Source organism: Loigolactobacillus binensis (assembly GCF_005405165.1).
Lineage (GTDB): Bacteria > Bacillota > Bacilli > Lactobacillales > Lactobacillaceae > Loigolactobacillus > Loigolactobacillus binensis.
Genome location: NZ_BJDN01000001.1, coordinates 1 through 57,671, shown reverse-complemented (window position 1 = coordinate 57,671; position 57,671 = coordinate 1). Strand labels below are relative to the sequence as shown.

Sequence of the window (57,671 nt, the reverse complement as noted above, 5' to 3'; positions counted from 1 at the left end):
AATTCCCAGTAAAACTTTCGTCCGTTTTTTCATGGAATGCTCCCTTTAAAGATATACTTCATGATACCATACCTCACAGATTCGCTGGCCCCACTTCAAAATTTTGATAATAAATTTAATATTTAGCGTTGCTGACGATGGTCGCTAGCAGCTGAGGAAATTTTATTGCTAATTCTTTGGTACGTAAGGTTAAATAACTATGCCGCCCTTCACGGCGCGTACTGATCAGTCCACTTAGCCGTAAATTACGATAATGTTGCGATAAATTGCTTTTCTTACCTAACTCGTTAAACTCGGCACAGCTAACCTCACCTTCTGCAGCAAATAATTGAGCTACGATCGTTAATCGTGTGGGATCGCTTAATGACTTCAAAATTCCCGCCAATGTTATATCGGCTAATTTCGGCACCGGTAAAACTATATTCATATTGATAACACCTCATATAACTAGACTTATTGCTTTCTCATCTGTTTAGTATATACTAAACAAACGAAAAGAAGTGATTTTCATGGATAAAAATGTTCAAACCATTCAAACCTACTTTGAGTTATCCGATATCGCTGCGCATGATAATCAAGCCTTACAGACCATCATTAGTTTATTCGCCGCAGATAGTCAGATCATTCCGGCCTCAGGTTCCCAGGTAAGCAGTAAAGCACAGATTGCGGCCTTTTTCACCAGCTTCTTCACGCGCAATCAAACATTGAAACACGTTTTTCATACTGACCCAACTACAGTTAATTATAAAACTAGTTGGGCGGTTGCAGGAATAAAGAAATCGGGCGCTCTGTTTACACTACAAGGTAATGATTACTATGAATTTGATGCAGCCGGTAAAATCAGTAAACTAATCGTTGCTGCTAACTAATAGTCACCCACACAAAAAATCAAGCGCGCTTAAAACGCGCTTGATTTTTATTTATCCGCGAATGTAACAAGATCGTTGCTTTGCTTATGGCCGCCCATCCGCCATAATAAAGGACAAAAGGAGGCCGGAAAAATGTCACTAGGTCATTCACTATCAGCGGCACGCTTGGCCAAACAGCTGACCCAAGCAGCTGTTGCTAAAAAATTATACGTCACTCGACAAACCGTTTCGCGTTGGGAACAGAACAAAACGATCCCCAATATCTACGTGCTAAAAGACCTCAGTAGTTTATATGAGCTTTCAATTGATGAGCTACTAGCGGAAACGAAGCAAGCCACCCAACAGAAAGAAGGCACCACAAACATGAAGCACATTAATTTCTTAGCCCTGTTTGGCGTCATTTTCTTTAACATGACGCTCTTCTCCGGCGGCGCAATTACCGCAGTTGCATTATTATTGGCATTATGGGTGATCATTGTCGCGTTTATTCTATCCCCAGTCATTGCATTCCTGGTTTACTTGCTAAATTTACAGCAACTTGCCATTATCCAAGTTATCTTGAGCCTATTTTTATTCGTTATCGGCATCACATTACTGCCGCTAGCGCAAAAAATCACTTTTAGTTTATACGAATTTTTCGTCCGCTATATCAAATACAATCAAAAAACGATCTATAATTAAAACTTGATCAAAAAACTAGCGTGGTAGTAAAATCAAATTTTGCTACCGCGCTAGTTTTATTTAAGAAGATTTATTCTTTTGGCTTCAGGACAAAATGTACCGCTAGATAGCCCAACTTGCGAAAAATAAACTATGCTATTTTCTGATAGAATTTACTGACTAATCGTTAACGAGCAATACAAGCTCTAATGAATTTATAGATCGCAACAAAAAGAAGTGCAAGTGTGATCTCCAAAAAGTTACGCTGTATCGTACTAAATACTATGCCTAAAACTAAACAAAATAGCAATAATCCCCATTTTACCTTGTTAGTTAACTTGGATGGTGCCTTCAAACGGCGATAATTATTCCGTGCAATTGATAGCAAGTAAACATTAATGCCAATAATCATCACTAAAACTAAACCGGCCGTGTGACTCCACCTAATGCTGAATAATTCAAAATCTCTAGCTAACAATAATAACAACAGTAATAAATTAACCACATACGACATCAACCAAATTCGCTGCGCCTCTTTTAGTTCGCGTTCCTTCCGTGCTAGATCATCTGCCATTCCGTTATCCTCCTTTAATAATTCATCTAGCGAAAGCTGGTAATAATCACTAAGTGCGATCAAGCTAGCGATGTCGGGATAACTGCGTTCGTTTTCCCAACTAGAAATCGTTTGTCGAGAAACGTGTAGCTCAGCGGCCACGATTTCCTGGGTCACACCTAATTTTTGGCGTGCGCTTTTTAGTTGTGCACCTAATTTCATACCAACCAGCCTCCTATGCCTTGAGAATAACGGCTCCCTATTTAAGATACCAGAAAAGAAAGTCGGCGTGGTGGTTATTCGTGGCTAAGTTTCTAAGCACGTACGCCTAAAGGAGCAAGCGCGATGTCAAGCGCGCTTAATTTAGCAAAAATAAAATAAGACTAAAACTGATAAACAAACTAAGCATAACGGCAAACCCAGCCGTCAGCTGAATTTTCAAATGGTGCCGCTTTGGCGCATCATCTAGTTCAGCAATCACTTCACGTTGGCGACGCAAAATAAGATACATGAACAACCCCGACCCATTTTGCCCACTGGTCGCCAGTAGCCCAGCCAAATGTGGATGAGCAATATTGCGCGCAGCAGCGTCTAAGCGCACTAACCGCCACAATAAGACTTGGCATAAAATCGCATTGACCGCAAAACTGGCGCCAACCACAAACAACAAGGTGATTTTCATTTTGACCCCTCCTTAAATAACCCAAATCGTAAGCACAAATAACCAGCAAACATTTAAAAGTAGTAACGCCACTAATACTAGCGCCCACCAATACTGTAGCGTAAACACCAACCCGATCACTAAAACCAGATTCAGCAGAATCCCCAACGCGATCAAACGCCCAACTTTGACAAAATTAGTGGTATCAATCAAGTTTTTGACCATTTTTTGATCCCCCCTCAACAATTCATCTAAAGATAATTCATACAAATCAGCCAAATGAATGCAACGTTCAATATCCGGATAACTACGCGAATTTTCCCAATTGGAAATCGTCTGGCGGGAAACCTTCAATTTAGCCGCCTCCATTTCCTGCGATAACTGCTGCTGTTGCCGACATTGTTTAAGCCGTTCGCCGATAATCATTGACATTTCCCCCACTTCCTTTGCTTCCAGTGTACGGAATCCGCATAGATTTGCCTAGCAAATAATTTTGACAACCGCGGCTTAATTAAAATGCTAAAATAGACTTACGAATTACGCGGAGGTTCTGCCATGAAAATCATCATCGCACCAGCTAAAAAAATGCGGCTCGACACCGATTCATTTGCCATTGCCGCCTTGCCACAATACCTAGCGGAAACACAACAAATCTTGACTACTATGCGGCAATTATCCTACGCACAATTAAGAAGTTTGTGGGCCTGTAATGAAAAATTAGCCAAAGCCAACTACCGGTCGTTGCAACAAATCAATCTTAAAGAACGATTAACGCCGGCCTTGCTCGCCTTTTCCGGTATTCAATATCAGTACATGGCCCCAGATGTTTTTACCGCCCCTGCATTAGCGTATGTCCAAGCCAACCTTCGGATCCTATCTGGTTTTTACGGTATTTTGCGTCCTTTTGACGGTGTTGTGCCTTACCGTCTAGAAATGCAAGCGCGCTTAAAAGTTGGCCAAAGCCCTAATTTATATGATTTTTGGGGCGTGAAACCTTACCAAGCACTGCAAACAAACACAGAACCGATCATCAATTTAGCCTCCCAAGAATACGCCAAAATCATCCAACGCCACTTACAACCTGACACACCACTGATCGACATTGTATTCGGACACTGGATCGATGGTAAAATTAAGACCCGCGCCACCTTAGCCAAAATGGCCCGCGGCGAAATGGTTCGTTTTATGGCGGAAAATAACATTCAACGGCTCGCTGAATTGCGGCAATTTAACCGGTTAAATTACCAGTTTATGCCAGAGTTAGCGACAAAAACTAAGTTAGTGTTTATAAATGAGGATAGTAAAAAACGTTGACTAGCAAAACTAGTCAACGTTTTTTTAACCTACCTATATAAGTAGCGTTCCCGCTAAGTTTTCCCCTCGTGCTTTTAAGCGCGCTTGAACTTGCGCTTAGGCCATTACTTCAACAAATATTCCAAATACCGATGGGCATCGGCTAGCGTAGTATTCTCACGCCGTAAAAAGGCCCACTCCAACACCAACAACACCGTATTACTGTAATGATCCGCAATCAATTCCAGCGGAACTGGCACCATAGAAAGATCCAAACAATTGTGAATGATCTCCTGCATATTTAATTTAACGTAGTCCGTAAAATTAACCACCATCGGACCGTTCAATGTATTATTTTTTAAAATTTCAGTCAACTTCTGACTATGATCGGTGAACAATTGGTAAACACGATCAAAAAAGATACTTAATGCCTGCTTCGGAGTCATGGCCTGCTCTGGAGTAATTTTTTGAACATCATCTAAATGAATTTCTTGCGTCAACGTGTACCAACAATAATTTACAAGGTCATATTTATCATCAAAATAATTATAAAACGTTGCGCGCGGAAAGTTACTTAACTGACAAATTTCATTAACACTGATCTGTTCAAAGGATTTCTGCGCTAGCAGCTCAAACATTGTGGTCGAAAAAGCCGCTAAAGTTCTCTGCGCCCCGCGAGTCGGCTTCTTGGTTAAATCATATTTCAAAATTCCTGCTCCTTTTTGACACTTTCCTGAATCTGTCCAAATTTTTGCAAATCGCCAATTTTGCGGCTTGTTTTCATCTTGCGCCCACTTTATCATTATCTTTAAACTTTGACAAGTGTCCAACAATTGGCACAAGTCAAAGTAAACTGTAATTAATATCTATAATGGACATACAAAGTCATTGACAAATCAAAATAAATGAGTAAGATGGTTGCATACAAACATTGTAGAATTAGGGGGTTTCAACGCACACTTTCATAAAAGGATTAGATTAAAATTATAGTTGTTTATCACTTTTATGAATTATTTTTCAGTTAAATTTGTGAGAAAGAGATGAGTTATTGTGAAACGTTTCTGGGAACGCCACGTTGGGGCGCTGATCGCCTGGTTAATCGTGATCGTCGTTGCCTTGGTTGCTATGCCCGATACGACGCGACTGATTCGCGAATATGGTCAAACCAAAATTCCCGCTAGTGCACAGAGCCAAGTTGCTTCGGTGATGCAAGATCACTGGGGCCGTGGCCAAGGTAATACGCGGCAGGTCGTGGTTGTCTTCAATAATGGTAGCCAAAAACTAACGACTACACAAAAAAACAATATCGCCCGGACGGTACATAAGTTGCGAACTAATAAGCAGCAATACCATATTAAAGCCGTCACGGCGGCCAATGATAATTCGGCTACCCGTAAGCAGTTGATTTCTAAAGATCACTCAACCCAGTTAGTTCAATTGATGGTCAGCAAGAAAGATACTGTGCGCAAGATGAACGCTGACATCACTAAGGCAGCCAAAACTACCGGTGTTAAAACTTATATTACCGGTAGTGATATTTTAAATGACGACTTCAGTCAAGCAACTGAAGAAGGGCTCAAGAAAACCGAAGTTATTGCGGCGGTCTTTATTTTCATTGTCTTGATCATCGTCTTCCGTTCACCGATCGTCCCATTGATTTCTTTATTGACCGTTGGTATTTCCGTAGTGACGTCGCTGAGTATCGTCATGAACTTAGTCGATTGGTTCCAATTCCCGCTATCATCATTTACACAAGTGTTCATGGTGGTCGTGCTATTCGGGATCGGTACCGACTACAATATTCTGCTATATGATCAATTCAAGGCTGAGCTTAGTTCGGGGCTAGATTCAGTGGCAGCCACGCGTAAGGCGCGGCGGATTGCTGGCCGGACCATTTTGTACAGTGGTTCGACCATTCTGATCGGCTTCACGGCGCTGTCGTTGGCTAAATTCTCCGTTTATCGCTCGGCCGTCGGGGTCGCTGTCGGGGTCGCCGTCTTATTGCTAGTGCTCCTGACACTGAATCCATTTTTCATGGCCACCTTAGGCGCGCGCATGTTCTGGCCGATCAAGAACTTCGATGGTGGTAGCAACAGCAAATTGTGGCACGGTTTATCCAAACATTCCGTTCTGCATCCCTTCATTGCACTTGGTTTGGTACTTTTAGTCACGTTACCCTTCTTATTCACTTACAGCAGCCAGCTTAACTACGACACGCTAGATGAATTAAGCGATAGTTTGCCAGCTAAGCAAGGCTTCAAAGTCGTTCAGCAGCATTTCTCGAAAGGAACGGCTGAACCGTCAACTTTGTACATTAAAACTAATAAGAAGCTGAATCAGGAACAATATTTAAAGGTGATCGATCAGGTCACCCGCAAATTACAAAAGGAAAAAGGCGTTAAAACAGTGGCCTCGGTCACCCAACCAAGTGGCAGCAAAATCAAGGCCTTGTACGCCAATCAACAATTAGGCACGGTAACCAGTGGTATGAAAACAGCTGGTAAAGGTCTAAAAACAGTTAATAGTGGCTTGACCAAGGCCAGCAATAAGCTAGGTCAAAGCAACATGTCCAGCGGCCTGAGCGGTGTTCAACAGTTGATCAGTGGAACGAATACCTTAACCACTGGTAGTCAGCAGTTGACCAGCGGTACGGGCCAACTAGCAAGCGGTGCGACAACTCTAAGTAACAGTCTTGGTACATTGAATAGCTCCACCGGAACTTTAGCTGCCGGAGTGAATCAATTAACCAGTGGTGCCTACGTGTTGCAAAATGGCCTTGGCCAATACACCACAGGGGTCGGCCAACTTAACAGCGGTTTATCCCAGTTGGCTGGCAGTTCTGATCAGGTTACCAGTGGTGTCCAAAGCCTAGTCAGTCAAAGCAGTCAGTTGCCTCTAGCGGTGGCCGGTTTGACTGCCTATAATAATGGTATCGCCAGTGGGGTGACGCAGATCAATAGTGCGTTGGCCGCTAATCAATCAAAACTAGCCGCCTTAAGTAGCGCCCAAACACAGCTACAAAGTTTAAGTAGTCAAAGTGCGGCGCTGAAAAAAGAAGTTGCTCAAGCGCAAACGATCGAACCGCAGCTGGATAAAATGCTCACGTTATTAGATAGCTTACAAGCTGCGAAAACGCAGATCAGTAGTTTGCAGTCGGCCGCAACTTCATTGGAGCAGACCCAAACAACACTAAAAAGTGCTTTGACGCAGATCGGTACGCGTGATACCGCTGCGGCAACAGCGGATAAATCAGTTATCGCTGCCGCACAAAAGATCGTAGCTGATTCTTCTGCCACCGCTGCATCGAAGGCCCAAGCCGAAACGATCATCAAAACAGCGACGGCCAGTTTAACTAATAATTTAGCCGCTAACGGTACGACCTTAACGGCGCTACAAAAATCTGCTAGCCAAACGTCATTACCTGATCTATCTGGCTTAACGACCTTAGCTAACCAGTTACCAAGTGATAGCGATATTAGCAGCTTAAAGACTGAATTAACGGGCATGAAAACCATGCTCGCCGACGCCAATAAAATGCTAAGCCAGACTAGTAATTTGACCAGTGCGACTAGTGGCCTTAGTGCACTACAAAGTCAGATGACAACTTTGACCCAGTCCCTAGCGCAATTACAAACTGCCGCCAATCAAGCTTCCAGCGTTGCCACCCAATTGAACGCTGGTGTTAACGGTAGTGGCGTCGATACAACTAACCAAAGCACGATCAACGCCACCATCGGCCAATCACAAATGGCTAGTCAGATCAGTCAATTAGCTGCCGGCTTAAATCAATATACCAGCGGCGTTGACTCTGCTGCTAGTGGGGCCAGCCAATTGAATGCCAACTCCGCCGCTTTAACTAGTGGCACCAGTCAGTTAGCCGGTGGCTTAGGAACCTTAAATGGCCAGATCCCAGCCTTGACAAGCGGTGTTAGTCAGTTAAGCAGTGGCGCCAGCCAATTAGCCAGTGGTGCTAGTCAATTAAATGCTAAAGCACCACAATTGACTGCCGGTTTGATCCAAGTCAATAATGGTCAGAAAACAATGTACACCACTTTACAAGGCTTAGTTAGTCAAATGCAGACCTTGCATAACGGCTTAGTTAGCGCTAGTGGTGGCATCACTAAGATCAACAAAGGTGTTTCCAGTGCCGATAGTTATTTAACCGGCTTAAAGGGCTCCGCAGCGGCGAATAATTTCTATATTCCAGCTAATGTCCTTAAAGGTAAAACCTTTGCGGCAGCGATCAAGTCCTATATGTCAGGTAACAAGCACACCACTAAGTTAACCATCGTGTTGAACACAAATCCAAGTTCAGCGAAGTCGATGGCGCGAATCGATTCACTCCAAAGTGAAGTTCAAAACGAACTAAAAGGAACGCCACTTTCCGGTGCAAAAGTTGCTATCGGTGGTCAAACCGCCTCGATCTCTGACACGCACCATATTGCCAGCAGCGACTTCACGCGGACAGCGGCAATTATGTTAGTCGGTATTTTGTTAGCCTTGATCGTTATCACCCGGTCGATCCTACAACCGTTCTACATTCTAGGTACCCTATTGTTGGCCTACGTCACTTCCTTAAGTTTGACACGCTGGTTCAGTGCTGCAGTCCTTGGGCAAAGCATGTTGACCTGGAATACACCGTTCTTCTCCTTCGTCATGTTAGTGGCGTTAGGGGTCGACTACAGTATCTTCCTGATGATGAAGTATCGGGAGTATGGGCTTACCGACGGCACCCCAAGCACGCGAATCATTGCCGCTTCAGGTGTGATCGGCGCCGTGGTTATTTCCGCCGCGATCATCCTTAGTGGGACCTTCGCCGCTTTGATTCCATCTGGTGTCCTCACCTTGATCCAAGTTGCGTTAGCCGTCATTATTGGTTTGATCATTTTGGTGATCATCTTACCAGTCGTTATTTCCAGCTTGATCCATTTAACTTATCCGTTAAAAGATAAGTTGGACGACAATCTTAAGAAACGTAAACATTAATGCAGTTCTAGGTTGGCAGTAACCGTTAAAATAATTGCAAAAGCTTAACCAGCCTGCTGCAGATTAAAAACGTGCCCCTGAAATCAAGTTTGATTTCAAGGGCACGTTTTTTGGGTTCAAATAAACTGTTCGATCGTAGCTAAAACACCATCATGGTCATTATCCGCTGCCGTCACATTAGGTGCTTGGCGGCGGAAAGTAGCCGCCGCATTTTTCATAGCAAAGCCGTAGGGCGTGGCCGTCAGCATGGCCAGATCATTTTCGTTATCGCCGAAAGTCAGCATTTCATCATCAGCGATATGGTAACGCTGCTGCAGCTTATGCAGCCCAGTCAACTTATCAATACCGGTATTACCAATCAATTCAGTGTTAAAGCCGGAATTTTGGCTCATCAGCGTCGCTGGTAGCGCAGCGCGCAATTGCTTGACCGCCGTTGCATAATCCAACTGTGGTGCAAAGGTCAAACTGATCTTAGTGAGCTGATCGTGGACCTGTGCCGCCGAAATCGTGGCCAGATCATCCACCTTTTCCAACGCATAATAGTACCGGTGAATATTGCGATACGTGGTAGGTGAGATCTGCCGATCAATATAAGTTTTGCTCAAACCGGAAACGGTTCGCTGCACGATCGCATTAGCCGGAAAATCCTGCCGCATGATCGCAAAAGTCTGCGCTAAATCGGCGGGTTTGATCGCATCGACGGCCAGCAATTCAGTACCACTATGAACGATCGCACCGTTTTGCGAAATGAAATCTAGTTCATTTTTAACTGCAGCAAACTGGCTTTGCAGCCGCTGATATTGCGAACCGCTGGCCACAACAAAATGAATGCCCGCCTGTTTGATCCGTTTAAATAACGCCATAAAGTGGTGTTTATCGTACGTGTCCTGCTGATTTAGAAAAGTGCCATCCATATCGACGACCACCATTTTAATACTCATTTCTTACCATCCCTTATGCACCAATTTTTCCATTTATTCAAATCATCTGTTTTTAGTATAGCAAATCAGCGGCTAAAAAAATAACCGCCGCGCATCAACTTCAACGAATTGATGCACGGCGATCATTGAAAACGTAACTTTATACAAAATGATACTGGCGATTGCGCAGTAAAACACCGATCACGATCGCCACGCCGATCAATGTGACCACCACATCGATTTGAAAAACCCGCAGGACGCTTGCAGCAGTATCGTTGATAATAAAGCTGGAAACAAACGGTCCAACAAAGTAAGTTAGCGCGGTGGCAAAACTGTAGTAACCGGTCACTTTACCTTTTTGCAATGGGAAATACTGAGTCAATACCGTAAGCCCTAGTTGCCAGATCCCGCCAGCTGCGAAGAAGCCGATCACGATACTGGTCATGCGTAAAACCAATAAGCTGGGAGCCACTACTAAAAGCAGCAAGAAAACCAGCGAGATCGTAGAATAATACAGCACTAAATGCAGCGGACGGATCTTGGTCACCAATATTGAGGTAATAAATACCGAGATCAGCGATGAACTAGCGTACCAAGAAATTAACCCTTTCGCAACATCACTATTTAGACCTAAAACGGTGATCCCAAAATTAGGAACGTATTGCGAATAAATATAAAAGGTAAAGGAAATGGTAAAGCCAAGGACGATCAATGCGCTGCCGTCAATGGCCATACTCGGTTTATTCTGCGTTAATGGTTGGGCGGCTGGTGTAGCTGTTTGCTTCGCCGGTGCTGGCTTAGCCGTCTGCGGCGCAAACGTGATCTTGATAATGCAGAGAATGTCGACCACGATCACTAAGGCCATCACGACCAGCGTAAATTTAGCGTCGGGAACCAGCGCCACAATAAACGGTAATACAAATTGTGCCAACGACATCGCGGCCTTATTCAGCGAATTCATACTAGCCGCATGACTGCCAAAAGCATCGGTCAATGCCGGATAACTGGAAGCATCATCAAATGAATTGGTGACCCCTAAGAACAAAGCGAAGATCGCGGCCATGATCAGATCAGTACTAAACGCCAAACCAAGTAGGAAAACGATCGTTGCGCCCATTCCCACCAACATGGTCGGCTTACGCCCTAAACGATCGGATAAAGCCCCCGCAAAGAGCACCGTGACCAAACGGCCGATCCCGATCATCGCGATCACCGTTGAGATCCCAGCAACATTAGTATGCCATAATCTTTGAAAGTTAGAACTGTATTGCGAAATAATGATCGTTGCCATCCCGAGAATGGCGTAATTGACGTAGATTCCTGCCGCTAATGGTATAAACCGTTTTTTCATTTTGTTAACCTCGATCCAGCATCCTCATGGCCACTGCTTAGGCGGTCACACCAACAGATTCTCGTTTACTACGTTTAACGAATAGTGCAAAAGCGATTCCGATCAAAGTAATGACCACGTTTAATAAAATGATCAACCGCGGGGCATTACTACTAAATGTACTGGTAATATAGGCAGCTAACGATAAGACGGCGTAGTTAGCCACACTGGAGGCGATCATAACCAACGAAGTTGCCGTTCCTTTGCTGGTCGGGAAAAACTCGATCGTTGTTGACGTGGCCAATTGTAGTACCCCACCAGCCGCCGAATAACCAATCACAAAGCTGCCAATGTACAAAATAACTGGCTGCTGAATGAAATAACATAATAATAACATAACCACAGCAATACTAGGATACAAAACCAAAACAGTAGTTTCCTTGATCCCCATATGAATCAACTGGGCAGTGACTAACACAGCCAAGGCCGCACCAGCCGCGTAAAACGACTGTAAAACACTGGGATCCTTAATCCCGTAGCTAGTCCCTAATTCTTGGTTACAATTTAGCCACAACATGAAGGTGGTCGAACTGGTAAAACCGATCAAGATCGCAGCGATCGCGCCCGCAGAAAAATGCATGCGCGCTTTTTTTGCCGGTTTAGCAGACGTTGCGGCTTGGGCTTTATTTTGAACCGGAAACGGCAAGAATAACAGCGAAACAGCTGCGACTAACATGGCGATGCCACAAATAACAAAAATCGTGTGGTAAGAAAATTTTGCCATGGCGATCCAACCAATGAAAAACGGCAATAAGAACTGGGCAGTCACGATCGAAAATTTCGTGAATAAATTGGCGATCGACGCTGACTTGGGAAACATTTCCATTAAGCTAGGTGAAACACAAGTGTCCAAAAAGGAATTGGCTACCCCGTTTAAAATCCCGATGGCGTAAGCAAGCCAGAAGCTTTTACTAAAAGCGATCCCGAAGAAGAAGCCCGCGTACAACAAGACCCCGATCAAGCCACTGACCCGGCGACCGAACTTATCAGAAACCGGCCCCGAAAACGGATAGGCGATCAAGCGCCCTAAACCAAAGGCTGCGATCACAGAAACCACCATACTGACGTTAACCACTCCAGAAGATAGCGTCTGAGCACCCCATGCCTTTGCAAACTCAGTTTTATACTGACTAAGCACAGAGGACGCAATGCCTAACATGGCGTAAGAAAAATATAAAATCAACGCAGTTGGTAAATATTTTTTAGAATTTTCCATAATCAACTACTCCTGACTGAAAAAGAGTTGGCCAACTTCCTTAACTGGCATTGTTTCACCTGTGTAAAGCTTGAATGCAGCGGCACCTTGCCATAATAACATACCGCGACCACCGATCACGGTAGCCCCTTTGGCTTCAGCATCTTGCATCATTTTCGTTTTATCGGGACTGTATACTGTGTCCGTTACAACTAAACCAGGCCGGAACACGGAAGTATCCGCAATATTAGTGGCGTCAACATTAGGTGTCATCCCTACTTTAGTGGCATTACCGAAAATATCACTGGCACCGATCAAACGGTATAAATTCGCGGTATCGGCAATATCGTTAACCGTCACTTTGCAAGCTGGCACGCTAGCCATAATTTTATTAGCGGTTTGTTCCGCATTACCGAAAAAGGCATCTTTCGGATTAAAGATGTTGATCTGCTTGGCACCATCTAAAGCAACTTGAACGGCGATCGCAGTTCCAGCGCCGCCAGCACCGAGTAACGTGATCGTTTTGCCTTTAACGTCGACCCCATGCTGCTTCAAATTAGCTACATAACCAGCACCATCCGTATTATGACCGGTAAGGACACCGTTATCATTAACGATCGTGTTGACCGCCCCAATCAACTTCGCGGCTGGCGATAGTTGATCAACTAATTCGGCCGCCTTTTGTTTACAAGGCATGGTAACATTGGCGCCACGCATGTTAAACAACCGCATTGTGTCCAAAGCTTGTTTCATTTCGGCCGCCTGAATGTCAAACGCCAAGTAAGCATAATTAATGCCACTGTGCGCAAAACTATAATTGTACATGGCTGGCGAGCCAGAGTGACCAACTGGCGAACCAAACAAACCTAACATAACGGTATGACCATCAATTCTTTTTTCCATAAAATATCACCTGTTCAATTAAATTCAGGTTCGGCTATTTTCCAGCTGCAGCCTGTTGCTGTTCGTATTCTTGATATTCTTTAACTGGCATTTCTTGACCAGCAAATAATTTATAACCGGCGGCACCTTGCCATAACAGCATGCCTTTACCAGGAGCAGTTTGGCAGCCGATTTTTTCAGCATCTAAGATCAACTTCGTTTTTAAAGGACTATAAACGGTATCGGCGACAACTAGATCCTTGCGTAAGAAGCTGGGGTCGATCAATGATTGCCCATCTAACGGTTTCATGCCGACCACCGTTGCGTTGACCAAAATATCCGCATCAGCGATCTCTGCTTTTAATTTTGCCGTATCCGCTAATGGGTACGCATTGACGATTACTGTTGGTGCTGCCTTTTCGATCTTTTTAACGGTTTCTTGCGCCCGTGGATAAAATTCATCATCCCGGTTGAAGATCGCTAGCTCGCGGGCACCATCCAGAGCACTTTGAACTTGTAAAGCGGTCGCGGCGCCACCAGCTCCGAGAACCACTAGTTTTTTACCTTTAACATCGATCCCGTGTTCCTTTAAATTACGAACAAAGCCGATGCCGTCGGTAATGTGGCCGGTGATATGGCCGTTATCGTTGACGAATACATTGATCGCGCCGATGATCTTTGCGGCAGGCGATAATTCATCGACTAACGTTGCGGCGATATTCTTGCAGGGCATGGTGATGTTGCCGCCGCGAACTTTAAACAAGCGAATGGCAGCCATTGTTTGCGCCATTTGTTCTTTTTGAACATCAAAGGCAAGATAAGCGTAATCTAAGCCTTGTTTCTGGAAGCTAAAATTATACATGGCCGGTGAGCCAGAATGGCCGACTGGCGAGCCAACTAAACAATAGAGTCCGGTAGTTCCTGAAATTCTTTTTTCCATGATAGGTTCGACCTTTCATTATTAAGTTCAATTTGTCACGAACTTAACCAAAAAATTGGAGCTATCCAACATATCAATAGCTCCAACTAAATGCTTTAGTCGTGGTAAAAGTTGCGGATCTAACGACGATCGTTGTCGCAATAGTAATTATTTTTACTGATTATTTCTTAGCTGGTTGATGATGCGCAACTGCATATTCGCGGCGGCCACCTGGCTTAGGAATTTGATCACCCATCATGATGCCAAAGCCACCTTCAACCGTGACTTCGCCACCATTAGTGTAATCAGAACGATCACTTGATAGATACAAAACTGTATTCGCAATGTCATCTAAAGTCCCGATACGCTTGCTAGCCGTTAACTTCTTACGACCAGCTTCAACCTTAGGATCGGAATAAAAGTCAGCAGATAATGGTGTTTTAACTAAGCATGGTAAGACGCAGTTACTGCGAACGCCATATTCGCCCCATTCAGCAGCGATCTGCCGTGATAACATGTTAACGCCGGCCTTAGTTGTACTATAAGCACCACTGTAAGTTTCTGGGAAACGGGAAGCGATCGTTGAAATGTGAACCATTGTGCCCTTATGCTGCTTGATCATCACTTGACCAAAACGTTGGGAAACTAGGAAGTAACCTGTCAAGTTAACGTTCAACGCCATTTTCCATTCGTCTAAACGCAGGTCCTCCAATGGTGAGAAACGTAAAATTGCGGCGGTGTTGACCAATACATCAACGCGGCCAAAATGATCGACAACTGCTTTAACGGCCGCATCAACTTCAGCTTCATCCGTTGTATTACATTTAACGGCTAAGGTATCAACATTGTATTTAGCATGTAATTCCTTCGCCCGTGCCTCGGTTTTATCGGCGATCATATCGACTAAGGCAATTTTTGCCCCTTGTTTTGCGTATTCTTCAGTAAATTTAGTGCCCATGCCACCGACAGCGCCAGTAACAACGACAACTTTATCTTCTAAACCTAACCAACTATCACTCATAAAAATAGTACCTCCTGAATTAATAACTTATTTTAAAATTTCTGGCCATGCTGCTTGTAGTACTTTAACTGTGTTGTCGTAAGTGTATTTAGCGACCCAATCAATTCCTTTGTCCATATAACCATCGGAAATCACTTCAACACCGACAACTTTAGGATCAACGCCAGCCGCCTTGATCATTTTAACGAAGGCAACGGTGTCAGCCGTACCAACACCAGGGGCTAAGCGATCATGCATGGATTCGTCCCGCAAAATTGTTTTTGCATATGGCCGTTGGTAAGCATCATCGATTTGAATGGAAATCACTTTCTTGGCTTGCTCCTTGGTCAATAAATCATAAGATTGGTTAGCGCGAACCCAATGCCAAGTGTCCAACAGCATCATTGCGTTGTCACAGTCAGCGGCTTGCAATACTTTCCAAGTTTTATCCAAGTTAGGTAAACCACTGTAAGGCATTGGTTCCAAGGCAATGATCAAATTACCTGCTCGGCTGCATAATTCCTTTAATTTCTCCGCGGTTTTTTCAACGGAATAAGTTTCCATCAAACCGGTATTGATATGTTTAACACCGAACAAGTCGCACATATGGAAGCAAGCTTGTTCCTTATATTTTTGTTCATAAGAGCGTGGTTCTTCACACCATTGCACGATATATTCAACTTCGGTACAACGTAATTCATATTTCTTCAATAAAGCTAAAATATCAGCGTCAGTTAAGCCTTCATTTAAAGCATCAACATAAGTTTCAGCTCGCAAACCGATACCATCGTAACCAGCTTCGTGTGCTGCTTTACACCGTTGTTCAAATGTACATTGATCGCCTAAAGTCCATGAACTGATCGTAATTGGATGTGCTTGTGCCATTATAAATTCCTCCTATTTGATTGCTTTTAATTTCACATGAATTAATTTACAAACTCAGTGTAAGCGCTAATCAACCAACCGTCTAATTGATAATCATCGACTAATCTATAGATAAAAGCTATAATTAAGCGAGGTAAAGAATAGAAAGAGGCTATTAATCATGAATCTCTATCATCTACGCTACTTTTCAGTATTAGCTGAGACCGAGAACTATACCCAAGCCGCCAAGATGTTAAGTATTACACAACCTAGCCTGAGTAACGCCATTCATTCACTGGAACAAGAAGTTCACGTTCAATTATTTGCCAAACAAGGCCGCAACGTCTATCTAACCCCTGCTGGACACCAGTTCGTCCAACAAGTCGATCAGGCGCTGGCTATTTTAGATCGCGGGGTTGCGGAAATTCAGCAAAGCACCCAGCGTAATACATTGATCAAGGTCGCTGGTTTACGGACACTAAGCACTAAATGGTTGCCTAATACTGCGCACAATTTTTTAGCCGCTCATCCGGAAACCGACACTCGCTTTAAGTTTTCCAACGATACCGGCTTATCTCCAGACATTATTGCTAATTTGCGTGAAGAAAAATACGATGTTGCCTTCTGCTCCAAAGTAGATGATCAAAACGATATTGACTACTTTCCGATTGCTGAACAAGAATTAGTCGTGATCACGCCACTAGATCACCCATTAGCAAAAAAGAAAGCGATCACGTTAACCGAAACTTTGCCCTATGACCAAATCACTTTTTCGACACGTAGCGGCTTATATCCAGTTATGCAACGCCTTTTTTCTGAATGCGGTGGCCAACCAAACAGTGCCTACTCGATCGAAGAAGATCAGGCGGTGGCTGGCTTAGTCGCAAATAATTTTGGCATTGCGGTGGTGCCGAATATGAGTAGTCTGAAAACCATGCCGATCAGGATCATCCCGTTAACTTTTCCTAAGTGGAAACGGGTTTTTTACATGGCAACGTTGAAGCAACACTATTTGACCCCGGCGGTTCAGCAATTTGTTGATTTTGTCAAAGCACAGCGTCAGCAGTGATCAAGCGCGCTAGAAAGCGCGCTTGATTTTAAAAAGCCCGTTAAACCGTTAGCCTTAACTAACGCTTTAACGGGCTTTTTAATTCACTTAATCAGTTTTGCAAAATTCGGCGGACATCTTGTTGCAACGCCGGTACTACCGTTGTTGTAAACCAAGTATTTTTATGCAACCAGCCATAATTCAACGGTGAGGGATGAACCAGTGGAAAATAAGCCGGTAAATAGTCCGTGTAGTGGTGCACCGTTGCGGTCAAGTTTTTTTGTCGCGTTTGCTGTAAATAATATTTCTGCGCGTATTGCCCGATCAATAACGTTAATTGTACTTTAGGCATCAACGCTAATAACGGTTCGTGCCACTTTTCGGCAAAGCCTTTGCGCGGTGGTAAATCACCGTGGGCACCTTTACCGGGATAGTAAAAATCCAATGGCATGACACCAACCTTACCGGAATCATAGAATTCCGCCTTCGTGACGCCCATCCACTCACGTAGCCGGTCACCGCTGGGATCATTCCAGAAAACCATCGACTCCTGCGCCTTGCGACTTGGCGCCTGACTGATGATCAAAATCTCTGCTGTCGGAACCACGTGGTACAAAGGCTGGATCCCTTGGGCGGTGAATGCTTTATTTTGTGGATCAGCCTGAATTGCGGCGAAAATTTGCGCTGCTGTTTGCATCGTATCACCCTTCTTACATTAATTAATTTTATTACCCGATCGAAAATCCTGCAAATCAGATAAACCGTTACAGCTGCTTTTAGGCTGCGAGCACAAAATCAATATGCGGAATATTATCTTCAAGATAAACCGCTGAAACCGGCTTAAAGCCAAATGACATGTAGAAGGCCTTCAGATAACTTTGTCCAGCAATTTTTATAGCTTGGTCAGGAAAATAGCGCTTAGTTGCTGCAATCGTTGCTGTCACCAGCTGACGGCCTAATTGCTGGCCCCGAAACGCCTTTACCACCAAAACCCGGCCAAAACTAATATGAACATTGTCTTGATGCGGAATAATTCTAGCGTAAGCAGCTAACTGATCCTGCACTTTCAACATAACGTGCAGCGCCGTATAGTCCTGATCATCGACCTCTTGATACGGGCAATTTTGTTCAACCACAAATACTGCTGTGCGGGCTTTTAAAATATCCAGTAATTCAAAGTTAGTTAACTCGCTGGTTTTTTTGATTATTAATTTACTGTCATCCATTATTTTCCTCCATCATAAATATTTACTAGCTTCGCGCACCGCCAAGTTGCTTAACTGATACGTGTTTAAAAATTGCAGCACCCAGTCTGGTGCGAACTTGCTGTATTGGCGTAGCGCCCAACCGATCGCCTTTTGAATAAAAAATTCATCGGTGTACTGATCGAATAAAATGGCTTGCGTCAACAGATCAGTATCCACCTGCGCTTTTTCCTTAAGTTGCAGCGTGATTGTGATCCGCCGTTCCCACAAGTTAGGACTTTGGTAAAAAAGCTGAAAAATCGCGGCTTTCTGTTCAGGATGGCGCTGAATATATTTACCGAAAATAGTGCCCCAATGATCAACACTGTCCCACCAGCTTTTCTGGGTCACGAATTGTTTAAAAATGACGATATCGGCCAACTGCCAGCGGCGAACGTTATATTCGGCCAGATCCAGCGCCAAGTACTGATACTCCCGCGGCGCACGCGCATATAGTGCCGCGATCCACGCGTGGACCGTCACTAGCTCAACTTTGCGACTAGCCTGTAAAACTGGTTTACTTTGCGCCTTTCTAACTGGTGATTTAAGGCCGAGAAACAGGAACCGATTTTTCATATACCGTGCCATTGCGGGTGCAACTGCCGGATCACCAATAAATTCAAAATTAAGTTTTTGATCGACTGTCATGATCGTTCCCCCAAAATAAAAAGTAAGTAACAAAAGTATAATCCTTTCGCTACTTACTGTGATCATTTAATTTAAAAGTTGTCGTTTTTTAAATTTCAAAGTCATGAGGCAACTGGCCAAAACAAAAATTGCGGCGATTAAATAAGTACTTTTAATGGCCTGCAGTGAACCCAACTGGGTCGCAACTTTCAAGCTGTGCTGTCCCATTAAGTGGGCAATATTATTTTTCTCCAGCACACTCATGATCCCGATCAATAATGCTGTCCCGAATGACCCTGCCACCTGTCTGATCGTCGTATACATCGCTGAGCCATCCGGAATGATCGCTTGCGGCAATGCGTTGAAGGCTTCCGTTTGAATCGGCATGGTCACCACTGATAATCCTAACTGACGAATAGCCTGCGCCGTGGTAATAAAGGTAAAACTGGAATGCAGCGTCACGCGGCTAAGCAGCAGCGTACCGATCAATAACACGATAATACCGCTAAAAGACAAATATTTCGCACCCCATTGGTCATACATTCGGCCACTGATCGGCGACATGATCGCGATGATCACCGCACCGGGCAACATCGCCAAGCCTGAATAGACGGCGCTATAATGCATGATATTTTGCATATATAGTGGTAATAACAGCATCCCACCATACAAGGCCATCATCAAACAGGCATTGACGATCACGGCAATAATGAAATTATGATTTTTAAAAACCGCAAAATTCAGTAATTTATCCTTGATGTGAACTTGTTGGTAAACAAAAAGCGCCACAATTATGGCTCCGAAAACGCTAAAACCCAGCACTGCTTTAGACAGCAATGGGTCACTACCGGCGTTGCTGAACCCTAACAAAAGTGATCCTAAACCGATACTCGAAAGAATCACACCACTCCAATTAAGCTTTAACTTAGCCGTTGCCCCTAAATTCCGTAACATAAAAGTTGCAAAAATAATATCAAGAATGATCAACGGCGCGATCATATAAAACAAGGAACGCCAATTATACTGTTCGACTAAATAACCGGAAACAGTTGGTCCTAATGCTGGCGCAAAATTTAACGCTAGGCCAACCCAGCCCATCGCAGTTCCCCGTTTATCCGCTGCATACATATTCATGATCGACACGTTCATTAACGGTGCGATCACACCGGCTCCAGCTGCTTGGATCATCCGGCCACTGATCAAAATAAAATAAGTTGGCGCGATCCCAGCTACGATCGTTCCGAAAGCAAACACACCCATAGCACTTAAATAAAGCTGCCGCGTCGTAAAACGTTGAATTAAATAGGCCGTCAAGGGCACCATGATCCCATTGACCAACATATAACCATTAGACAACCACTGTCCTTGGGCGGCAGAAATACTGAAGGAGCGCATAATGCTAGGTAGTGCCACATTCATCAATGTCTGGTTTAAGTAGGCCAAAAAGGTCCCCATAACCAAAACTAACATGATCCGTTGATTACTTTCTGCTTTTAACTTACTCATTGTTTGATGCCCGCCAACTTTTTCAACAACTCAGTTTGAGTCGCCAAAAGCGCAGTTAACTCAGCACCATCTATTTCACTAACCGGTGCCAGTTTTTCCCAAAAGTCAGCATAAGTGGCGGCGTATTTCTGCTGGCCTTTTGCCGTTGGTCGAATATTGATTTTACGCTTGTTCAGCGGATCGCGTTCCTTAGTGATCAAGCCTTCGGTTACCATCCGGTCAACGATTCCCGATGTTGTACTGTTGCCAAGTCGTAAAGCGTGAGCCAATTCCTCCAACGAACTAGGATTTTTTGTTGTCAATGCACCTAAAGCAATCACCCAAGTTTCAGTTAGTTGTTGCTTCGCCGCCTGATAATAAAAAATACGCCGCGTTTCTTTGCGCAGTGAACGTAATGATAGAATAAGCGCCTTGATCTGTGCCTCGCTATTCAATGTAAATCCCCTAACCTTTCGTATCCGAACTGTTCGTATACGAATAATACTACGCGTTTCGCCAAAAAGTTTCAAGACTAGTGACCTTTCAAATACGCTGCCTGTGGGTCATCATGAAAATAACCACTAAAAATAGGCGCTTACTTGTTAGCTATTCATCTAAAAAGCACCAGCACTAGTTATTCTCTTGTTGTTGCATTAACGTTAATTCAAATTGCCGTTCGCGTGTCACGGCCGCAAAATCACCTGGCCACAAGCAATTAACTAATGCGATCGTAAAGTCGGCCGCGATCAGTGCATGCCGCTTAATGTGGGGGGTTAGCGCTAATTGATGAAAAATGCGCTAAACCGCTTTGCTCACTGGGTCAGTTGCAACTAAAAAAGCTTTTTAACCTACCCTAAAACCTTAGCTGGTCCGCTATAATTTTAACGCGTCTTAATCCCGCAATGACTATTTGACCAACAAAAAATCATGGATCAAAGCAACCACATCTTGCTGGGTCAATTGGTGCGCCGGTATTTCATCTAAAGCCACTGCCAACGCATAATTCATAATGAGCGAAAAAACACCAGCGGCTAAAAACTCCGAATAATACGGTTTGACGACCTTCAATTCTTGATAGTGCTTAATTAACTTAAATAGCTGAGCAAAAAAAGTATCTTCACTGATTTTAGGCAGTAATGGGCGCATATTCGGTTGATCACGAAACAGCGCCAACACCCGCATCGTATCAAAATCAGTCAAACTAAACTGGATCATTGCGTTGATCAGACCATCGATTTGGACTAAGGGCGCTGCAGTAGTATCAAGTAGCGGCGCTAAAGCCGCGATCAATTTTTGCTGATGATATTTAAAAACCGCTAACAATAGCGTTTGCCGGTTTTCAAAATAGCGGTAAATATTCGACTGCGCCGTTTTTGCTTGTTTAGCCACCTTAACGGTCGATGTGCCAGCGAAACCTTGCGCAATAATTAAATCTGTCGTCGCCAGAATAATATTCTGCCGTAATTGCTCGTTTTTTAATTTCATTTTGCACCTCACTCACCCATAATTATACGCTAACTAATTGACAAGTGATAATGCTATCTCTTATAATAAATGCAAATCTAAAAGAGATAGTTCTATCTCTTAAAAGGAGTACAAAATGACAAAAATAGCAATTATCACTGGCGCATCCTCCGGTATTGGCAAGCAAGCAGCGCTAACCTTCCAACAGGCGGGCTACACTGTGATCGGCGGCGCGCGTAATATTGAGCACGATTCTGAATTAAAAAATTCAGGTATTGTGACCCACCCACTAGACGTTACCGATCACGCCAGCAATCAGGCCTTTATTCAGTATGTGCTGACTAACTATCACCGAATCGACGTCTTGGTCAACGCTGCCGGTTACGGTTCTTTTGGCGCTTTAGAAGAAGTGCCCCTTAGCGAAGCCAGAAATCAGCTGGAAGTTAATTTGCTAGGCATTGTGGACCTGATCCAGTTGACGATTCCAACAATGCGCCAGCAAAAAGCCGGCAAGATCATCAATATTTCCTCGCTAGCTGGTCAAAGTTACTCCGCCTTAGCCGGTTGGTATTATATTTCCAAGCATGCCTTAGAAACCATGAGTGACGTTTTGCGTTTGGAATTGAAACCATTTGGCATTGACGTCGTGATCGTTGAACCTGGGATCACCGCCACTAATTGGGCCCAAGTGACCAATCAGCATTTACTACAAGTTACGCCAGAAAACTCGCCCTATCGGCAATTAGCTGAAAAGCAGGCGCAAATGATCACGCAAGCAACCCAAACCGCACAAGAAGTGGCCGCCGTCATTCTTAAAGCCGCCCAGGCGCAACGACCAAAAATTCGCTACCAAGTAAAATTCCTCGACAAATTGGCCATGAATTTAGTCCATTTTGTGGGTTACCGCCTGCAGGACTGGAGCGCCAACCGCATGCTACGCTAACGAGAAGGGACACGGCCAGTTATTGCGTCTAAATATTCTCCGCTGGGTCAGTCGCTAACAAATTCTCTCCTTTTGTCACTTAGTCGTTGTAAATAATTGTCCTGCGCAAAAATTGGCGGTATACTCTTCCCAATCAAAGCCGTTGCGACCGTAACACGACTAATTTTAAAAACAAATATTGCCTTATGACAGGAGAAAATTATGTCAACAAAAAAAGTAATTGCAATCACTGGCGCAAGTAGTGGCATGGGTAAAGCAGCTGTTCAATTGTTTGCCCATCGTGGCTGGATCGTTTATGGTGGTGCTCGCCGCGTGGAAAATATTTCCACTGGTACTAATATTCACGCCGTTAAACTGGACGTTACTGATAGCGCATCAAACCACAACTTTATCAACCTAATTACAACTGAACAACAACGAATCGACGTCCTGATCAATAACGCTGGCTACGGCGAAGGCGGTCCGGTTGAAGATATTCCACTGGCAAACGTCCGCAAACAATTTGAAACTAATTTTTTCGGTGCGGTTGAATTAACTAAATTAACTTTACCAACCATGCGCGCGCAAAAAGCGGGCCGCATCGTTAATATTTCTTCGATCGGTGGCGATCTTTACATGCCGCTAAACGCTTATTACCACGCTTCAAAAGCAGCGCTGCAACAATGGAGCGACGCTTTGGACCTTGAAGTACAACGCTTTGGGATTCGTTCTGTGATCGTTCAGCCTGGCGGCACTCAATCAGCTTGGGGCGATATTGCGGTACAAAATATGCGCAAAAACCTGCAGCCAAACTCGGCGTATCTGCCGTTAGTTGATGTACTCGGTAACGTCCTAAGCTCAGCTAACAATAGGATCAGCGCCACTTCCGCCGATCTGGCCCATGTTTTTTATGCTGCCGCTACCGATCCTAAACCAAAGCAACGCTACTTTAATTCATTCGGTGACCGCTTAGTTGTCCACGTTGTCCGTGCGCACCCTAAAGCTTTTCGCGCCGCCACTGGTGCACTTTTACACCATTTAGAACGGCGTGCCCGCAACTAAAAGAAAGCCTGAACTAATGTTAGTTCAGGCTTTCTTTACTTATGTTGATTAAACAGCCAATCGCGGACTGCTGGAATCGTGTAGCCATAGTCAAATGAGGTGTTATGGTCCAAGGTTTGGCCGCTGGCTAAGGTGGCATCCCAAGTAATGAAGTTAGCCGCTGCCTTTTGTGCCAGTAGTTTATTGACAGCGGTATTCTTAGTCGCCGTGCTAGCTGAGGCGCTTAAAGTGGTGTGTGTATAGGCCACTTTATTTTGTTTCAGGTAAGTCAGCAAATTAGTTTGTCCCGCGCTGGCCGTACTGTCGCCACCAGAAACAATGTAGAAGAATTTTTGCTTTTTCAGCGCGGCCAATTGTTTAACATCCCATTGCGAAGAAACGTACAACGTCGCGGCAAAAAGATTCGGATAATGCGAATTTAGGTAGAACATGGTCATCCCACCCATTGACTGACCAGTGCCATAAAGGCGATCCTTATCGATGCTGTATTTATTTTCCAACGTTTTCACTAGATCAAGGTAAGTCTGCACTTGCGCTTTGACCACCGCCGAACCCGATTGACCCATGCCGCCAGCAATCGTCGAAGTACTGAAAACGGGAACCAATACAAAACTAGCGTGTTTAGCCTGTTCGGTTGCGGTCGCCCAGATCGTACCGCCATAGCCTTGAGTCAGGCCAGTTTTGACGCTTTGACCAGTGACTGAATCGTCGTGAATGAAACTAACCATTGGGTACGATTTTTTACTGGTATAGTTAGCCGGTACGTACAAATTATATTGCAAGGTCACGCCAGTTTTACTGTCTTTAAACGAAAGTTGTTTGAACTTGGACTCGGTTTCTGCTAGCACACTAGTCAGTGCCGGATCCGTTTTGGCGTCGTCAGTGTTTGTCTTTTTGAAACTGCTAGAACTGCTAGCCTTGCTGGTTGCGGTCGAACTGCTAGAACTGCTTTTATTGGCTGAATTATTAGTCGAACAGGCCGCCAACGTCACCATTAAAAATAATGCCGCCGTAACGCTGGTCAATAGATGTCTTTTCATGTGAAACCACCCCATAGCTATTGAATAAGTTGCCAACGATCAGTATGGCCGTTTAACCTTAAAAATAAATTAAGTGCTCATTGTTTAGGCGCGACTTCACCAGTAGCTACGATAATTTCATTAAATCGGTTTGTGAATAAATATACGGTACGTGCGCCATTGCTGGCACTTGATCCCAAGCCACCGGATAGCCCGCACCATGAGCGCAGAAAACAGAATCCGGCGTATTCGCTAAATCGGACACTGGCGCGTATTTCATTGCGGCCACCACCGCAGCTGCATTGTGGCACGGTCGATAACCATCAACGATACACTCCAACTGCCCTTGGCCATGGGTGTAAGCATTGACTTCTGGCGCATAGTCCTGCATTTCCGCAACTGGCACGCTGCCAGTCAAAATCGCCGTCCCGCCAGCCGTCATTTCCGGTGCAGCGAAATCACCACTCATACGCTGAATATCGGTCATCGCCCGGCCGACCTGTTCCTGACCAACCTCTAATCTAAATTGGTACCACGGCTCTAACAGTTGGCAGCCGCCATTTTGGCGTAACATCATCAACCCCTGGCGAACCGCACGCCACGTGGCCTCGCGAAAATCACCGCCAACGGAATGGACAATACTGGCTTTGCCGCCGACCAACGTGATCTGCACGTCCGTCAGTGGCGAACCTGTTAGCACGCCTAAATGTTCTTTCGCCTGTAAATTAGAGGTGACTTGATGCTGCCAATTGCGCCCCAATACCTCAAGGCTGCACTGTGCCGCGAAAGTCAGCCCATTACCACGAGGAGCTGGTTGCAGCAACAAATGAACTTCAGCGTAATGGCGCAACGGTTCAAAGTGACCGACGCCTTCGACCGCCTGCGTGATCGTCTCCTTATAAAGGATACTACCTTGATCAAAACCAACGTCCAGCTTAAAGCGCTCCAGCAATAGCTGCTGCAAGATCTCCAGCTGCACGGCGCCCATGATCTGTACATGGATCTCTTGCAAATGGCTGGACCACGTAATGTGCAATTGCGGATCTTCATCTTCCAATTGCCGTAACGCCGCCAAACAAATATGGATGTCCTGTGTTTTCGGATCCAGCGCGTAATTCAGTACAGGTTGAATTATCGGCGCGGCGCCGTCACTTTCCTTGCCCAGCCCTTGCCCGGAATACGTTGCGGTCAAATTAGGGATCGCGCAAACGACCCCGGCGGTAACTTCCGGTTGCACAGTAAATTTAGCCCCGTTATAAACGCGTAGCTGATTAGCTTGTTGTTCGCCGAATAAAACATCCTTAGTTCGCAAAGTACCACCCGTGACCCGTAGCCAGGTTAGCCGTTCCCCTTTTTCAGTATAAGAAATTTTAAAAACACGGGCACCAAAATCTTGCGTATACGCGGTCGGCCGTGTCCACCGTTCCAAGCCAGCAAGTAACTCATCCACGCCGGTCAGCTTAAGCGCCGCCCCAAAATAGCAGGGAAAAACTTCCCGCTGCTGGATCATTTGCTGCACTGTAGCGTCAGTGAGCTCGCCGGTAGCCAAAAATTTCTCCAGTACCTCATCATTACACAGCGCTATTTCTTCATTGATTGCCGCCGAATCCGCCGCACTAAAATCGATGCAACCAGCGGCCAGCACACTTTGCAACTGATCTAGTAGCTGCTGTTTATCGACACCAGGCGCATCCATTTTATTAATAAAAATAAATGTCGGCACCTGATACCGTTGCAGCAAGCGCCAAAGCGTGCGCGTGTAACCTTGAACGCCATCCGCCGCCGAAATCACCAAAACCGCATAATCGAGCACATCCAGTACCTGCTCCGTTTGGGCCGCAAAATCCACGTGCCCCGGCGTATCCACCAAAGTCAGCGCCAGCTTATTATATTGCAAGCGCGCTTGATGTGAAAAAATCGTGATGCCCCGCTTTTTCTCCAGCTTTTCTGTATCTAAAAAAGCATCGCCGTTATCAACCCGGCCTAATTGCCGCAGCGCGCCAGCTCGATAAAGCAGCGCCTCCGAAAGCGTGGTTTTACCAGCATCCACATGAGCAATGATTCCTGCTGTTATCTGTTTCATGCGCTATTCCTCCTTCGCCTATTGTCATAAAACCAGTATACACGTCTAACGCCACAGGCTAAAACAAAACTAGAGCGTGTTTGGCAAAGCGTTCAGCTTATGGAATATAACTATGCTAGCCAACGTCCCAGATAATTTTTCATAGAAAAGCCATATTTATCGCGCTGCTAAAGTAGTATGCTAAGCATAATCAAACCAAAGGGGAAATAGATTATGGAAAAAAATTACTGGCACAAAATGGTAGTTCTCACCGGCCTGACCCTGATACCTAGCACGATCTCATTGACCCACGCCATTAAAAGGCTACATAGCTATGATGGCCTGCACAAGCGCAACATCGCCTTCTTACTAGCCGCTGGTGCTGCCGTGACTGACATTTCGATCAGCCACGCCATCAGTATTCATGAGGACCTAAAACAAAGATAGTTAAAAAACCAGCATCAAGCGCAAGTTAAGCGCGCTTGATACTGGTTTTTTTGATCAATCGTTAGCCGCTAGCCAATGATCGAGGACGCTAATAAATTCATCGTGCTGATCCAACAAGGCTAGATGACGACTATTGGCAAATAAATGCCACTTAGCGCCAGGAATATGATCATAAACTGATTTGGCGATCAACGGCGTGCACAAATCATCGGTTCCGTTAGTCACTAAAACCGGCACGTGGATCTTCGTTAACTGATCGGTAACTTCAAAATCACTGATCGTACCATTTTCAGTGAATTCGTTAGGTCCTTCAGCGATCAAGCTGGCGCGCTTACCATTAGTCGGCCGCCGCAACGGTTCCGGTGAGTTTTCATCGGGATCATCCCAACAATAACGTTCCATATAACGATCATTTGCCGCTAAATATTTCGGTCCTGAGAAGTTGCCGGTGCGCTCAGCTTCAGCGATGGCTTCACGATCCTCATAACTTAAATAAGAGATCAAGCGGTGTTGTTCTTGGGTCCACAATTTAATTGAAGCTGGCGAACCGTCGATCATGACACTTTTAACGCCAGTCTGGTCATATTGGGTCAAATAAAGCATTTCCAACATGCCACCCCACGATTGGCCCAGCATATGAATTTCATCTAAATGCAGATATTTACGCAACGCAATTAATTCTTCGGCCCAAGTCTCCTTGACGTAAACACTTTCGTCCTCTGGCAGCGATGACTTACCACAGCCCACTTGGTCGTACATGATCAATTGCCGGCCTGTTTCTGCATAATCATCCATTAATTCAAAATAATTATGCGAAGAACCAGGGCCGCCATGGAGCAATAGCAACGGTGCTTTATCCTTGCTCGGTTCACCCACGATTCGATAATAAGTTTTGTAACCGCGAAACGGCATGTAACCTTCTTCGATCTTCATCCAATCAGTCCTTTGATTTTAGTACCTCTGACTTTGATTGTACTACTGGAAGTGGTGCGGCTCAAATGCAAAAGTATGGCTTATTTTGGCGCGATCATTGCGGCGGCGGTCGCATTTTGCAGCTGGCCGATCAGTTCATGCATCTGCGCTAAAGTTTCCTTCTGGCGATTCAGTAGCCACTCGCGCCAAATCGCGTACACGCCAGCACTCATGAACGTGACCCAATAACGGCGTTTGGTCGCACTGATTCCCTGCCACGCGGTGCCGGCATCATAGTAGCGGACCATATTATCATAAAATAATTGCCGAATAATATATTCGTAATTGCGGGTCGCCGCTAAACGTAATTCTGCCGCAAAATGATCGAAAAAGGCAGTCATATCGGTAATTTTTGCCGCTGACGGTACCGCAATGATCACATCATTGAACAAACGTTGAATATGCGGCGCAAAATATTGTTCCAAGATCTCCGCCAACGAATGATAGTTACGATAAAACGCCATTCGACTGACGCCAGCGCGCTTGATCAATTCAGCCACCTTGATCTGATCGAGTTCCTTTTTTTGTAGTAATTGAAATAACGCGGTCGTCAAATAGTCCTGCGAATCTTGTTTGATTTGTTGTGCGTGCTGCGTTGCTGCCAATACAATTTCCTCCTTCTGTCACAGATGCCGCTAAACGGCTTGTCCCACATTTGGATTCAGTGTACGCTATTGTCACTGAAGTTACAAATGCTACGTCAGAAACAAACAAAGGAGCTTAGCCGATGTCAAAAAAATTAGTCGTCGTTACTGGCGGTAGTGGCTTTATTGCCATTCACATCATTTTACAATTGTTACAACAAGGTTATGCAGTTCGCACTACGGTACGCGCACTAGAAAAGCGCACGCTGATCACTGAAATGTTGAAAAACGGCGGTCAAACGCAACTGGATGACCTATCCTTCATTGCTGCCGACCTGACCCATGAAGAACCGTGGAACCAAGCAATTGCCGGCGCGACCTATGTGATCCACGTTGCCTCGCCGACCCCAACGCTGAATTTCAAGGACGAAGCGGAAATGATCCAACCAGCGGTCAACGGTGTGCTGTACGTTTTGCGCGCCGCCAGTAAAAATCACGTCAAACGGGTAGTGCTGACCTCGGCTTACGGGGCCATTTTTGCCGGCCACCGCACACAAACCACACCATTCACCGAAAATGATTGGTCCGATCTGACCGTCAAAGGCGTTCATCCCTACCAAAAATCTAAAACCTTATCCGAGCGCGCTGCTTGGGATTTTATCGCCAACGATGATAGCGGCTTAGAACTAGCCACCGTCAATCCAGTGGCCGTGATGGGGCCGGTGCTAGCCAACGATTATTCTCATTCCAACATTCAAATTCAAGAAATGTTGACTGGCAAAACTAAAGTACTGGCCGACGTGCATTCTGGTTACGTTGACGCGCGCGATGTCGCCAGTCTACATTTATTGGCCATGACCAAGGCACAAGCGGCTGGGCAGCGTTTCCTCGCGACTACCGGTGAAACCTATTCTATGCTGGAAGTCGCCAACATTTTGCGCACCGCCTTTCCTGAATTTGCCGCTAACATCCCCACCAAAGTCGTGCCCACCGCGGCCCTTAAAATTGCCGCCAAAGCTAACCCGATGTTGCGCATGGTGGCATCAGTCGCCGGCCTGTACGCTGAAACTAGCAACGCTAAGGCCACTAAACTGTTAGGTTGGCACTGCCGCTCAGCTAAAGAAGCGATCATCGCCACCGCACAATCGATGATTGATCTGGGTATTGTTAAGTAAAAAGCCAGTGCTACCTGATCAACTTACAGGTAGCACTGGCTTTTTCTAGTTCAAGCGCGCTTGAAACGGTAGCGCCCGTAATCGTAAATACTATCTCTGACTGGTTTGCCAACGATCCGCGAAACGAGGCCAACCAATTCTTTAGGCGAACTCATTTTTTCATTGGCGCAGCGTTACCTAAAAACTTATTCACTAGCGCGCTGACGGCCGCCGGTTTTTCAACTAGTACGAGATGACTTGCCTGTGGCACCGTTACAAAAGTTACTTGTGGTAACTTGCTGTAGTGCCGTTGATCGTTTAAACGCCCTTGATCAGTCGCCAACTCATCATGATCGCCGAAAATGACCAAGACGGGGACTTTACTATAAAGTGATAGCCGTTGCGCCATCGGTACCGCAGTTGTATAACGAGCAAACAACGTCAACTCTTGCTTAATGACCCGCCGATTTTTTTGGATCATTGGTTCAACTAAAAAAGACGGTTCTGCCACTTTTGCCGGATCCAAAAATGGACTATAAGTCAGGTGCCGTTTGGCTAGTTTCATTATATTTTGCAAAACGGGACTGATCAGTGGGTAGCCTAATAACTTAAGCAGTGGATTCAAGTGAATATATTGGCCGCTGGTTGATGTGCTGATCAATATTAAGCTTTGTACTTGCGCCGCGCGCTGCGCTAACATTGCGGTGACAACACTTCCGCCCAGCGAGTGGCCCATCAGAATAAGCGGCGTCTTTATTGCTAATACATCAATTGCGGCCCAAAGCGATGCTGCTGCGCTTTCAACGGTGTAGATATCATCTTTAGCAGCAGTAGACGGCGGCGTCCCTAATAAATTAAATGCTAAAACATCATATTGGGTTAAATAAGGACGCAGGGCCTGAAAATAATCGGCCGCGCCACCAAGACCATGGACGGCAATTATAACCGGCTTACCGGTTAGCTGACCAATATACGCTAACTTACCAAAGCGTGTCTGTACAGATTTCATCGCGTGTACCCCTTTTATTTTACAATTTGTCACATAACCTATACTGGAGTATATTTTTACTTTAGTTAGTGAGCAAGCATAAACGCGACTTTATGTAACAAAACCGGAAAGCTGGCACATAAAATGGATAAACGGCGCACAACGTCACACGAAGCAATTATTAAAGCACTTAGTCAATTGGCAGCAGAAGGCCGTTCTTTTGCTAGTCTGACCGTCGCTGAATTGGCTCAAAAGGCCGCGATTTCGCGACCGACGATCTACCGCAATTATTTGACCCTCAAGGATCCCTTGTTGTTGCAATTACAACTTAAAATGGACGCTTTTACTCATTCATTGGCGCAACAACCAATGGATAGTACCGCCTTCATTAGGTTGACGCTGACTTATTGGCAACAAAATATTGATCTATTTGAACTGCTGATCTGGTCGGACGCAACCGCTGAATTGAACCACGCTTTTTCCGTATGGATCGGCGAGCTACTGGCGCCACGGCAGTTATCCGCACCGGTCAAAAAATATATGGCTAATTTTTACGCCGCAACCGTCGTGGCATTTATCCACACTTTCATTGCTGAGCATGATTTTTCTGACGCCGCGATCACCGCAACGGTTACTTTATTTAATCAACTAACTAATAACTGTGGTCAGTTATTCTACCATGACTAGATCGTAATCAAAAAGTAGCAGCTAAGCGGCAAACGCCACCAGCTGCTACTTTAAATTATCTAGACAAACATGATTCACCGCAACTTGCTTGCCAATTAGCCGCTAAACTCCCAGCCGTTTCTTCGCTGCGGCTGAAGTTAAAAAGTCGCCCGCACGCATTTGCTTAAAATCACGCGTTAATTGATCACTTAAATGATCAAGAACTGCGTTAGCTTTAATTTTTTGCTCAGTTTCCGCTGCTGTTTCTTTACTCAAAATACACACCTCCTACATTAGGATTTCTGACTAGGCCTTCAAACTTAATCAGCGTCGCACCCAGTCCGTCCTGTCCAACTTGGTAAAATGTTCAACAATATATTCATCCAGAATCGGATTATACATACGTTCAACCGTCCGCGCATACTTAAAACCTTGTTTTTCCTGTGCCCGTTTAGACTGTTGGTTTCCCGCCTTATAACCGCACCAGATCGTTTGCAAGCCCAAGTTTTCAAAGCCATAATTGACGACGGCTGCAATCGCTTCTGGCACCAGTCCTTGTCCCCAGAAAGGTTCGCCGATCCAGTAACTAATTTCTGCTTCGTTTGTTTGCATGAATGCTTTACCATTACCCTCATCGACTAACTCTAAGCCAACCAAACCGATGACAGCTTCAGGCGCCGCTTTTAACGTGATCGCAAAAATATGCGGGCTCATAAAATAAGCTTTAATGAAATAGCGCGAATTCGCCACGCTTGTATGCACCGGCCAGCCCGCGATCGGCCCGATATTGGGGTTTTTAGCATATTGATAAACACTCGCCGCATCAGTTAATTTAAAGTTTCTTAAATTCATTCGTTTTGTTATTAATTTGGTCATTTTTTGTACTCCTTTGATTGACATCAGAATCGTTGCAACAGTCATCAATCTAGAAATAGCTACAAAAAAACAGAAGGTGAACGATAGTCACACTTCTGCTTATTTATTATCATCGTCAATAGCAGAAGGTAAGGCTTTATTTCAAGTAACGATCGCTCAATGCACACTAAAAAAACTGTTCACCGAGCCACATTCTAGATCAATCTAAAATTCGCTACTTAAAATTAAGTCCTCCCAACTGTTGTCTGATACTTCTGCCTGATTTATTTTTAGCATGTTTTTTGTGTGCTGTCAATATAGCACCAAAATAAACAGCAGCGCTTATTTTTTGTGGCTACTTGACTACTGCCAGCTGTTCCTAACCTTTTTGTCTAAAATCCGCCGCAGTCAATTCATAGGTGGGATGCTGCAGTCCGGTAGGCGCATAAAATTCAGTGCCGCTGTACTGAAAACCACATTTCTTTAAAACATGGCCGGACGCTAAATTAGCGGGATGATGGCCGGCCACGATTTTGTTAATTTTCAAGGTTTGAAACGCATATCCGAGTACTGCTTGGGTGGCCTCTGTTGCAAAACCTTGGTGCCACATTTCCGGCAGCAAATGGTACCCCAATTCGTAGACTAGACCTGCTCGGTGAAGGCCGCAACAGCCGATCAATCGCTGATCCTTTAAGCGGAAAAGTGGCCAATATTGAACTTTATTTTTCGTCTGTGATTGAATTTCCAGCTGCAACCGTTGCTGGATGTCACTATCCGTAAAACCATGTTGGCTAATAAAATGTGTGACTTGCGGGTTACCCCATAGCTGTTGTGCCAGCGGTAGATCCGCCACCTGCCATTGCGAAAAACCGATCCGCTTAGTTTGTAACCATTCTGAATGTGCCACCTATAACCCTTCTTTATTTCCTGGCTTCAACAAATTTCTTTATGCTGCTAACGCTTATCACTTATGATACGGACTCCCCGCGTTGATCATAAACCCGCGATAAACCTGCTCGATCAGCACTAACCGCATCAACTGGTGCGGCAGCGTCAGTTTACCAAAACTAAGTTGGTCGTCACTCCGCTGCATTACCGCCGGCGCTAAACCTAACGAACCACCAATAACAAAGGTGATCGCCGAGTGGCCGTACGTCGCTAAATGGTCCAGTTCGGCGGCAAATTCCTCAGAGGCGCGCTGCTTACCTTCGATCGCCAGCGCATAAACGTACTCGCGGTCCTTGATTTTGGCGAGAATCCGTGCGCCTTCTTTTTCTTTAACAGCGACCATTTCAGCGGCGCTTAACTTTTCTGGCGCCTTCTCATCGGCGACCTCGACTAACTCTAATTTACAAAAGGTATCGAGCCGTTTAGCGTATTCGGCAATGCCTTGTTTTAAATATTTTTCCTTTAATTTACCGACACCAATGATTTTTATATTGAGCATAAATTTCCTCCCTAATTTTAGCGCGCTGAGTTGTTGAAAAGTTTTCCCACAAATTCACCACCGTGCACAAGTTGTCCACAGCAGTTATCAACATGTTAACAACTGCTGTGGCTAAATATGGTGGCGAACTTTTTTTCGTGTACTAAATCATGTAATCAAAAAAATCTTGTTTTTTTTCCTATTTTAGTTATCCACATTTTAGTTATTGTTCGTCAAAACGCGCTTAATTCCCTATAATTCCTATTATACCAGACTTTATAATTAATTAATTTAGTAAAAAATAAAGTTACGCACAGCATTCTTTTGTTCCTGTGGATAACTTAATCGGCCATATTTTGTGTTATTCCGGCAATATTAAGTTATCCACAGCTGTGCAAAAAGCTGTTCACAACTTTTATGAACATTGACATTTCTATTTCTTAACATTATCTAAAGTTAGTGGTAACGACTTAAGTTGCGCTGAAGTAAGGTTCTATAGTAGATTATCCGCTTACGTTTTCCTAGACCATTTTTAGTGTTACCGAACGTTCAGGTTCTACAGTCACTAATTGACTGTTGCTACGCTGAATTAAGTCCCGATTTTTAAACAAAAAAATAAAACCCGAATTCCCTCCGGGTTTTATTTTAAGCGCCGCTTATTCAGTTACTTTCAGCTGGGTCGTATTTTCACTTAAGGTAATTGTTCCTGATTTTTTAGCTCCATCGCGATAATACTGAACTGCAACTTTATCACCAACACTATGGTTATACAATTCAGTGCGTAGATCAGCGCTGTCAGTAACGGTTTTACCACCTAGGGACGTGATAACATCGTATTTCTTCAAGCCTGCATTAGCGGCTGGAGAACTTGTTTTCACTGACATGAGCACGACACCGCCGGTAACACTAGCAGGTAACTTCAAAATTGATTTCTGTTGCGCCGCTGAGATATTCGCTAAGTCGGCCATTGAAACACCTAATGCTGGTCGTACGATTTTACCATTAGTAACCAGCTGATCGATGATCTTGACCACTTCGTTACTAGGAATGGCGAAGCCCATCCCTTCAACCGTTGCGGTGCTAGAGCTACTACCAGAACTACTTAACTTCATTGAATTGATCCCGATGACCTGGCCTTGAATGTTCAGCAAGGGGCCACCAGAATTACCAGAGTTGATGGCCGCATCCGTTTGGATAACTGTTGCTGCACCCGTTTCTTGCCCTGTGGTTTCATCGGTTACCGCAACGGTCCGATTCTTAGCAGAAATGATCCCTTGCGTCACGGACGTTGCGTATTCAGAGCCTAAAGGTGAGCCGATAGCGATCGCTGGTTCACCAACTTTGATACTATCTGAGTCACCAAAACTGGCCACTTGCGTTACTTTATCCGCACTGATACTCAATACCGCTAAGTCGGTCACTGAATCAGTCCCAACCTTTTTCGCCGTCAATTTGGTTCCATCACTCAGGATAACTTCCAATTTCTGCGAACCGGAAACCACGTGGTTATTGGTCACAATATAAGCTTTACCATCTGCTTTTTTATATATGACCCCGGAACCTTCACTATATTCTTCCAAGCTACTAGAACTGCCAGACGAACTGGAAGAAGAATCGGAGCTACCGCCAAAAAATTCGCTTAGGCCGCTGTCATCGCTACTACTTTGACTTTGTAAGTTGATCACCGAAACAACGGCATTTTTAGTGTGTTTAAAAACGTTAGAAACCTGCGAATTCGTGCTGACCTTAACGTTACTGACTTGGGTAGTTCCGGCCTTATTCGTATTCACAACACTGCCGTTGGAACTACTATCGTTGCCTAACAAATTCACGCCTCCGTAGACAACGCCCCCACCAATAACGGCTGCGACCACAGCAACGACTGCTGTTTTAACTAAACCATTTGCTTGTTTCATGACAAACCTCCAGTTTTTTTCAGAATTTGCTTATGTTATTAGAATAGCGCAAAATTTTGAAAAAATATTGAACAAGTTGCGATTAAATAACACTTTAAGCAAAGCTTAATCAGCATGTGGCGCAAAAAGCGGTTAACTCACTGCCTTTTGCGCCACATTTATGCTAAATCGTTTAAATTTTAGAATAACCCTTAGAGGCTTAGTAATGGCAAAGCTTCATCTGGTTCAGTGTCATACAGTTTAAAATCATGGCCAACACCAAAATCGTGTTGCTTCAGCATTGAGGCCACAGTTAGATGACAAAGTTCCTTCATATTATTATGCAAACTACGATGGCCTAGAAAAATATTTTTGGTGCGGTTACCGATCACATCCATTAACCCATCGGCGCCTGCCTCATTGCTAAGGTGGCCCTTATCACCAAGGATTCGTTGTTTCAATGGCCAAGGGTACATGCCCATCCGTAACATTTCCACGTCATGGTTACATTCAAATAAGTATGCATCGGCGTCACTGATCTCCGCACTAAGCCGTTCAGATACATAACCAGTATCAGTTAAAATAACGAAAGTTTTGCCATTATGTTGAAATTCATAGAACTGCGGCGCCACTGCATCATGCGAAACACCAAAACTTTGAATATCCAGGTCAGCAAAACTTTTCAGCGCACCCATTTCAAAAATATGTTGCTGGGCAGTCGGGACCTTACCGATCGTAGGCAACATCGCCTGCCAAGTCGGTTGATTAGCGTAAACGTTGAGCTGCGGGTAACGCCGCGCCAATATACCAACGCTTTTAATATGGTCGGTATGCTCATGAGTTACCAACAAATCATCGACCTGCGTCATATCCCGGCCGATCGACTGCATCAAGCCTTCGATTTTTTTTCCGCTTAAACCGGCATCAACTAACACTTTACGTTGCGGCGTTTCGATGTAGGTCACATTGCCGGTGCTACCACTACTTAAAATACTGATCTTCATTTGATCGTCATTTTGCACCATGCTTGTTCTCCATTCCAAAGTACGCGTAAAACAGGTTATCGGCTACCTTACACGTACGTTTACTTACTAGTCTATTATACTTACTTTCATCCATAATGCACACTCTAGCGTACAGGCTAAATTAAAAAACCGCTCAGCGCGCTGGAAAAGAATTTAATTCAACAAAAAGAGGCCTAGCACTAAAGTGTTGCCCAAAGCGGTTAGTAGCGGACCCAGCGTTTTGAAAGAACTTATTTTCATACCGATCAGGCCATCGCTTAATTGAACAGCGATCATAATGATCGCTGCGACAACTAAAACCGCACTTGACTGAAAAATAAATACGCTGCTTACGCCTAAAAGGATCGCAAAACTTCTAGAGAGTGCATATTTTGCATTGGTCAAACTAGTATCGCCGCTAGGTTTAGCCTTTAGATAAGCCGCAACTGAAAAGCCAAAACTCACAAGCGCGCTTAGTAGCGTAACGAAGCCGCATAAATAATAGAACATCACAATCAACCTTTCTACTTGTGCCAACTAATGATATAAAAAAACTGTAGACACAGCCGAAAAATGACTTTATCTACAGTTTAGTCGCTTTTAGTTACTGGTCGAGCTGGACAAATTCGCATCGTCGCTGGCCTTCATCAACACGCTGGAAAAGGCGTTGATGCGCTTGATCTGCACATTACCGCTGTTTTTATTTTCAACTGCGATAAACCAGGTCGGAATATAAACTGAACTATCATTGGCATCCAGCAACCGCGAATACCCTAGCGTTGTCCACTTGATCGTTGCGCCATTGGCAATTGCATTATTACTGTATAACGCAAGTACCGCCTGCTTCTCGGTGATCGTCGCTTCCTTTTCCCGCAAAGTGGTGACCTTACTGATATAAGATTGTTCATAACTGACGATCTGCTTATTCGAGATCTGAAAAATAATTTCTCCCTGAGCATCATAAAGATCACCTTCAGGTAACTTCTGCGTATAAACAAGTCGATTTGCGGTTGAAAACAATTTGGAATAACGGTAGTGCTTGCCAAAAGCCACCATCCGCGGGTTAGCTAGCACATTTTTTAAGGCCGCCGTATCTTTACCATTTTTAACACTGATCGGGTGCACTAGGCGACTGTACAGGCGGTTATTGGTGAAGCTGTACCGTTGGTTTTGTAACCGCTGGCTCGCATTTTGAAGTGCCTGGCTTGAGCCGCTGGACAAATAATAACCTGATCCTACTTTAGTGGCCAGCGTCGGCACCGTGATCTGATCGCCGCGCATTTCACGCAAAACCATTGCGCTTTGACTGATATCGTCATTGTTCACCGTTTCCACGTGTTGATTTTGCTTATAGGACGTGAATAGGAAAATGTTTAAACAGACAAAAACGATCAAGAAAATAACTTCGATCCGTTTAAAATCCATTAGCTGGCACCCCCCTCGGCCGTACTTGGTGTCGTATTCAACATTTGATTATAGCTTACCCATTTACCATTATATTGGAAATAATATGTCGGTGTTAAATCGATCACCGAATCCGAGCTAGAATTAACTGACCAATGGTACCCTAATTCGAAGGACGTAATATCCGCCATATTATAGCCGGCTGCTGATAGATTATTTAGTGCCGTCTGCGTTGTTGGCAGTGGCGTCGCCATTTTATCGGCTGGCAGTGGTACCTGTAGGGTGTAAACTGAAAAATTCAATTTAACGCCTGTTGTCAATAGCTGCACCTTAACAGCGCCAAAATCGGTTTGGTTAAAAACCGGCAGCCCTTCAACGTAGCTGCGATAAATCACGGTGTGCGTTTTAGATTCGTAACCAAAATAACGCATATTGCCAGGCGCGCTCCCTAATTTGGACAAGGTTTTAAAGCCACCATTTAAGATAGCAGTGGCGTTAGTACTGGAAACATCACTAGAATAATCTTCAAACTCGATCGTTGCCTTTTGGTGATCAGCTTGTAAACTCTTGTACGTGCCGTCGGTATAAGTGGTGCTATTTCCTTGTTCTTTAGTTTCAAGCGCGCTTGGATCACTGCCACTAAATAACGAGGTGACGAAATCCGTCGGGTTCTGCTTAGTGACCAAATAGCTGTACTGTGTGACCTGCACTGCACTAGTATAATAAAGTTCCGGCCGGTTATTGAATAACTTTTCGGTGACGGGAAATTGAATCGTTGCTGCGTTTAAGCGCGCTTGAAGTGCCGCCATCTTTTGCTGATCAACTTTGACACTGAAACCCGTTTTGTGGTGATCATTCAAGAAATAAACGATTCCCGAGCGATTAGTGGGAATAACAATTCGGTTAAATAATCGTTGTCGATCTGCCTTAGCCACTTTTTGCTTAAAGGTTTTACCGAAGATCGCGTAACTAATATTACGTGGATAAACTAAGCTGACCCGATTTTTCTGGTTGATCGTGGCTAAATAATTCTTACTGCTTAATTTCATTTTTTTCGGACTAGTGAATTGCCAGCCAGAAAGCTGCTTATGCAGGGCGTCGATCAAGTTCTCTTTATTGTTATAGACCATATATTGCTCGCCGTTGGCGTTACTAGTCAGAATCTGCGTCGGCAAATAAACTTCCCCAACATCCTTAGTTTCCGTCTGCGTTTTGGTTGTCGTCACATCCGTAGTGTTGCGCTGAAAACGAGCATTATTGGTCCAAATCAACCACGATAACAAAAGACTGATGCCGATCATCACTAGTAAGCTGATCTTCAACAATAGCTGACTAATTTTCATCCCAGAGATCATCCTCCTCGTAAGCTTCTTGGTACGGTAAGGAAATATAGAACGTTGAGCCTTTTCCTTCCTTACTGTCGACCCAGATCCGCCCATTCAGCCGTTCAATGACTTCTTTAGAAATAGCCAAGCCTAAGCCAGTTCCCCCCTGCGCTCGTGAGCGTGCTTTATCTACCCGGTAGAAACGGTCGAAAACGTGGGGCAAGTCCTTCTTCGGAATGCCTAAGCCTTGATCAGAAATACTGAGGATCACGTGATTGTTGGTTTCCAATAGCCGACAGGTGATCACACCACCGTCTGGTGAATACTTAATCGCATTATTGATAATATTATCCACTACCTGCATAAATTTATCGGTATCGATCTCCACCCATAAATCACGCTTAGTAAATTCACGTTTCAAGGAATACTTTTTCGTAACGTTAGCTTCCGTTCGATTATTATCACTACTAGTGACGTCAGATTTGATCATCATATCAAAGCGATTCAACGTATAATTGAACAATTCATTTAGATTGACCAATTCCATATCTAATTTAACCGTACCGGAATCCATGCGTGACAGGCTTAACAGATCATTGATCATGCGGATCATACGTTCCGTTTCTTCCTGCGTCACGTGCAAGAAGTTAGGCGCGACTTCAGGATCTTTCCACGCACCATCGGTTAAGGCCTCCAAATAACTACGCATTGAAGTTAACGGCGTCCGTAATTCATGGGAAACGTTGGAAACAAACTGCCGCCGTTCACGCTCATTCTTCTGCTGTTCGGTGACGTCATGTAAAACGCAGACGATCCCACTGATAAACCCAGTTTCGCGTTGGATCAAAGAAAATTCAGCGTGTAATATCAAACTATGTTCTGGTGCCGAAAAATCTAACATCAATTCAGTTTGATTTTCCAATAGATCACGAATCGTATGGTCCGCCTCAATTTTAAGAATTTTCAAAATGGATTGTCCGATGACTTCTTCGTCGTTAAGATTTAAAAATTCTGCCGCTGCTTCATTGATAATGATCACATTGCCACGCCGATCAGTGGAAATCACCCCGTCAGTCATATGTGATAGCACACTATCCAAACGCCGTCGTTCTGCTTCCGAAGCTTCCTGTGCTTCTTCGACTCGCACTGACAAGTTATTGACCGCCACCGCTAATTGGCCTAATTCATCACGCCCATAAATGCGCACTTGCCCAGAATAATCACCACGGGACATCCGGATCGCCTGCTTCTTCATTTCATCGATCGGTCGGGTGATCGCCCGCGAAATCACCACAGCAATAATTGATGAAAATAGCGCCGCCACTAATGAGGCGGTCAAGAAAATCAACGTGATATTATTAATATTGCGGTACACACTTTGCATGTTAGCACGCACATAGATCACACCAACGATACTACTACTGTCACTGTTGGGATTGACCAACGGCACAATACTGACGTAATAGCTGGCGTGACTTTTTTCATCATAGGATAGGGTTTGATAAGAACGATTGTTGTACAACACGTTTTTAATATTATTATCCGTTGTTTTCTGCCCGACGACCCCTTGATCGTTCAGATCACTTGTGCCCCGAACGGTACCTTTACTATCGACCACACGAATATCCGCCGAATTATTGAGATCCGACAGAATATTGGCGATCGCTTTGTTGGCCGTCGCCGTATTACTTTTCAACAACTGATTGCTGAGCTGATTATTAACGTAAACCGGTGTTTGCACTTGCTGCTTAAAAGTTTCAATATTCTGTTGTTCTAATTGCTTCACAAAATACGCGCCGATAATTTCCAGCGTGATCATTAACAATAGAATAAAAACGATCGCAATTTTAAAATTGATCGATTGAAAGAAACGAATTTTTTTATTCATTACATTTATATCCCCAAATCAAAATAAAAAGACCGCGTGACCAACTCTACTGGCGCGCTTTGTGCACTGTAGAACCAAAGATCACGTGGCCCACTTTCCAAAATAGTTCGCTTTTAGTTAACGCGTGCTTAACAGCTAAATTCGCTGCTACTCTTGGTCTGGATTACGTAGATAATAACCAACACCACGCCGCGTGACTAACCATTCTGGATGGCTAGGATTATCCTCAATTTTTTCCCGTAAACGGCGTACTGTGACGTCAACTGTCCGAACGTCACCGAAATAGTCATAGCCCCAAACCGTTTGTAACAAATGTTCCCGGGTCATGACCTGCCCAATATGTTGCGCCAAATAATGCAGTAATTCAAATTCGCGGTGCGTTAATTCAATTTTATCGCCGCGTTTAGAAACGATATAGGCATCTGGGTGGATCGTTAAATCCCCAATTTCAATTTCACTATTTTCATCGTCTTCTGATTGTGCATTAGCGATCGTTCCTTGCCGCCGTAAATTAGCTTTAACACGCGCCACTAATTCACGGTTTGAAAACGGCTTGGTCACATAATCGTCAGCGCCCATTTCCAAACCTAGAACTTTATCGATCTCCGAATCCTTGGCGGTCAGCATAATGATCGGCATATCGTGATCCTTACGAACCTCCCGGGCTACTTCCAAGCCATCAATTTTCGGTAACATAAGATCCAACAGAATTAAATCGGGATTACTTTCATTGACCTTTGCCAACGCTTCTTCCCCATCGTAAGCTGTGATTACCTCATAGCCTTCTTTGGTCAAATTAAATTTAACAATATCCGAAATCGGTTTTTCATCATCTACAACTAATATTTTTTTTGCCATAAATCGGTCGTCCTCCTTCGCGAAGCTTAGAACTGGCTTCACTGACTCGTTCATGCACTGCACGAATTTTTTCACAGCCTGCACTTGATCACCGTGCTAACGCTAGCTTGCGCGCAGTTGCTCACAATAATCATGCTAATAGAACCTTTCGCTTAGGGCTCGATCCCCTGACGTTCCATTAGAGCTGATCGATTTTGAATTCTGCATCACTTACGATGCACCTTGTATCAATTATACTCATTCCGATCAAAATTGGCAAAGACCACTGTGAAAGCGCGTGCGCTCAAGCCAATTATGTTTAAAAATTCAGCTTGTAAAAAAATCTCAGCAAAAAGCATTGCGTGCGGTCCGTATTTTTGCTATACTATTATTCGTTGATGACATGGAGCGCTAGCTCAGCTGGCAGAGCAACGGACTCTTAATCCGTGGGTCCAGGGTTCGATCCCCTGGCGCTCCATCATAGTAATACCTTAATTCACATTTGTGGGTTAAGGTATTTTTTATTAGCCACCAAGGCAATTAGTCTAACATAAATGATTGCAAATGTAACTGCTGGTGACGGAATGCGCACCCTTTTTAGACTTTCTTAAAGTAATCTGAACAAGGCGCTTGCTAATTAACTACTTTTGCTTTATAGTTTGGCTATTATTAAATTCCAATGAGAGGGGACTCATTCATGAGACCAAGAATCGCAATACCTGCCGATACGCTAACCGAAGCCACAAAAGTGATCAACGAACGCAACGCTGACTTTGCGCCCCGAATGGCGGTCAATGCGGTTCTAAAATCTGGTGGCATCCCCATCATTCTACCTAACAGCGCCCCTGAAAACGTAACTGATTATATTGAAACTTTCGACGGCGTTCTTTTCCTTGGTGGTTCTGATGTGGACCCAACTTTTTATCACGAAGAACCCCACATGAATTTAGGTCAAACCTATATTCCCCGCGATCGTTTCGAGATCGAGCTGGTCAAACAATCATTATTAGCGGGTAAAAGTATTTTCGGAATCTGTCGCGGCATGCAAGTGATCAATGTCGCCCTCGGTGGCACTTTGTACCAAGATCTTTCCGAAGATCCTGCGGCGCAAATGAAACATTCACAGACGGCACCAGGTAATTTACCAACGCACCATATCACCGTTGAACCTGATTCCCGTTTACTTTCCTTGCTAGGTGCCCGTCCTTACGTTAATTCGCGCCATCACGAAGCCGTTAAGGAATTAGCACCTAGTTTGCGCAGTGTTGCTTACGCCGATGATCACGTTATCGAGGCCGTTGAATCCGTCGACAGTGACCAGATTTTAGCCGTGCAATGGCATCCTGAAAACATGTATAAACACTACACGGAGATGCAAGAACTGTTCAAAGATTTTGTTCAACGCAGCGAAAAACTAGCTAGCCAAGCACCACAACAACCACTGAAGATCGTGCATAAAATTGGGGAAGGTTATCCGAAGGAATACTTTGGCTAACCTTTTTCTTTTATTCTCAACCGGAAGCTAGCGGCGCAAAGTTACCTGCTTCAGTTAATTTTTACAGCTTTGAAATTAGGTTGAAATAAATCAGAGCAGATTTCAGGCCGCTGTGTGCTGTTGTTCAGTCACCAAACCTCAAAACTACGTCATTACCAACTAATTTAGCGTAAACAAATAGCCGCAGCATTTACCGCTACGGCTATTTTACTTAGGCTTCAGCCCAAATATCAGTTAAAACATTGGTTTGGTCACGATCAGGACCAACCGAGAAAGTAGCAATATCCACACCGATCAACGCTGCGACCCGTTCAACATAATGCCGCGCGTTTACTGGTAATTCTGCCAACGTTTTAACGCCAGTAATATCTTCTTGCCAACCCGGCATTTCTTCATAAATTGGCTGACACTGCGCTAATTCCGGCAAGCTAGCAGGATAATGATAGATCGTTTCCCCGTTGCGTTCATAAGCAGTACAGATCTTCACGGTATCTAAACCAGTTAAAACATCTAAACAGTTTAAACAAAGGTCCGTTAAACCCGAAACACGCTTGGCGTGACGCATGACTACTGCATCAAACCAACCGATCCGCCGTGGCCGCTTGGTTACCGTACCATATTCATGACCGGCTTCACGTAAGAAATCACCAGTTTCATTCAATAATTCCGTTGGAAATGGACCATCGCCGACCCGCGATGTATAGGCCTTGCAGACACCGACGACCCGGTTGATCTGAGTTGGCCCAACGCCGTTACCGACAGTCACACCGCCAGCAACTGGGTTAGACGAAGTGACGAAGGGGTAAGTCCCTTGATCAATATCCAGCATAACGCCTTGCGCGCCTTCAAATAAAACCTTCTGTCCCTTGTCAAACGCTGCGTTTAAAATCACCGACGTATCGGCAACATATTGCTTTAAACGCTGACCATAAGCATAAAATTTTTCAAAAATATCATCAAAATCAAGTGCTTGACCGCCATAAATTTTGGTAAATAGCTGATTCTTAAAGTCGAGATTTGCCCGTAATTTTGCTGCAAAAATGTCCTTATCGAGTAAGTCGACCATCCGAATCCCAGTACGCGCCGCTTTGTCCATATAAGCCGGGCCAATACCGCGATTAGTCGTGCCGATTTTTTGATCGCCTTTACTTGCTTCCTGCAAGCGGTCAAGTTCGATATGGTAGGGTAAGATTACGTGGGCGCGGTCGGAGATCCGTAGATTATCCGCCGTTACCCCATTCTCAGCTAAGTAGTCCAATTCTGCTACCAAAGACTCTGGATTGACCACCACACCGTTACCGATGATCGAGAGTTTGTTTGGATAGAGAATACCGGATGGAATTAAGCGAAGTTTTAAGATCTTACCTTGCGCGTGGATCGTATGTCCCGCGTTGTCGCCGCCTTGTGAGCGAGCAATAATATCCGCACTTTCGCCTAGGAAATCGGTGATTTTTCCTTTTCCTTCATCGCCCCATTGGGATCCTACTACAACAACTGATGCCATATAATAACACCTCATTGAATTAGTGTATGTCTTGCTGCAACGCAACAACACACCAATGCTCATTTTAGCAATAAAAGACATTGACTTCAAGTTAAATCCGAATGAATTTTTTTAATTTAATAAATTATCACTTAAAATCCGAACATTAATTTGATATAAATACGTTAGTTGTAAAAATTACGAATCTTTCGTAAAATGAAACCAGCTTATTATAAAGTGGGAGGTGGTCGTTTGACCAAATTTTTAAAGTCGATTCCGCTGCCAATTTGCGGCTTAATTTTAGCTTTGTTGTCCTTAGGTAATCTATTCAAAGACTACCAACACTTAGTACTTGGGGACTTTTTCGGTATCAGCGGTATCACCTTGATCCTACTGATCGTGTTTAAATTTATTAATGCCCCCCGGCAAACGTTGGCGTTATTGCGTGATCCGATCATCGCCTCAGTGTTCCCCAATTTTTCCATGGCCTTGCTGGTGGCGGCAACTTTTTTCACTGCTTATCCAATTTTAGCTAATACTATTTGGTATGCCGGCGTATTTTTACAATATGGCCTGTTAGGCTACTTTACGTGGCGTTTTGTCGATACTGCGCATTTGCGCCTGACCCAGATCTATCCTAGTTGGTTTATCGTCTACGTCGGCACCGGCGTCATCCCGTTGACCGCGGCACATTTCAATCCGCTACTAGGCCAAATCACCTTCTGGTTAGCGTTAGGGACTTATTTAATTCTGCTACCGCTGGTTTTGTGGCGTGTTCTGATCGTCCGCCAAATGCCTGAAGCAACGCTGCCGTTGATCACCGTGATCGCCGCACCTGGTTCACTTTGCCTCGCCGGTTATCTGCGTGATTTCGCCCACCTACAAATGAATCTACTATGGTCGCTTGTTATATTAGCGCAGCTCGCCTACTTGTTCGTTCTACTGCTGATGCCGCGGCTAGCGCAGCTGCCCTTTTACCCCAGCTATGCGGCCTTTACCTTTCCGCTAGTGATCAGCGCACTGGGACTAACCTATTTAGTTGATTACCTGCAACAAGCCGGGCAGCACACTTTTTGGCTTCAGTTAGCCGCTCGTGGTGAAAGCCTGATCGCATTAGTCGTCGTCGGCTGTATTTTCCTACGCTATTTGAATTATTTATGGCACCAAAACTTACCTGTCGATCCGGCAACCAATAAATAAAGGACGCTATGGCATTGGATCAATGTCACAGCGTCCTTTATTTGTATCAGCTCGGTCTTCGTGATCTGCATTTCGGCTCCCAACCAACTAAAAACTAAGGCCACGCTCAATTTACCTTTTCAAAAACCGTTTTACTTTTTACTTGCCCTTGTCCTGCTTGTGCGATCTGATAAGTAAAACTCCGGGCGGTGAATTTGCTGTTGGTCGCAAGGATCTTATTATACTGCCATTGCGAAACCTTATTATCTTTGATCTGCGCCAAAGTTAGCGTACCGCCTTCAGCCTTGTAATTCCAAGTTATTTCCTTAGATTGCGCCGCGTACTCTTTATCAAAAGCACTTTGACTTTTGCCGGCGTTTAGCGCGGTATTTTTATCCTGGTTGACCACAATTTTGTTACCGCTTTGCGCAAAGGTCACGTAAAGCGACTTATCTTTGGACACACTTTGGTAGCGGTAAGTATTCCCCGGGATACGCTGTGCCACTGAATGGCTCATATTCCAGTAAAAGCCGCCGCCAACAGCCAAAATAATAACGATCAATAACCCCAAAATTACCCATTTCTTTTTCTTCATTGGTTCCTAATTCCCCTCACTTAGTTGACGTTATTCAGCGACATCGGTATTAGCAGCTTGATCAGAATTAGTTGTGAAGGTCGTGTCGCTAGCCTCATTTTCGTTCTCACTAGTACTGTCTTCCGCAGATTCTGTGTCATCTGTTGCTGAATCAGCATCGTCACTAGAACTATCCGTATCGGTTGTTGCGTCTGAACTATCCGTATCGGTGTCCGTTGGTAAAGCAACATTAAAGTCGAAGCCATCATCAGTTGCGATCACGATCACTTCAATATCCGTCGCATCCTTGATCTCACTTAATTTATCATCCACTTTTAATTGCCGATAGATCTTCTTAGCTAATTTATTAGCATTTTTAGTCGTTTGCTTCGTGTTGCGCGTTACGATCGGCTGATCTTCAGTATAAAGTGCTTCAGTTTCAGAATCTTCACTGGCGGCATCCGCATCACTGGATTCATCAGCCACTGATTCAGTATCTTCGTCTTCAGTAGCACTACTTTCACTGTCTGTAGTAGCATCCGCATCTTGTTCCGTAAAATCAACGGTTAATTCAGATTCATCTTCGAGGCCTAATTTATCGGCTAACTTAGCCGTGATGGCATCAGCGAATTCATCATCATCTAACGGCGCCGTTGTTGCGCGCGAAGTATCAGTACTACTTGCAGTTCCGGTATCTGAATCAGCGTCCGCTTGCTTAGAGGATGCAGCTTTAGATTCAGTACTGCTACTTTCAACGCTACTAGAAGTTACAGCAGTTGCATCGCCATCAGCAGTGGCGGTTGTTGGTTCAGGGTCAGCCGGTGAAGCGTAAATATTTGTAGAATTGTTGGTACTCTTATCATTTACAGTCACAGGTGAAACGTTGATATTAACAGAATTATCACTATTATCGGTAAAATTATTGATCGTGACTTTCGTGTTAGCGACCCAAGTACCGTCGCCTTGATAGTCCCAATTAGCTGGCACATAACCGTCACGATTTAATATCAACGTATCACCGGCGTAGATCAAATCAACATTTTTAATATTGTTATCATAAGCTAATTTACGTACCGAGATCCCCGTCGCGGCTGAAATACCCGATAACGTATCACCCCACTGAATAATATAATTGCTTTGATCCAAGTTATTAACGTCAATATGTTGTGAACTGATATTGCTGCTAATTTGTTCAGTATCGTTAGCAACCCAATTAGTAATATCCGCCCGTTCTGCATTCGTCTGATTCGCATAAAAACTATCCGCCAAAACCGAAGATGTTTGGCCCAAAAAAGGCGCAAACAAAAGGGCACTAGCAAGTGTCGCACTGACGATCCGTTTCTTATTCATAACTATTTTATCCTCCAAATTAAAATAAAATTATCGTAGTATACCTTAAATATAAGCGCTCTACTGGAGTAACTCAAGCTTTTTATTAGAAATTTTAAATAGTAAAAAAAACATCTAGTTATACTGACATTATTTGACATAGCTAAATAACCCGCCGCAAAAGCGCCGAGTTATCCGTGATCCTTTATTGATGACGTCGTGGTTCAAAGCCACGCTGTCGTGATTGTTGCAGCCACAATGCCAAGGTCGCATCAGAAATACCGAACTTCCGTTGTGCCTGCTGGGAAAAGTCTTGCCAAGCAGCCTTTTGTTTGGCTGGTTCCTTGCCGGCGCTGCGTGCTTGACGCGTATAATCAAGCAATAAGCGTTTGAATTGCCGTTGATCACTGTGGGACATTTCTAACAACCCGGTACGCCCCTGCACGTCCATTTTCGCTACCTCATCCATTTCCTCGTGCTCAGCACTATCGCTAATAAAAGAACGGATCGGCATGATAATGTACAGCACCAAGGCCACCCGCGGCCAGAAATAGCCTACTACCATAATGGCTAGGTAAAGCAAGCCTGATTCGAGGTAGCTAGCACCATAGATCACGTTATAGACCTTGCGCATATCTTTTTTATCGGTATATTTCTCGTGAATGATCGTTTTGGCGATCCGCCGAAAGAGCAGCGAGATCACTAAACTTAAGCCACCATACATCAATACCGTTACCTGCGTCGTCGCCTCCGTCATCAGCCGCGTAAAAGTCGGCATTAATGACATTAAGAATAAAAATGATAGATCTAATACGACGATCTGATTAGGTACCGTTTTGGCTTCATTGAAGATCACCGCATGTTGGTACCACAGATTGGCGATAAAACAGAAACTAACTAAATAGATCCCCACCGCGTGGAAAAGTTGGACGTAATGCACACTTTGGCCGTGAATCTCCACTGGTAACTCTAACACCATGATCGTGATCAAAATCGCAATGATCGCATCACTGAAAACATCTAGCCGTTCTTTTAACTTTTGCTTCATTCGCTAAACACCTACTCTATTGTGCTTCCGGTACGTAGGCGATCGAAGAAAACTTATTGTACTGTTTAACGAACAATAATTTAACCGTCCCCCGGGCACCGCTACGATTCTTTTCAATGATGACTTCAACTTCACCGACTTCTTGATCTTCAGTCCGCTCGCCGCCAGCCGCACTATTTTGAGCGAATTTACTGTTATCATCGTCTTCGCCACCATCTTCATCCCGATAGTAATCATCCCGGTATAGAAAAGCCACGATGTCAGCATCCTGTTCAATCGAACCTGATTCACGAATATCGGATAACACAGGCCGCTTGTCCTGCCGCTGTTCAACCCCACGTGAAAGCTGGGATAACGCGATCACTGGTACCCGTAATTCTTTAGCCAACTTTTTCAATTGCCGCGAAATGCCGGAAACTTCTTGTTGGCGACTTTCTTTGTTGCTACCTTCGATCAGCTGTAGATAATCGACCACCACTAAGCCGAGGTTGCCTTTTTCTTTAGCCAAACGACGACATTTAGCCCGAATCTCCGACATTTTGTTCCCCGGCGTATCATCAATATAGATCGACGCCTTGGACAAGCTCCCCATGGCGATGATCAGATTCTGCCACTCTTCTTCCGATAATTGGCCCGTGCGTAGATGGCCAGCGTCAATGCTACCTTCTGCACACAACATCCGGTTGACTAGCGACTCGGCACTCATTTCCAAACTAAAAATCGCCACTGTTTTGTCAGTTTTAGTCCCAACATTCTGGGCAATGTTTAAAGCAAAAGCGGTTTTACCAACGGCTGGCCGCGCAGCAATAATGATCAATTCATCTTCCTGCAAGCCGGCAGTCATTTTGTCCAGATCACGATAGCCAGTCGGTAAACCAGTGATATCATCATTATTTTGATACAATTGATCGATTTGCTCAATCGTACTATTTAAAACATCCGAAATTGATTTAAAACCGGTGGAATTTCGCTGTTCAGAGACATTCATAATATCCTGTTCGGCTTCATCTAAGATCGCGGTCACATCATCTTCAGTATAACTTTTGGTAACAATGTTAGTCGCCGCCTTGATCAAGCGCCGCAGGATCGACTTTTCCTGCACGATTTTAGCGTAATGCGCCACGTTAGCCGCAGTTGGAACTGCCACCGCTAAATCGGCTAAATAAGGTAGCCCACCGATATCTTCCAGCTGATTTTGGCCATCTAAGCGGTCTTTTAATGTGACCACATCAATCGCTTCGGAAGCGTCATTTAAGTCGACCATCGCTTGGAAAATCAGTTGGTGCGCCCGCCGATAGAAGTCATCTGGCGTCACAAATTCCATCGCTTCAACCAACGCATCAGGATTAAGAAAAACCGCACCGAGAACCGCTTGTTCGGCTTCAATATTCTGTGGCGGTGTTTGATCGATTAAGTCATTCACGCGAAAAATCCTCTCTTCAAAAATCAACTGACAATAAAATACTGCCACTATTATACGTTGTTCATTCATCAGCCGCAATCAAAGCAGTTAATTTAATTCAGTCAAAAAAGGGCCCCTAACGTTCTTCACTAAGACTATCAGTAGAACGCTAGATGCTCTTAATGATCAGGCCTATGTTCAAATTGAATTAGGCTGATCTTTTAATCTTCACTTTTCAGCTACCGTAGCCGCTAGCTTTATTTCTTAGTAATATGCACACGGATCTTTGCGGCAACATCACCATATAATTTAACTGGAACGTTTCGGTAACCTAATGCCCGAATCGGCTCTGGCAATTCGATTTTACGCTTATCAACTTTGATCTGGAATTGCTTGTCCAATGCCTGCGCGATTTGTTTACTTGGGATTGAACCGAATAAACGACTATCCTCGCCAGCCTTAGCTTCGATGACAACGACGGTATCGTCAGCCTCGATCAACTTCTTCAGTGCTTTAGCCTCGGCTAATTCTTCTTCAGCGCGCCGTTCTTCAGCCCGTTGTTGCCCTTTAAGTTGGCTCATGGCTTGTTTAGTCGCCGATTTAGCCTTGCCGTTTTTGATCAGAAAGTTCTGGGCGTACCCGTCTGGCACTTCCTTGATCTCCCCGCGTTTGCCTTTGCCGCGTACATCTTCTAAGAAAATAACTCGCATAATAAAATTCCTCCTCGTATTATTCCGCTGTATCTTGCTCAATTTTAGTCAGGACTTGCTCGAGTTGATCCCGTGCCGCCGCAATATTAGTATTCGTCAACTGGGTCGCTGCATTGGATAAATGACCGCCGCCGCCAAGTTGTTCCATGATCACCTGCACGTTGACTTCGCCTAGGCTGCGGGCAGAAATACCGACATCCCCACTAGGGCGTCGAATGATCACAAACGAGGCATCGATCCCCGATAAGGATAGTAACGTATCAGCCGCTTGCGCTGCGATCACGGGATCGTAAGCTTCATCTTCCTCACCTAAACATAATGCCATATTGGGACGGATAAACTCAATTGATTCGATCAAATGATTCTTTTGAATGTAATTATCAACATTCTCTTTCAATAAACGTTGCACCATGATCGCATCCGCACCAACGGAGCGTAAGTAACTCGCCGCATCAAAAGTCCGCGTCCCTGTCCGTAATGAAAATGATTTAGTATCAACCGTGATCCCAGCCAACATGGCTGTAGCCTCTAATTTATTGATGGCTTCTGTTTCCTTAGGTTGATATTCAAACATTTCGGTGATCAATTCACAAGTCGAAGAAGCATAAGGTTCAATATAAACCAACATTGGATTTTCCGGAAATTCCTCACCACGCCGATGATGGTCGATAATGATCGTTCGGTTAGCCAATTGGTGGTACAACACTGGACTAGTGGAGATCGACGGCTTAGAATGATCGACCATCACCAGTAAACTATGGCTAGTTGCTAACTCTGGTGCTTGGTCTGGGGTCAAAATATCGGGGCCGATCTCCGGATCAGCCTTAAGCTGTGCCATTAAACGTTGAATATCAGTATGCACATGCTCCTGATTGACAACAATTGAGCACTTCTTGCCGTTCATTGCCGCGATCCGGCGAATCCCTAGGCAAGCACCTAAAGAGTCCATATCCGGCTGTGCGTGGCCCATAACGAAGACCTGATCGGTTTGATTCATCACTTCTTGCAACGCCTGACTGATCATGCGTGCTCGAACCCGTGTTCGTTTTTCCATTGGATTCGTTTTACCACCGTAAAAACGTGCTTGTTCAGTTTCAGCCTTGACGACAACTTGATCGCCACCTCGGCCTAACGCTAAATCAAGGTTACTTTGCGAAACCGTTGCTAATTTAGCGAGATCAGTATCCCCATAAGCAATACCAACCGACAAGGTCAATGGATAATTCTGCTTCGAAGTTCGCTCCCGAATCCGATCCAGAATTTTAAAATTATCGGCCTCAATTTTTTGCAGTGCTTGGGCGTAGATCAGTACGAAAAAGTGATCATCATCGACGCGCTTCAAAAACATCCCGTATTGCCGGGCCCAATTACTTAATTCATTGGTGACATAATTATTTAAATTAGAGATATTTTTATCGGTCATTGTCTGGGTGATCTCATCATAATTATCTAGGAAAATTTGCCCGATCGACAATTGTTCTGCGTTGTAACGTTCCTCAATTTTGGCGTAACGGGTAATGTCCAGTAAGTACACGACCCGAATACCTTCTTGGATAATAATTTCAAACTGATTCTCGCCCCAACGCACTGTTTTTGGCTCACTGGTCGCCTCATTTTCCTGAATCAATTTAGCTAATTCTGGATCAATCGTGGCGATCGGCTCACCTAGTACTTCCTTTTTACCGAGGTATTCCTGTAAATAGGGATTCGTCCACTCAATTTCATTCGCTTCACTATAAAGTAAAATTCCGATCGGCATTTTGATCAATGCCTCTTGTTCTCCCCGTTTGATGCGGTAAGAGAGATCAGAAATATACGCATTCGTATTTTGGGTGACCGTCTCCAAGGCATAAAAGACGGTGCCCACCAAGGCAGTCAATAAGACTAATAAAAAGATACCCAGTATAAAATTAATAAAGAAGGCTAGAATAACCCCTAATATAGCTAAACCAACTAACCCAACTGCAGTTAGGCGCAAACGATCATTTTGCAAAAATGCTGGCAAACGGTCCTTTGAAAACAATTTTTTCATAATAACTCCTCTTGACCAGATCCTAAAATGATAACCTTATTTTATCACAATCGCTTTAGTGATACAGCGTCTATTGCCAAGTAGCCAAATAAAGAAGGTGCGGCCGCGGCCACATCTTCTTATTTAGTTTCTAAGTATTAGCGTTAAACCTTGGCTTGTAACCAAGCCACCAAATGATTTAGCCTTCTTGATCAAGCGCCATTTGCGCGACTTGGTTCAGATAATTAACCGGCTGATCGTAAAATGGATTGAATAAAGTATCCGTAAAGGCTAAATCTTCGATCGTATTTTTATTTTGAATACTGATCGAAACGGCATTAGCCGACTGCGTCAGATCATATTCACCATAAAATTGGGCACCTAAAATACGATGATTTGTTTTCGCGTAAACTAATTCGATCACCACTTCACTGGTTTGCGGCATGAACAGTGGCCGATAAGGGCCGCGGTAAGTCACACTGGCAGCAGCAATACCGCTAGCCAAAGCCCGTTTAAGGGTAACACCAGTTGTAGCCAATGTTTGGGCAAATAAACGTAAAGCTGTCGTTGCTTGTGTGCCCGGATAACGTTGTACATGGCCGAATAAATTACGGGCAATGATTCGGCCTTGCTGAACCGCATTCGTTGCTAATGGAATAAAGGTTGGTTGGTCAGTTGGATTAAATTTAGCAGCGCAAGCATCCCCAGCAGCAAAAATAGTCGGCTCAGATGTTTCTAACCATTCATTAGTGATAATAGCGTTATTGCGATCCAACGCCACTTGTCCCTGCACCAATTCAGTGTTAGGCACAAAACCAGTACAAACCACCACAAAATCAGAATTAAAGTCCCCTTTAGATGTTTTGATCACGACCGGGTCAGTTGGCCCCTTAGTAGCAAAAGCGGTCACTGGTGTACTTAGATGCACCGTCACCCCGTGCTGCCGCAATAACGCCACGATTCTGGCGGACATTTCTGGGTCAATATAATTACCGAGCACCTGCTCATCGCCTTGCAACAAGGTAACTTGATGATCCGTATTAGCATAGGCTTCTGCTAATTCAATACCAGAATAACCTGCTCCCACGATCGTCACTTGGCGACTGAGAGCAGCGTTCTTTTTAATCGCCAACGCTTGGTGATAATTTTTGCACACTAAAACCTTACTACTATCGACCCCGTGAATAGGTGGCACTGAAGCCGCCGAACCAGACGTCATGACTAGCCGATCATAAGTATCAGTGCTGATCAGCCTAGTTTTCAAGTTCTGGATGGTGATCTGCTGCTTACTAGCATCAATTTTTAAAACATCGTACTCCGTTTTAACGTTAGCACCTAACGCAGTCAAATGTTCCGGCGTTTCGTAAAACATATCTTCTAAGCGTTTGACTGTATCCTGTAAATACAAAGCAATGCCACAAGATAAAAAAGAGACATTGTCATTACGCTCATAAACGGTAACTTCAGCATCGGGATGGTGTTTTAAAACTTCAGTGACCACCGTCACACCAGCATGGGTGCACCCTACTACAATAACTTTCAAGATACCGTCCTCCCTTAACTTAACAAGCTAGTAAATGTGGTTTGCCATAGAAGTAGCCTTGCCGCAGGTCAATTTTCATACTGTCGACTAGCTCATCATCATCAGCATTTTCAATGCCTTCAAGAATAAAACGTAATTTATGCTGATCGGCAAAATTACGCCAAAAAATCACTTGCGCCTGCATCAATGGATCATGGATCGTGCTTTCAAAGTTTTGCAGTGCAAACTTAATTTCCTGTACATAGGGAAGTAATTGTTTAATTTGTGCTAATAGATTACGCCCGCTGCCCACGTCATCCAAAGAAATCTCCATACCATGATCAGAAAAACGTTGTAGAATCGGAATTAACTGATCATTTTCAATATTAGCAATCGTATCCTCTTCGGTGATCTCAATTTTTATGCGTACCGGTCGTAATTGATCTTGAACAATCAGCAATGTAGAAATAACCTCTGGATCAATCATTTGACTCCGATTTAAGTTTAACGATAATGATCCGATTTTTAATTTTAATTGGCTTGTCACTTCAAATAATAAATCAGCAATAATTGTAGGTGGAATGGTAGTAAAAGAAGCCGGGGTTTGCCAGCCAGCAGTTGTATGTTGCTTTAACAACAGTTCATAACCAATTAAAGTTTGGTTATATTTGTTCAATATTGGTTGAACAAAATATTTATACATAAGCGACCTTACTCCTCCCAAAATTAAAAAAAGCCCACAGCTTGTCTTTCTCAAGTGTGGGTCGTATCTTTATTATTCGGCACAATAAAGTTGAGCAATTAATCTTATTTAGTTTCTTAAGTAACTATTTTCTATCAAGCAATGAAAATATTCATAAAACTATAATTTTCAACATCAAAATTATAACAATTATTTACTTAAACGTCAACACTGATTTTATTACCACCAGCGCGTTTCGCAACGTAGGTCAGGTCGTCAACCCGGCGGAAAAAGTCACGTGAAGTTTCATCGCTTAACTGGGCCTGGCTTAATCCAGCAGAAAAAGTTAAATAAATTTGACTATTTTCGTACTGAAATTCGTGTTGCCGCAACTGTTTTAATAATTGATCCGCCAACTGTTGTGCCTTATTTTGTGGCATCCCGTTAAAAACTAAGGCCATTTCTTCGCCACCGATTCGATAAGGAATAATATTGGTACCAGACATGGTCGCCAACATGCGGCTGAACTCTCGCAATACATAGTTGCCGGCTAAATGCCCGTAAGTATCATTAACTTGTTTGAAACCATCTAGATCAAGAATCATTAGGCTCAATGGTACTTGTGTTTTAGCCGCCTTTTGAAAGGCCCGTTCAAAGTTCAAACTAAAGGAATGATAATTGTAAATTTGCGTTAGCTCGTCAACATAAGCACCTATTGCTTGCTTGGAGATCAACAACTGATTTTGCTCTAATAAATGGATCAACACGGTGGGGCTCCCACAAAGAAAAACCATTTCAATGATTCGCAGTAACATGGCTGTAACCGAAAAACTATTCGCTACCGTCATATTTTTATAAACAAAGATCGCCACCCAAAACCCACTTGCTAAAACGCCGAAACAAAGAACCTGCCATAAAAAGCTTAATCTTTTGCTTTGGGTTAATAAGGCCACCCCGACAAACAACAGAATATAAAGTAAGGTATAAAATAAAATATAAGTTTGCAGGCCCCAAAACAAAAAATAGGCTGAAACCGCAACCACCAGAACAACAGTGGCAATTTGGGTTCCTAGAAAAATAACCAATAATAAAATTGCCATGATTCGCAAATTGGCCAAGGTCAAAGTATGCGCAAAGTATAGTTGCTCCACAAGCGATAAACCAATACCAACGATTGAAAAATAGATAATCGCCGTCAATCGCATTTGCCAATTCATATTACCGATCCAAACAACTTCATTGGCATATCTCATCGTATAATAGTCAGCGATCAATTGAAATCCAAACACGATCCCTAACGTAACTAATAATTCAATTATAAAAAAAACAAATTGACTAACAATTGTCATCATTTACCTTACCCTCGATTTTATCGCTAGAAAATTACTGAATTAATCAATAATACATTGGCTAAACTCAATGAACACGCACCAGATCAATTAAATAGATTATCCTTACTGTACCAGATTTCACAATTCGACCCAATACTTACCGGACAGATTGGCCTTTCTGTTCCACGTGAAGCATTTTAGCGTAAAAAAAAATCCAGGCTCACCTGGATTTTTTTGGCTCTATACTTTTTCCTGTTGATCGTTTACAAAGTGGTAAGCTATTAACAGGATTTTTTGTGCAAAAAAGAGCCCACAGCCCCCATCCAAAAAATCCA

General features: G+C 44.2%; 57 protein-coding genes and 1 tRNA gene (1 of these 58 running past the window's edge). 13 read left to right on the top strand and 45 right to left on the bottom strand.

What is annotated here, in order from left to right; genetic code table 11:
- A protein-coding gene (locus FFM78_RS00285; RefSeq protein WP_137636435.1) for an alpha/beta hydrolase crosses the window boundary here: on the bottom strand, positions 1–33 show its 5' portion. Its footprint begins 693 nt before the window's first position; 33 of the gene's 726 nt are visible here — the first part of the coding sequence; its start codon is at positions 31–33; the stop codon falls past the left edge of the window.
- A gap of 82 nt (positions 34–115) precedes the next feature.
- Complete coding sequence (locus FFM78_RS00280; RefSeq protein WP_137636434.1) at positions 116–427, bottom strand: ArsR/SmtB family transcription factor; 312 nt, start codon at positions 425–427, stop codon at positions 116–118.
- 82 nt (positions 428–509) lie between these two features.
- Between FFM78_RS00280 and FFM78_RS00275 the strand changes: the two genes are divergently transcribed.
- Both FFM78_RS00275 and FFM78_RS00270 read left to right on the top strand, forming a co-directional pair.
- Positions 510–869 carry a nuclear transport factor 2 family protein gene (locus FFM78_RS00275; protein WP_137636433.1) on the top strand — a complete coding sequence of 120 codons (360 nt, stop codon included), beginning with the start codon at positions 510–512 and terminating at the stop codon, positions 867–869.
- Positions 870–1,001: 132 nt separating this feature from the next.
- Positions 1,002–1,550: a helix-turn-helix domain-containing protein gene (locus FFM78_RS00270; protein WP_137636432.1), complete on the top strand. Its 549-nt coding sequence runs from the start codon at positions 1,002–1,004 to the stop codon at positions 1,548–1,550.
- Between the two features lie 166 nt (positions 1,551–1,716).
- Here the strand turns inward: FFM78_RS00270 and FFM78_RS00265 are convergent, their stop codons facing one another.
- The 3 genes from FFM78_RS00265 to FFM78_RS00255 all read right to left on the bottom strand — a co-directional run bounded on the left by FFM78_RS00265 (position 1,717) and on the right by FFM78_RS00255 (position 3,175).
- Positions 1,717–2,304 carry a helix-turn-helix domain-containing protein gene (locus tag FFM78_RS00265; RefSeq protein WP_137636431.1) on the bottom strand — a complete coding sequence of 196 codons (588 nt, stop codon included), beginning with the start codon at positions 2,302–2,304 and terminating at the stop codon, positions 1,717–1,719.
- A 136-nt stretch (positions 2,305–2,440) separates the two neighbouring features.
- Entirely contained in the window at positions 2,441–2,764 is a 324-nt protein-coding gene (locus tag FFM78_RS00260) for a hypothetical protein (protein ID WP_137636430.1), read from the bottom strand.
- A 12-nt stretch (positions 2,765–2,776) separates the two neighbouring features.
- Positions 2,777–3,175, bottom strand: coding sequence for a helix-turn-helix transcriptional regulator (locus FFM78_RS00255; protein WP_223876970.1), 399 nt, complete (start codon positions 3,173–3,175; stop codon positions 2,777–2,779).
- Between the two features lie 123 nt (positions 3,176–3,298).
- On the opposite strand from FFM78_RS00255, the gene yaaA reads away from it, so the two are divergent.
- Positions 3,299–4,057 (top strand): peroxide stress protein YaaA, encoded by a 759-nt coding sequence (gene yaaA / locus FFM78_RS00250; protein ID WP_137636429.1) that lies wholly within the window; start codon positions 3,299–3,301, stop codon positions 4,055–4,057.
- 104 nt (positions 4,058–4,161) lie between these two features.
- Here yaaA and FFM78_RS00245 read toward each other — a convergent pair whose 3' ends face one another.
- The gene (locus FFM78_RS00245) at positions 4,162–4,743 is read right to left on the bottom strand and encodes a TetR/AcrR family transcriptional regulator (protein WP_223876969.1); all 582 of its coding nucleotides are present in this window, start codon (positions 4,741–4,743) and stop codon (positions 4,162–4,164) included.
- A 343-nt stretch (positions 4,744–5,086) separates the two neighbouring features.
- Here FFM78_RS00245 and FFM78_RS00240 point away from each other — a divergent pair, with 343 nt between their 5' ends.
- Complete coding sequence (locus FFM78_RS00240; RefSeq protein WP_137636427.1) at positions 5,087–9,022, top strand: MMPL family transporter; 3,936 nt, start codon at positions 5,087–5,089, stop codon at positions 9,020–9,022.
- A 116-nt stretch (positions 9,023–9,138) separates the two neighbouring features.
- Here the strand turns inward: FFM78_RS00240 and FFM78_RS00235 are convergent, their stop codons facing one another.
- The 7 genes from FFM78_RS00235 to FFM78_RS00205 all read right to left on the bottom strand — a co-directional run bounded on the left by FFM78_RS00235 (position 9,139) and on the right by FFM78_RS00205 (position 16,213).
- Positions 9,139–9,963 (bottom strand): HAD-IIB family hydrolase, encoded by an 825-nt coding sequence (locus tag FFM78_RS00235; protein ID WP_137636426.1) that lies wholly within the window; start codon positions 9,961–9,963, stop codon positions 9,139–9,141.
- 139 nt (positions 9,964–10,102) lie between these two features.
- A complete protein-coding gene (locus FFM78_RS00230) occupies positions 10,103–11,293 on the bottom strand; it encodes an MFS transporter (RefSeq protein WP_137636425.1) in 1,191 nt (396 codons plus the stop codon).
- Between the two features lie 37 nt (positions 11,294–11,330).
- Complete coding sequence (locus FFM78_RS00225; RefSeq protein WP_137636424.1) at positions 11,331–12,548, bottom strand: MFS transporter; 1,218 nt, start codon at positions 12,546–12,548, stop codon at positions 11,331–11,333.
- Between the two features lie 6 nt (positions 12,549–12,554).
- Positions 12,555–13,430, bottom strand: a complete 876-nt coding sequence (locus FFM78_RS00220) for a shikimate dehydrogenase (RefSeq protein WP_137636423.1) — start codon at positions 13,428–13,430, stop codon at positions 12,555–12,557.
- A 34-nt stretch (positions 13,431–13,464) separates the two neighbouring features.
- The gene (locus FFM78_RS00215) at positions 13,465–14,349 is read right to left on the bottom strand and encodes a shikimate dehydrogenase (RefSeq protein WP_137636422.1); all 885 of its coding nucleotides are present in this window, start codon (positions 14,347–14,349) and stop codon (positions 13,465–13,467) included.
- Positions 14,350–14,509: 160 nt separating this feature from the next.
- Positions 14,510–15,349 carry an SDR family NAD(P)-dependent oxidoreductase gene (locus tag FFM78_RS00210; RefSeq protein WP_137636421.1) on the bottom strand — a complete coding sequence of 280 codons (840 nt, stop codon included), beginning with the start codon at positions 15,347–15,349 and terminating at the stop codon, positions 14,510–14,512.
- A gap of 27 nt (positions 15,350–15,376) precedes the next feature.
- Positions 15,377–16,213, bottom strand: a complete 837-nt coding sequence (locus FFM78_RS00205) for a sugar phosphate isomerase/epimerase family protein (RefSeq protein ID WP_137636420.1) — start codon at positions 16,211–16,213, stop codon at positions 15,377–15,379.
- 160 nt (positions 16,214–16,373) lie between these two features.
- Between FFM78_RS00205 and FFM78_RS00200 the strand changes: the two genes are divergently transcribed.
- Positions 16,374–17,261: a LysR family transcriptional regulator gene (locus FFM78_RS00200; protein ID WP_137636419.1), complete on the top strand. Its 888-nt coding sequence runs from the start codon at positions 16,374–16,376 to the stop codon at positions 17,259–17,261.
- Between the two features lie 91 nt (positions 17,262–17,352).
- Here the strand turns inward: FFM78_RS00200 and FFM78_RS00195 are convergent, their stop codons facing one another.
- The 6 genes from FFM78_RS00195 to FFM78_RS00170 form a co-directional block, all read right to left on the bottom strand.
- Positions 17,353–17,937: a uracil-DNA glycosylase family protein gene (locus FFM78_RS00195; RefSeq protein ID WP_137636418.1), complete on the bottom strand. Its 585-nt coding sequence runs from the start codon at positions 17,935–17,937 to the stop codon at positions 17,353–17,355.
- Between the two features lie 79 nt (positions 17,938–18,016).
- A complete protein-coding gene (locus FFM78_RS00190) occupies positions 18,017–18,466 on the bottom strand; it encodes a GNAT family N-acetyltransferase (protein ID WP_137636417.1) in 450 nt (149 codons plus the stop codon).
- A 12-nt stretch (positions 18,467–18,478) separates the two neighbouring features.
- A complete protein-coding gene (locus FFM78_RS00185) occupies positions 18,479–19,132 on the bottom strand; it encodes a DNA alkylation repair protein (RefSeq protein WP_137636416.1) in 654 nt (217 codons plus the stop codon).
- A gap of 66 nt (positions 19,133–19,198) precedes the next feature.
- Positions 19,199–20,617 carry an MDR family MFS transporter gene (locus tag FFM78_RS00180; RefSeq protein ID WP_137636415.1) on the bottom strand — a complete coding sequence of 473 codons (1,419 nt, stop codon included), beginning with the start codon at positions 20,615–20,617 and terminating at the stop codon, positions 19,199–19,201.
- On the bottom strand, positions 20,614–21,051 hold the full coding sequence (locus FFM78_RS00175) for a MarR family winged helix-turn-helix transcriptional regulator (protein WP_137636414.1): 438 nt from the start codon (positions 21,049–21,051) through the stop codon (positions 20,614–20,616). Before FFM78_RS00175 ends, FFM78_RS00180 begins: the two co-directional genes overlap by 4 nt.
- A gap of 451 nt (positions 21,052–21,502) precedes the next feature.
- Positions 21,503–22,081 carry a TetR/AcrR family transcriptional regulator gene (locus tag FFM78_RS00170; RefSeq protein ID WP_137636413.1) on the bottom strand — a complete coding sequence of 193 codons (579 nt, stop codon included), beginning with the start codon at positions 22,079–22,081 and terminating at the stop codon, positions 21,503–21,505.
- A 115-nt stretch (positions 22,082–22,196) separates the two neighbouring features.
- On the opposite strand from FFM78_RS00170, the gene FFM78_RS00165 reads away from it, so the two are divergent.
- On the top strand, positions 22,197–23,003 hold the full coding sequence (locus FFM78_RS00165) for an SDR family NAD(P)-dependent oxidoreductase (RefSeq protein WP_137636412.1): 807 nt from the start codon (positions 22,197–22,199) through the stop codon (positions 23,001–23,003).
- Between the two features lie 201 nt (positions 23,004–23,204).
- A complete protein-coding gene (locus FFM78_RS00160) occupies positions 23,205–24,044 on the top strand; it encodes an SDR family NAD(P)-dependent oxidoreductase (RefSeq protein WP_137636411.1) in 840 nt (279 codons plus the stop codon).
- 35 nt (positions 24,045–24,079) lie between these two features.
- On the opposite strand, the gene FFM78_RS00155 is transcribed toward FFM78_RS00160, so the two are convergent.
- Both FFM78_RS00155 and FFM78_RS00150 read right to left on the bottom strand, forming a co-directional pair.
- The gene (locus FFM78_RS00155) at positions 24,080–25,084 is read right to left on the bottom strand and encodes a carboxylesterase family protein (protein ID WP_171001796.1); all 1,005 of its coding nucleotides are present in this window, start codon (positions 25,082–25,084) and stop codon (positions 24,080–24,082) included.
- Between the two features lie 106 nt (positions 25,085–25,190).
- Positions 25,191–27,146, bottom strand: coding sequence for a GTP-binding protein (locus FFM78_RS00150; RefSeq protein ID WP_137636409.1), 1,956 nt, complete (start codon positions 27,144–27,146; stop codon positions 25,191–25,193).
- Between the two features lie 213 nt (positions 27,147–27,359).
- On the opposite strand from FFM78_RS00150, the gene FFM78_RS00145 reads away from it, so the two are divergent.
- On the top strand, positions 27,360–27,572 hold the full coding sequence (locus tag FFM78_RS00145; RefSeq protein WP_137636408.1) for a hypothetical protein: 213 nt from the start codon (positions 27,360–27,362) through the stop codon (positions 27,570–27,572).
- 54 nt (positions 27,573–27,626) lie between these two features.
- Here FFM78_RS00145 and pepI read toward each other — a convergent pair whose 3' ends face one another.
- Both pepI and FFM78_RS00135 read right to left on the bottom strand, forming a co-directional pair.
- Entirely contained in the window at positions 27,627–28,505 is an 879-nt protein-coding gene (pepI, locus tag FFM78_RS00140) for a proline iminopeptidase (protein ID WP_137636407.1), read from the bottom strand.
- Positions 28,506–28,585: 80 nt separating this feature from the next.
- Positions 28,586–29,149 carry a TetR/AcrR family transcriptional regulator gene (locus tag FFM78_RS00135; RefSeq protein WP_137636406.1) on the bottom strand — a complete coding sequence of 188 codons (564 nt, stop codon included), beginning with the start codon at positions 29,147–29,149 and terminating at the stop codon, positions 28,586–28,588.
- Positions 29,150–29,271: 122 nt separating this feature from the next.
- Here FFM78_RS00135 and FFM78_RS00130 point away from each other — a divergent pair, with 122 nt between their 5' ends.
- Positions 29,272–30,303, top strand: coding sequence for an SDR family oxidoreductase (locus FFM78_RS00130; protein WP_137636405.1), 1,032 nt, complete (start codon positions 29,272–29,274; stop codon positions 30,301–30,303).
- A 151-nt stretch (positions 30,304–30,454) separates the two neighbouring features.
- Here FFM78_RS00130 and FFM78_RS00125 read toward each other — a convergent pair whose 3' ends face one another.
- Positions 30,455–31,291 (bottom strand): alpha/beta fold hydrolase, encoded by an 837-nt coding sequence (locus FFM78_RS00125; protein ID WP_137636404.1) that lies wholly within the window; start codon positions 31,289–31,291, stop codon positions 30,455–30,457.
- Positions 31,292–31,414: 123 nt separating this feature from the next.
- Between FFM78_RS00125 and FFM78_RS00120 the strand changes: the two genes are divergently transcribed.
- On the top strand, positions 31,415–31,957 hold the full coding sequence (locus FFM78_RS00120; RefSeq protein ID WP_137636403.1) for a TetR/AcrR family transcriptional regulator: 543 nt from the start codon (positions 31,415–31,417) through the stop codon (positions 31,955–31,957).
- A gap of 102 nt (positions 31,958–32,059) precedes the next feature.
- Here the strand turns inward: FFM78_RS00120 and FFM78_RS13775 are convergent, their stop codons facing one another.
- From FFM78_RS13775 to yycF, 11 genes are all read right to left on the bottom strand, one after another.
- A complete protein-coding gene (locus FFM78_RS13775; RefSeq protein WP_171001795.1) occupies positions 32,060–32,212 on the bottom strand; it encodes a hypothetical protein in 153 nt (50 codons plus the stop codon).
- Positions 32,213–32,260: 48 nt separating this feature from the next.
- The gene (locus FFM78_RS00115; protein WP_137636402.1) at positions 32,261–32,812 is read right to left on the bottom strand and encodes a GNAT family N-acetyltransferase; all 552 of its coding nucleotides are present in this window, start codon (positions 32,810–32,812) and stop codon (positions 32,261–32,263) included.
- 358 nt (positions 32,813–33,170) lie between these two features.
- Positions 33,171–33,698 carry a GNAT family N-acetyltransferase gene (locus tag FFM78_RS00110; protein WP_137636401.1) on the bottom strand — a complete coding sequence of 176 codons (528 nt, stop codon included), beginning with the start codon at positions 33,696–33,698 and terminating at the stop codon, positions 33,171–33,173.
- Between the two features lie 57 nt (positions 33,699–33,755).
- Entirely contained in the window at positions 33,756–34,238 is a 483-nt protein-coding gene (gene rlmH, locus FFM78_RS00105) for a 23S rRNA (pseudouridine(1915)-N(3))-methyltransferase RlmH (RefSeq protein ID WP_137636400.1), read from the bottom strand.
- Between the two features lie 635 nt (positions 34,239–34,873).
- Complete coding sequence (locus FFM78_RS00100) at positions 34,874–36,133, bottom strand: S1C family serine protease (protein ID WP_137636399.1); 1,260 nt, start codon at positions 36,131–36,133, stop codon at positions 34,874–34,876.
- A gap of 191 nt (positions 36,134–36,324) precedes the next feature.
- Positions 36,325–37,137 (bottom strand): MBL fold metallo-hydrolase, encoded by an 813-nt coding sequence (locus tag FFM78_RS00095; protein ID WP_137636398.1) that lies wholly within the window; start codon positions 37,135–37,137, stop codon positions 36,325–36,327.
- A 153-nt stretch (positions 37,138–37,290) separates the two neighbouring features.
- Positions 37,291–37,626: a hypothetical protein gene (locus FFM78_RS00090; protein WP_137636397.1), complete on the bottom strand. Its 336-nt coding sequence runs from the start codon at positions 37,624–37,626 to the stop codon at positions 37,291–37,293.
- Between the two features lie 90 nt (positions 37,627–37,716).
- Positions 37,717–38,541, bottom strand: a complete 825-nt coding sequence (locus FFM78_RS00085) for a two-component system regulatory protein YycI (RefSeq protein ID WP_137636396.1) — start codon at positions 38,539–38,541, stop codon at positions 37,717–37,719.
- Positions 38,541–39,863 carry a YycH family regulatory protein gene (locus FFM78_RS00080; protein ID WP_137636395.1) on the bottom strand — a complete coding sequence of 441 codons (1,323 nt, stop codon included), beginning with the start codon at positions 39,861–39,863 and terminating at the stop codon, positions 38,541–38,543. Before FFM78_RS00080 ends, FFM78_RS00085 begins: the two co-directional genes overlap by 1 nt.
- The gene (gene walK / locus FFM78_RS00075; protein ID WP_137636394.1) at positions 39,853–41,733 is read right to left on the bottom strand and encodes a cell wall metabolism sensor histidine kinase WalK; all 1,881 of its coding nucleotides are present in this window, start codon (positions 41,731–41,733) and stop codon (positions 39,853–39,855) included. Before walK ends, FFM78_RS00080 begins: the two co-directional genes overlap by 11 nt.
- A gap of 147 nt (positions 41,734–41,880) precedes the next feature.
- Positions 41,881–42,591, bottom strand: a complete 711-nt coding sequence (yycF, locus tag FFM78_RS00070; RefSeq protein ID WP_137636393.1) for a response regulator YycF — start codon at positions 42,589–42,591, stop codon at positions 41,881–41,883.
- Positions 42,592–42,975: 384 nt separating this feature from the next.
- On the opposite strand from yycF, the gene FFM78_RS00065 reads away from it, so the two are divergent.
- Both FFM78_RS00065 and FFM78_RS00060 read left to right on the top strand, forming a co-directional pair.
- Positions 42,976–43,048 (top strand) — tRNA-Lys (locus FFM78_RS00065).
- A 219-nt stretch (positions 43,049–43,267) separates the two neighbouring features.
- Positions 43,268–44,065 carry a gamma-glutamyl-gamma-aminobutyrate hydrolase family protein gene (locus FFM78_RS00060; RefSeq protein ID WP_137636392.1) on the top strand — a complete coding sequence of 266 codons (798 nt, stop codon included), beginning with the start codon at positions 43,268–43,270 and terminating at the stop codon, positions 44,063–44,065.
- Between the two features lie 211 nt (positions 44,066–44,276).
- Here FFM78_RS00060 and FFM78_RS00055 read toward each other — a convergent pair whose 3' ends face one another.
- Positions 44,277–45,569, bottom strand: coding sequence for an adenylosuccinate synthase (locus FFM78_RS00055; protein WP_137636391.1), 1,293 nt, complete (start codon positions 45,567–45,569; stop codon positions 44,277–44,279).
- A gap of 231 nt (positions 45,570–45,800) precedes the next feature.
- On the opposite strand from FFM78_RS00055, the gene FFM78_RS00050 reads away from it, so the two are divergent.
- Positions 45,801–46,748 (top strand): TDT family transporter, encoded by a 948-nt coding sequence (locus FFM78_RS00050; protein ID WP_137636390.1) that lies wholly within the window; start codon positions 45,801–45,803, stop codon positions 46,746–46,748.
- 106 nt (positions 46,749–46,854) lie between these two features.
- Here FFM78_RS00050 and FFM78_RS00045 read toward each other — a convergent pair whose 3' ends face one another.
- The 9 genes from FFM78_RS00045 to FFM78_RS00005 form a co-directional block, all read right to left on the bottom strand.
- Positions 46,855–47,322, bottom strand: a complete 468-nt coding sequence (locus FFM78_RS00045) for a hypothetical protein (protein WP_137636389.1) — start codon at positions 47,320–47,322, stop codon at positions 46,855–46,857.
- A gap of 30 nt (positions 47,323–47,352) precedes the next feature.
- The gene (locus FFM78_RS00040) at positions 47,353–48,651 is read right to left on the bottom strand and encodes a LysM peptidoglycan-binding domain-containing protein (protein WP_137636388.1); all 1,299 of its coding nucleotides are present in this window, start codon (positions 48,649–48,651) and stop codon (positions 47,353–47,355) included.
- A 184-nt stretch (positions 48,652–48,835) separates the two neighbouring features.
- Positions 48,836–49,678 (bottom strand): TMEM175 family protein, encoded by an 843-nt coding sequence (locus FFM78_RS00035; RefSeq protein ID WP_137636387.1) that lies wholly within the window; start codon positions 49,676–49,678, stop codon positions 48,836–48,838.
- Between the two features lie 16 nt (positions 49,679–49,694).
- Entirely contained in the window at positions 49,695–51,101 is a 1,407-nt protein-coding gene (dnaB, locus tag FFM78_RS00030; RefSeq protein ID WP_137636386.1) for a replicative DNA helicase, read from the bottom strand.
- Positions 51,102–51,337: 236 nt separating this feature from the next.
- A complete protein-coding gene (rplI, locus tag FFM78_RS00025; RefSeq protein ID WP_137636385.1) occupies positions 51,338–51,790 on the bottom strand; it encodes a 50S ribosomal protein L9 in 453 nt (150 codons plus the stop codon).
- Positions 51,791–51,809: 19 nt separating this feature from the next.
- Positions 51,810–53,822, bottom strand: a complete 2,013-nt coding sequence (locus tag FFM78_RS00020; RefSeq protein ID WP_137636384.1) for a DHH family phosphoesterase — start codon at positions 53,820–53,822, stop codon at positions 51,810–51,812.
- Positions 53,823–54,000: 178 nt separating this feature from the next.
- Positions 54,001–55,344: an FAD-dependent oxidoreductase gene (locus FFM78_RS00015; protein ID WP_137636383.1), complete on the bottom strand. Its 1,344-nt coding sequence runs from the start codon at positions 55,342–55,344 to the stop codon at positions 54,001–54,003.
- Between the two features lie 19 nt (positions 55,345–55,363).
- Positions 55,364–56,026, bottom strand: a complete 663-nt coding sequence (locus tag FFM78_RS00010) for an EAL domain-containing protein (protein WP_137636382.1) — start codon at positions 56,024–56,026, stop codon at positions 55,364–55,366.
- Positions 56,027–56,223: 197 nt separating this feature from the next.
- Positions 56,224–57,357, bottom strand: coding sequence for a GGDEF domain-containing protein (locus tag FFM78_RS00005; protein ID WP_137636381.1), 1,134 nt, complete (start codon positions 57,355–57,357; stop codon positions 56,224–56,226).
- Positions 57,358–57,671 lie beyond the last annotated feature (314 nt).

Coding starts and splice junctions, on each gene's coding strand:
- FFM78_RS00280 (WP_137636434.1), bottom strand. CDS start 427: ATGAATATAGTTTTACCGGTGCCGAAATTAGCCGATATAACATTGGCG.
- FFM78_RS00275 (WP_137636433.1), top strand. CDS start 510: ATGGATAAAAATGTTCAAACCATTCAAACCTACTTTGAGTTATCCGAT.
- FFM78_RS00270 (WP_137636432.1), top strand. CDS start 1,002: ATGTCACTAGGTCATTCACTATCAGCGGCACGCTTGGCCAAACAGCTG.
- FFM78_RS00265 (WP_137636431.1), bottom strand. CDS start 2,304: ATGAAATTAGGTGCACAACTAAAAAGCGCACGCCAAAAATTAGGTGTG.
- FFM78_RS00260 (WP_137636430.1), bottom strand. CDS start 2,764: ATGAAAATCACCTTGTTGTTTGTGGTTGGCGCCAGTTTTGCGGTCAAT.
- FFM78_RS00255 (WP_223876970.1), bottom strand. CDS start 3,175: ATGTCAATGATTATCGGCGAACGGCTTAAACAATGTCGGCAACAGCAG.
- yaaA (WP_137636429.1), top strand. CDS start 3,299: ATGAAAATCATCATCGCACCAGCTAAAAAAATGCGGCTCGACACCGAT.
- FFM78_RS00235 (WP_137636426.1), bottom strand. CDS start 9,963: ATGAGTATTAAAATGGTGGTCGTCGATATGGATGGCACTTTTCTAAAT.
- FFM78_RS00230 (WP_137636425.1), bottom strand. CDS start 11,293: ATGAAAAAACGGTTTATACCATTAGCGGCAGGAATCTACGTCAATTAC.
- FFM78_RS00225 (WP_137636424.1), bottom strand. CDS start 12,548: ATGGAAAATTCTAAAAAATATTTACCAACTGCGTTGATTTTATATTTT.
- FFM78_RS00220 (WP_137636423.1), bottom strand. CDS start 13,430: ATGGAAAAAAGAATTGATGGTCATACCGTTATGTTAGGTTTGTTTGGT.
- FFM78_RS00215 (WP_137636422.1), bottom strand. CDS start 14,349: ATGGAAAAAAGAATTTCAGGAACTACCGGACTCTATTGTTTAGTTGGC.
- FFM78_RS00210 (WP_137636421.1), bottom strand. CDS start 15,349: ATGAGTGATAGTTGGTTAGGTTTAGAAGATAAAGTTGTCGTTGTTACT.
- FFM78_RS00205 (WP_137636420.1), bottom strand. CDS start 16,213: ATGGCACAAGCACATCCAATTACGATCAGTTCATGGACTTTAGGCGAT.
- FFM78_RS00200 (WP_137636419.1), top strand. CDS start 16,374: ATGAATCTCTATCATCTACGCTACTTTTCAGTATTAGCTGAGACCGAG.
- FFM78_RS00195 (WP_137636418.1), bottom strand. CDS start 17,937: ATGCAAACAGCAGCGCAAATTTTCGCCGCAATTCAGGCTGATCCACAA.
- FFM78_RS00190 (WP_137636417.1), bottom strand. CDS start 18,466: ATGGATGACAGTAAATTAATAATCAAAAAAACCAGCGAGTTAACTAAC.
- FFM78_RS00185 (WP_137636416.1), bottom strand. CDS start 19,132: ATGACAGTCGATCAAAAACTTAATTTTGAATTTATTGGTGATCCGGCA.
- FFM78_RS00180 (WP_137636415.1), bottom strand. CDS start 20,617: ATGAGTAAGTTAAAAGCAGAAAGTAATCAACGGATCATGTTAGTTTTG.
- FFM78_RS00170 (WP_137636413.1), bottom strand. CDS start 22,081: ATGAAATTAAAAAACGAGCAATTACGGCAGAATATTATTCTGGCGACG.
- FFM78_RS00165 (WP_137636412.1), top strand. CDS start 22,197: ATGACAAAAATAGCAATTATCACTGGCGCATCCTCCGGTATTGGCAAG.
- FFM78_RS00160 (WP_137636411.1), top strand. CDS start 23,205: ATGTCAACAAAAAAAGTAATTGCAATCACTGGCGCAAGTAGTGGCATG.
- FFM78_RS00155 (WP_171001796.1), bottom strand. CDS start 25,084: ATGAAAAGACATCTATTGACCAGCGTTACGGCGGCATTATTTTTAATG.
- FFM78_RS00150 (WP_137636409.1), bottom strand. CDS start 27,146: ATGAAACAGATAACAGCAGGAATCATTGCTCATGTGGATGCTGGTAAA.
- FFM78_RS00145 (WP_137636408.1), top strand. CDS start 27,360: ATGGAAAAAAATTACTGGCACAAAATGGTAGTTCTCACCGGCCTGACC.
- pepI (WP_137636407.1), bottom strand. CDS start 28,505: ATGAAGATCGAAGAAGGTTACATGCCGTTTCGCGGTTACAAAACTTAT.
- FFM78_RS00130 (WP_137636405.1), top strand. CDS start 29,272: ATGTCAAAAAAATTAGTCGTCGTTACTGGCGGTAGTGGCTTTATTGCC.
- FFM78_RS00125 (WP_137636404.1), bottom strand. CDS start 31,291: ATGAAATCTGTACAGACACGCTTTGGTAAGTTAGCGTATATTGGTCAG.
- FFM78_RS00120 (WP_137636403.1), top strand. CDS start 31,415: ATGGATAAACGGCGCACAACGTCACACGAAGCAATTATTAAAGCACTT.
- FFM78_RS00115 (WP_137636402.1), bottom strand. CDS start 32,812: ATGACCAAATTAATAACAAAACGAATGAATTTAAGAAACTTTAAATTA.
- rlmH (WP_137636400.1), bottom strand. CDS start 34,238: ATGCTCAATATAAAAATCATTGGTGTCGGTAAATTAAAGGAAAAATAT.
- FFM78_RS00100 (WP_137636399.1), bottom strand. CDS start 36,133: ATGAAACAAGCAAATGGTTTAGTTAAAACAGCAGTCGTTGCTGTGGTC.
- FFM78_RS00095 (WP_137636398.1), bottom strand. CDS start 37,137: ATGGTGCAAAATGACGATCAAATGAAGATCAGTATTTTAAGTAGTGGT.
- FFM78_RS00090 (WP_137636397.1), bottom strand. CDS start 37,626: ATGTTCTATTATTTATGCGGCTTCGTTACGCTACTAAGCGCGCTTGTG.
- FFM78_RS00085 (WP_137636396.1), bottom strand. CDS start 38,541: ATGGATTTTAAACGGATCGAAGTTATTTTCTTGATCGTTTTTGTCTGT.
- FFM78_RS00080 (WP_137636395.1), bottom strand. CDS start 39,863: ATGAAAATTAGTCAGCTATTGTTGAAGATCAGCTTACTAGTGATGATC.
- walK (WP_137636394.1), bottom strand. CDS start 41,733: ATGAATAAAAAAATTCGTTTCTTTCAATCGATCAATTTTAAAATTGCG.
- yycF (WP_137636393.1), bottom strand. CDS start 42,591: ATGGCAAAAAAAATATTAGTTGTAGATGATGAAAAACCGATTTCGGAT.
- FFM78_RS00060 (WP_137636392.1), top strand. CDS start 43,268: ATGAGACCAAGAATCGCAATACCTGCCGATACGCTAACCGAAGCCACA.
- FFM78_RS00055 (WP_137636391.1), bottom strand. CDS start 45,569: ATGGCATCAGTTGTTGTAGTAGGATCCCAATGGGGCGATGAAGGAAAA.
- FFM78_RS00045 (WP_137636389.1), bottom strand. CDS start 47,322: ATGAAGAAAAAGAAATGGGTAATTTTGGGGTTATTGATCGTTATTATT.
- FFM78_RS00040 (WP_137636388.1), bottom strand. CDS start 48,651: ATGAATAAGAAACGGATCGTCAGTGCGACACTTGCTAGTGCCCTTTTG.
- FFM78_RS00035 (WP_137636387.1), bottom strand. CDS start 49,678: ATGAAGCAAAAGTTAAAAGAACGGCTAGATGTTTTCAGTGATGCGATC.
- rplI (WP_137636385.1), bottom strand. CDS start 51,790: ATGCGAGTTATTTTCTTAGAAGATGTACGCGGCAAAGGCAAACGCGGG.
- FFM78_RS00020 (WP_137636384.1), bottom strand. CDS start 53,822: ATGAAAAAATTGTTTTCAAAGGACCGTTTGCCAGCATTTTTGCAAAAT.
- FFM78_RS00010 (WP_137636382.1), bottom strand. CDS start 56,026: ATGTATAAATATTTTGTTCAACCAATATTGAACAAATATAACCAAACT.
- FFM78_RS00005 (WP_137636381.1), bottom strand. CDS start 57,357: ATGATGACAATTGTTAGTCAATTTGTTTTTTTTATAATTGAATTATTA.